The 57,247-nt window shown below is 50.5% G+C and carries 61 protein-coding genes (2 of these 61 only partly in view); 24 read left to right on the top strand and 37 right to left on the bottom strand.

From position 1 onward, the window contains the following. The 10 genes from gspL to gspC form a co-directional block, all read right to left on the bottom strand. Positions 1-534 carry the start of a type II secretion system protein GspL gene (gene gspL / locus DQW12_RS07465; RefSeq protein ID WP_113907196.1) on the bottom strand. 669 nt of this gene lie to the left of the window's left edge, so the window shows 534 of its 1,203 coding nt (coding positions 1-534); the start codon lies at positions 532-534; its stop codon lies off the left edge, out of view. Beyond that, positions 503-1,522 carry a type II secretion system minor pseudopilin GspK gene (gene gspK, locus DQW12_RS07460; protein ID WP_113907195.1) on the bottom strand — a complete coding sequence of 340 codons (1,020 nt, stop codon included), beginning with the start codon at positions 1,520-1,522 and terminating at the stop codon, positions 503-505. The genes gspL and gspK overlap by 32 nt, the downstream gene beginning before the upstream one ends. Then, positions 1,522-2,214: a type II secretion system minor pseudopilin GspJ gene (gspJ, locus tag DQW12_RS07455; RefSeq protein WP_113907194.1), complete on the bottom strand. Its 693-nt coding sequence runs from the start codon at positions 2,212-2,214 to the stop codon at positions 1,522-1,524. Before gspJ ends, gspK begins: the two co-directional genes overlap by 1 nt. After that, positions 2,214-2,588 (bottom strand): type II secretion system minor pseudopilin GspI, encoded by a 375-nt coding sequence (gspI, locus tag DQW12_RS07450; RefSeq protein WP_113907193.1) that lies wholly within the window; start codon positions 2,586-2,588, stop codon positions 2,214-2,216. The genes gspJ and gspI overlap by 1 nt, the downstream gene beginning before the upstream one ends. Beyond that, a complete protein-coding gene (locus tag DQW12_RS07445; RefSeq protein WP_113907192.1) occupies positions 2,585-3,166 on the bottom strand; it encodes a GspH/FimT family pseudopilin in 582 nt (193 codons plus the stop codon). The genes gspI and DQW12_RS07445 overlap by 4 nt, the downstream gene beginning before the upstream one ends. Next, complete coding sequence (gspG, locus tag DQW12_RS07440; protein WP_113907191.1) at positions 3,167-3,610, bottom strand: type II secretion system major pseudopilin GspG; 444 nt, start codon at positions 3,608-3,610, stop codon at positions 3,167-3,169. Between the two features lie 2 nt (positions 3,611-3,612). Then, positions 3,613-4,833: a type II secretion system inner membrane protein GspF gene (gspF, locus tag DQW12_RS07435; protein ID WP_113907190.1), complete on the bottom strand. Its 1,221-nt coding sequence runs from the start codon at positions 4,831-4,833 to the stop codon at positions 3,613-3,615. Next, entirely contained in the window at positions 4,833-6,332 is a 1,500-nt protein-coding gene (gspE, locus tag DQW12_RS07430; RefSeq protein ID WP_198683928.1) for a type II secretion system ATPase GspE, read from the bottom strand. The genes gspF and gspE overlap by 1 nt, the downstream gene beginning before the upstream one ends. Before the next feature lie 83 nt (positions 6,333-6,415). Further along, positions 6,416-8,476 (bottom strand): type II secretion system secretin GspD, encoded by a 2,061-nt coding sequence (gene gspD, locus DQW12_RS07425; RefSeq protein WP_113907188.1) that lies wholly within the window; start codon positions 8,474-8,476, stop codon positions 6,416-6,418. Between the two features lie 10 nt (positions 8,477-8,486). Then, positions 8,487-9,386: a type II secretion system protein GspC gene (gspC, locus tag DQW12_RS07420; RefSeq protein ID WP_157957875.1), complete on the bottom strand. Its 900-nt coding sequence runs from the start codon at positions 9,384-9,386 to the stop codon at positions 8,487-8,489. 205 nt (positions 9,387-9,591) lie between these two features. On the opposite strand from gspC, the gene hslR reads away from it, so the two are divergent. Then, positions 9,592-9,975 (top strand): ribosome-associated heat shock protein Hsp15, encoded by a 384-nt coding sequence (gene hslR, locus DQW12_RS07415; RefSeq protein WP_113907186.1) that lies wholly within the window; start codon positions 9,592-9,594, stop codon positions 9,973-9,975. Between the two features lie 8 nt (positions 9,976-9,983). Continuing rightward, positions 9,984-10,850: an Hsp33 family molecular chaperone HslO gene (gene hslO, locus DQW12_RS07410; RefSeq protein ID WP_113907185.1), complete on the top strand. Its 867-nt coding sequence runs from the start codon at positions 9,984-9,986 to the stop codon at positions 10,848-10,850. Positions 10,851-10,852: 2 nt separating this feature from the next. Here hslO and der read toward each other — a convergent pair whose 3' ends face one another. The 8 genes from der to ndk all read right to left on the bottom strand — a co-directional run bounded on the left by der (position 10,853) and on the right by ndk (position 19,541). Further along, the gene (gene der, locus DQW12_RS07405) at positions 10,853-12,292 is read right to left on the bottom strand and encodes a ribosome biogenesis GTPase Der (protein WP_113907184.1); all 1,440 of its coding nucleotides are present in this window, start codon (positions 12,290-12,292) and stop codon (positions 10,853-10,855) included. A 21-nt stretch (positions 12,293-12,313) separates the two neighbouring features. Further along, positions 12,314-13,510, bottom strand: a complete 1,197-nt coding sequence (gene bamB, locus DQW12_RS07400) for an outer membrane protein assembly factor BamB (RefSeq protein ID WP_113907183.1) — start codon at positions 13,508-13,510, stop codon at positions 12,314-12,316. Then, positions 13,510-14,127, bottom strand: a complete 618-nt coding sequence (locus DQW12_RS07395) for a YfgM family protein (protein WP_113907182.1) — start codon at positions 14,125-14,127, stop codon at positions 13,510-13,512. Before DQW12_RS07395 ends, bamB begins: the two co-directional genes overlap by 1 nt. A 13-nt stretch (positions 14,128-14,140) precedes the next feature. Beyond that, on the bottom strand, positions 14,141-15,418 hold the full coding sequence (gene hisS, locus DQW12_RS07390; protein WP_113907181.1) for a histidine--tRNA ligase: 1,278 nt from the start codon (positions 15,416-15,418) through the stop codon (positions 14,141-14,143). Positions 15,419-15,447: 29 nt separating this feature from the next. Continuing rightward, the gene (gene ispG / locus DQW12_RS07385) at positions 15,448-16,563 is read right to left on the bottom strand and encodes a flavodoxin-dependent (E)-4-hydroxy-3-methylbut-2-enyl-diphosphate synthase (protein WP_113907180.1); all 1,116 of its coding nucleotides are present in this window, start codon (positions 16,561-16,563) and stop codon (positions 15,448-15,450) included. Between the two features lie 41 nt (positions 16,564-16,604). Continuing rightward, positions 16,605-17,732, bottom strand: a complete 1,128-nt coding sequence (locus DQW12_RS07380; RefSeq protein WP_113907179.1) for a RodZ domain-containing protein — start codon at positions 17,730-17,732, stop codon at positions 16,605-16,607. Positions 17,733-17,790: 58 nt separating this feature from the next. Then, on the bottom strand, positions 17,791-18,927 hold the full coding sequence (rlmN, locus tag DQW12_RS07375; protein ID WP_113907178.1) for a dual-specificity RNA methyltransferase RlmN: 1,137 nt from the start codon (positions 18,925-18,927) through the stop codon (positions 17,791-17,793). Positions 18,928-19,109: 182 nt separating this feature from the next. Continuing rightward, positions 19,110-19,541 (bottom strand): nucleoside-diphosphate kinase, encoded by a 432-nt coding sequence (gene ndk, locus DQW12_RS07370; protein ID WP_113907177.1) that lies wholly within the window; start codon positions 19,539-19,541, stop codon positions 19,110-19,112. Positions 19,542-19,776: 235 nt separating this feature from the next. Here ndk and msrA point away from each other — a divergent pair, with 235 nt between their 5' ends. Continuing rightward, positions 19,777-20,334, top strand: a complete 558-nt coding sequence (gene msrA, locus DQW12_RS07365; RefSeq protein WP_113907176.1) for a peptide-methionine (S)-S-oxide reductase MsrA — start codon at positions 19,777-19,779, stop codon at positions 20,332-20,334. 7 nt (positions 20,335-20,341) lie between these two features. Here the strand turns inward: msrA and DQW12_RS07360 are convergent, their stop codons facing one another. Continuing rightward, entirely contained in the window at positions 20,342-21,511 is a 1,170-nt protein-coding gene (locus DQW12_RS07360) for an IscS subfamily cysteine desulfurase (protein ID WP_113907175.1), read from the bottom strand. Next, positions 21,508-22,266, bottom strand: a complete 759-nt coding sequence (gene trmJ / locus DQW12_RS07355) for a tRNA (cytosine(32)/uridine(32)-2'-O)-methyltransferase TrmJ (RefSeq protein ID WP_113907174.1) — start codon at positions 22,264-22,266, stop codon at positions 21,508-21,510. Before trmJ ends, DQW12_RS07360 begins: the two co-directional genes overlap by 4 nt. Before the next feature lie 155 nt (positions 22,267-22,421). On the opposite strand from trmJ, the gene suhB reads away from it, so the two are divergent. Then, positions 22,422-23,225 carry an inositol-1-monophosphatase gene (gene suhB / locus DQW12_RS07350; protein ID WP_113907173.1) on the top strand — a complete coding sequence of 268 codons (804 nt, stop codon included), beginning with the start codon at positions 22,422-22,424 and terminating at the stop codon, positions 23,223-23,225. 66 nt (positions 23,226-23,291) lie between these two features. On the opposite strand, the gene DQW12_RS07345 is transcribed toward suhB, so the two are convergent. The 5 genes from DQW12_RS07345 to DQW12_RS07325 form a co-directional block, all read right to left on the bottom strand. Then, positions 23,292-23,462 (bottom strand): DUF3545 family protein, encoded by a 171-nt coding sequence (locus DQW12_RS07345; protein ID WP_113907172.1) that lies wholly within the window; start codon positions 23,460-23,462, stop codon positions 23,292-23,294. Between the two features lie 106 nt (positions 23,463-23,568). Continuing rightward, positions 23,569-24,270, bottom strand: a complete 702-nt coding sequence (gene ung / locus DQW12_RS07340; RefSeq protein ID WP_113907171.1) for a uracil-DNA glycosylase — start codon at positions 24,268-24,270, stop codon at positions 23,569-23,571. 111 nt (positions 24,271-24,381) lie between these two features. Further along, positions 24,382-26,190, bottom strand: a complete 1,809-nt coding sequence (locus tag DQW12_RS07335) for a DUF1302 domain-containing protein (protein WP_198683922.1) — start codon at positions 26,188-26,190, stop codon at positions 24,382-24,384. Between the two features lie 219 nt (positions 26,191-26,409). Then, positions 26,410-27,342, bottom strand: coding sequence for an electron transfer flavoprotein subunit alpha/FixB family protein (locus tag DQW12_RS07330; RefSeq protein ID WP_113907170.1), 933 nt, complete (start codon positions 27,340-27,342; stop codon positions 26,410-26,412). After that, on the bottom strand, positions 27,339-28,088 hold the full coding sequence (locus DQW12_RS07325) for an electron transfer flavoprotein subunit beta/FixA family protein (RefSeq protein ID WP_113907169.1): 750 nt from the start codon (positions 28,086-28,088) through the stop codon (positions 27,339-27,341). Before DQW12_RS07325 ends, DQW12_RS07330 begins: the two co-directional genes overlap by 4 nt. A 197-nt stretch (positions 28,089-28,285) precedes the next feature. On the opposite strand from DQW12_RS07325, the gene DQW12_RS07320 reads away from it, so the two are divergent. Next, on the top strand, positions 28,286-28,708 hold the full coding sequence (locus DQW12_RS07320; RefSeq protein WP_157957874.1) for a SufE family protein: 423 nt from the start codon (positions 28,286-28,288) through the stop codon (positions 28,706-28,708). On the opposite strand, the gene tcdA is transcribed toward DQW12_RS07320, so the two are convergent. Genes tcdA through rppH form a run of 8 tightly spaced genes read right to left on the bottom strand, consistent with a single transcriptional unit; the run spans position 28,703 to position 36,320 of the window. Next, positions 28,703-29,491: a tRNA cyclic N6-threonylcarbamoyladenosine(37) synthase TcdA gene (gene tcdA / locus DQW12_RS07315; RefSeq protein WP_113907167.1), complete on the bottom strand. Its 789-nt coding sequence runs from the start codon at positions 29,489-29,491 to the stop codon at positions 28,703-28,705. The two genes, DQW12_RS07320 and tcdA, sit on opposite strands and share 6 nt — an antisense overlap. A 3-nt stretch (positions 29,492-29,494) precedes the next feature. After that, positions 29,495-29,977 carry a PAS domain-containing protein gene (locus DQW12_RS07310; protein WP_113907166.1) on the bottom strand — a complete coding sequence of 161 codons (483 nt, stop codon included), beginning with the start codon at positions 29,975-29,977 and terminating at the stop codon, positions 29,495-29,497. Next, the gene (locus DQW12_RS07305) at positions 29,974-30,990 is read right to left on the bottom strand and encodes a response regulator (protein ID WP_113907165.1); all 1,017 of its coding nucleotides are present in this window, start codon (positions 30,988-30,990) and stop codon (positions 29,974-29,976) included. Before DQW12_RS07305 ends, DQW12_RS07310 begins: the two co-directional genes overlap by 4 nt. A gap of 8 nt (positions 30,991-30,998) precedes the next feature. Next, complete coding sequence (locus tag DQW12_RS07300; RefSeq protein ID WP_113907164.1) at positions 30,999-31,832, bottom strand: thymidylate synthase; 834 nt, start codon at positions 31,830-31,832, stop codon at positions 30,999-31,001. An 8-nt stretch (positions 31,833-31,840) separates the two neighbouring features. Continuing rightward, entirely contained in the window at positions 31,841-32,719 is an 879-nt protein-coding gene (lgt, locus tag DQW12_RS07295) for a prolipoprotein diacylglyceryl transferase (protein WP_198683927.1), read from the bottom strand. Then, the gene (locus DQW12_RS07290; protein ID WP_113907162.1) at positions 32,720-33,514 is read right to left on the bottom strand and encodes a sulfite exporter TauE/SafE family protein; all 795 of its coding nucleotides are present in this window, start codon (positions 33,512-33,514) and stop codon (positions 32,720-32,722) included. A 1-nt stretch (position 33,515) separates the two neighbouring features. After that, positions 33,516-35,786 (bottom strand): phosphoenolpyruvate--protein phosphotransferase, encoded by a 2,271-nt coding sequence (gene ptsP, locus DQW12_RS07285; RefSeq protein WP_113907161.1) that lies wholly within the window; start codon positions 35,784-35,786, stop codon positions 33,516-33,518. A 3-nt stretch (positions 35,787-35,789) separates the two neighbouring features. Next, positions 35,790-36,320, bottom strand: a complete 531-nt coding sequence (gene rppH, locus DQW12_RS07280; RefSeq protein WP_113907160.1) for an RNA pyrophosphohydrolase — start codon at positions 36,318-36,320, stop codon at positions 35,790-35,792. A 136-nt stretch (positions 36,321-36,456) separates the two neighbouring features. Here rppH and mutH point away from each other — a divergent pair, with 136 nt between their 5' ends. Together mutH and DQW12_RS07270 are read left to right on the top strand one after the other, a co-directional pair. Beyond that, positions 36,457-37,170 carry a DNA mismatch repair endonuclease MutH gene (gene mutH / locus DQW12_RS07275; RefSeq protein ID WP_113907159.1) on the top strand — a complete coding sequence of 238 codons (714 nt, stop codon included), beginning with the start codon at positions 36,457-36,459 and terminating at the stop codon, positions 37,168-37,170. A gap of 199 nt (positions 37,171-37,369) precedes the next feature. After that, complete coding sequence (locus DQW12_RS07270; RefSeq protein ID WP_113907158.1) at positions 37,370-38,053, top strand: DUF2982 domain-containing protein; 684 nt, start codon at positions 37,370-37,372, stop codon at positions 38,051-38,053. On the opposite strand, the gene DQW12_RS07265 is transcribed toward DQW12_RS07270, so the two are convergent. Further along, positions 38,028-38,783 carry an EAL domain-containing protein gene (locus tag DQW12_RS07265; protein ID WP_113907157.1) on the bottom strand — a complete coding sequence of 252 codons (756 nt, stop codon included), beginning with the start codon at positions 38,781-38,783 and terminating at the stop codon, positions 38,028-38,030. The two genes, DQW12_RS07270 and DQW12_RS07265, sit on opposite strands and share 26 nt — an antisense overlap. 69 nt (positions 38,784-38,852) lie before the next feature. Here DQW12_RS07265 and DQW12_RS07260 point away from each other — a divergent pair, with 69 nt between their 5' ends. The 11 genes from DQW12_RS07260 (at position 38,853) to arcA (ending at position 49,315) form a co-directional block, all read left to right on the top strand. Next, positions 38,853-39,647 carry a DUF432 domain-containing protein gene (locus DQW12_RS07260; RefSeq protein ID WP_113907156.1) on the top strand — a complete coding sequence of 265 codons (795 nt, stop codon included), beginning with the start codon at positions 38,853-38,855 and terminating at the stop codon, positions 39,645-39,647. A gap of 5 nt (positions 39,648-39,652) precedes the next feature. Beyond that, positions 39,653-40,477, top strand: a complete 825-nt coding sequence (locus DQW12_RS07255) for a mechanosensitive ion channel family protein (RefSeq protein WP_157957873.1) — start codon at positions 39,653-39,655, stop codon at positions 40,475-40,477. A 27-nt stretch (positions 40,478-40,504) separates the two neighbouring features. Then, on the top strand, positions 40,505-40,939 hold the full coding sequence (locus DQW12_RS07250) for an ATP-dependent zinc protease family protein (protein ID WP_113907154.1): 435 nt from the start codon (positions 40,505-40,507) through the stop codon (positions 40,937-40,939). Next, the gene (rimK, locus tag DQW12_RS07245; protein ID WP_113907153.1) at positions 40,936-41,841 is read left to right on the top strand and encodes a 30S ribosomal protein S6--L-glutamate ligase; all 906 of its coding nucleotides are present in this window, start codon (positions 40,936-40,938) and stop codon (positions 41,839-41,841) included. The genes DQW12_RS07250 and rimK overlap by 4 nt, the downstream gene beginning before the upstream one ends. Positions 41,842-41,847: 6 nt before the next feature. After that, positions 41,848-42,876, top strand: coding sequence for a succinylglutamate desuccinylase/aspartoacylase family protein (locus tag DQW12_RS07240; protein ID WP_113907152.1), 1,029 nt, complete (start codon positions 41,848-41,850; stop codon positions 42,874-42,876). An 85-nt stretch (positions 42,877-42,961) separates the two neighbouring features. Beyond that, positions 42,962-43,591 carry a FlgO family outer membrane protein gene (locus DQW12_RS07235; protein WP_157957872.1) on the top strand — a complete coding sequence of 210 codons (630 nt, stop codon included), beginning with the start codon at positions 42,962-42,964 and terminating at the stop codon, positions 43,589-43,591. A gap of 40 nt (positions 43,592-43,631) precedes the next feature. Then, positions 43,632-44,129, top strand: coding sequence for a hypothetical protein (locus DQW12_RS07230; protein WP_113907150.1), 498 nt, complete (start codon positions 43,632-43,634; stop codon positions 44,127-44,129). Between the two features lie 29 nt (positions 44,130-44,158). Then, positions 44,159-45,823, top strand: a complete 1,665-nt coding sequence (locus DQW12_RS07225; protein WP_113907149.1) for a flagellar assembly protein A — start codon at positions 44,159-44,161, stop codon at positions 45,821-45,823. Then, positions 45,816-46,793: a class I SAM-dependent methyltransferase gene (locus tag DQW12_RS07220; protein ID WP_157957871.1), complete on the top strand. Its 978-nt coding sequence runs from the start codon at positions 45,816-45,818 to the stop codon at positions 46,791-46,793. Before DQW12_RS07225 ends, DQW12_RS07220 begins: the two co-directional genes overlap by 8 nt. Before the next feature lie 73 nt (positions 46,794-46,866). After that, positions 46,867-48,489 carry a sensor histidine kinase gene (locus tag DQW12_RS07215; RefSeq protein ID WP_113907147.1) on the top strand — a complete coding sequence of 541 codons (1,623 nt, stop codon included), beginning with the start codon at positions 46,867-46,869 and terminating at the stop codon, positions 48,487-48,489. A gap of 97 nt (positions 48,490-48,586) precedes the next feature. Further along, complete coding sequence (gene arcA / locus DQW12_RS07210; RefSeq protein ID WP_113907255.1) at positions 48,587-49,315, top strand: two-component system response regulator ArcA; 729 nt, start codon at positions 48,587-48,589, stop codon at positions 49,313-49,315. Positions 49,316-49,317: 2 nt separating this feature from the next. On the opposite strand, the gene DQW12_RS07205 is transcribed toward arcA, so the two are convergent. Next, positions 49,318-49,665, bottom strand: a complete 348-nt coding sequence (locus DQW12_RS07205) for an Hpt domain-containing protein (protein WP_113907146.1) — start codon at positions 49,663-49,665, stop codon at positions 49,318-49,320. A gap of 188 nt (positions 49,666-49,853) precedes the next feature. Here DQW12_RS07205 and DQW12_RS07200 point away from each other — a divergent pair, with 188 nt between their 5' ends. The 6 genes from DQW12_RS07200 to DQW12_RS07175 all read left to right on the top strand — a co-directional run bounded on the left by DQW12_RS07200 (position 49,854) and on the right by DQW12_RS07175 (position 55,877). After that, positions 49,854-50,444 carry a DUF2726 domain-containing protein gene (locus tag DQW12_RS07200; protein WP_232819917.1) on the top strand — a complete coding sequence of 197 codons (591 nt, stop codon included), beginning with the start codon at positions 49,854-49,856 and terminating at the stop codon, positions 50,442-50,444. A 12-nt stretch (positions 50,445-50,456) separates the two neighbouring features. Continuing rightward, complete coding sequence (locus DQW12_RS07195) at positions 50,457-51,407, top strand: cobalamin biosynthesis protein (protein ID WP_113907145.1); 951 nt, start codon at positions 50,457-50,459, stop codon at positions 51,405-51,407. Positions 51,408-51,497: 90 nt separating this feature from the next. Further along, positions 51,498-52,514 (top strand): adenosine kinase, encoded by a 1,017-nt coding sequence (locus DQW12_RS07190; protein ID WP_113907144.1) that lies wholly within the window; start codon positions 51,498-51,500, stop codon positions 52,512-52,514. Between the two features lie 18 nt (positions 52,515-52,532). Further along, on the top strand, positions 52,533-53,906 hold the full coding sequence (gene ahcY / locus DQW12_RS07185) for an adenosylhomocysteinase (RefSeq protein ID WP_113907143.1): 1,374 nt from the start codon (positions 52,533-52,535) through the stop codon (positions 53,904-53,906). 18 nt (positions 53,907-53,924) lie between these two features. Then, positions 53,925-54,521 (top strand): GNAT family N-acetyltransferase, encoded by a 597-nt coding sequence (locus tag DQW12_RS07180; protein WP_198683921.1) that lies wholly within the window; start codon positions 53,925-53,927, stop codon positions 54,519-54,521. A gap of 3 nt (positions 54,522-54,524) precedes the next feature. Beyond that, entirely contained in the window at positions 54,525-55,877 is a 1,353-nt protein-coding gene (locus DQW12_RS07175) for an NAD(P)/FAD-dependent oxidoreductase (RefSeq protein ID WP_113907142.1), read from the top strand. On the opposite strand, the gene DQW12_RS07170 is transcribed toward DQW12_RS07175, so the two are convergent. Then, complete coding sequence (locus DQW12_RS07170; protein WP_113907141.1) at positions 55,874-57,013, bottom strand: ABC transporter permease; 1,140 nt, start codon at positions 57,011-57,013, stop codon at positions 55,874-55,876. The genes DQW12_RS07175 and DQW12_RS07170 overlap by 4 nt on opposite strands. After that, positions 57,010-57,247: the 3' portion of an ABC transporter ATP-binding protein gene (locus DQW12_RS07165; protein WP_113907140.1), read on the bottom strand. 497 nt of this gene lie beyond the right edge of the window; 238 of the gene's 735 nt are visible here — the last part of the coding sequence; the start codon falls outside the window, past its right edge — the gene reads right to left on this strand; it ends in the stop codon at positions 57,010-57,012. Before DQW12_RS07165 ends, DQW12_RS07170 begins: the two co-directional genes overlap by 4 nt.

The following is a 57,247-nucleotide window of genomic DNA, read 5'->3' as shown; positions in this document are numbered from 1 at the left end:
CCATTCAGGTTCAATCACCACGCCGGCCGACAACGACTGGCGCACCACTATTTCATCTTCAAATTGTGCCACACACCACGTATTGGCTTGGTAGGGCAGCATAAATACGTCGGGGTAAAGCGCAGTAACCGGTAACCCTGCCGCTTTCAGCGCATCGAGCCAGAACGCCAATTGCGCTTTAGCCACCACGCATACCGGCAATGGCGCCGTTGCAGGGCTAAGTTCGTTCCAAGCAAAGTGGAGTGAGTCAATGTCTTGTGCCAGTTCGTCTTCTAGCGCAAAGGGCACCACTTGCGCCGCTTGTCGGCGTGACTTCCCAGGCAATTCCAAGTGATGAAAGCTCACTGCACTGCTGGCCACAAAAATCAACAAGGTGCGATTTTTCGCGCGCTCCGCAAGGCTTTCAAGTTCACTTGCTTGGGCCAATTCGCCGCTGGCAATAACGTGCTTCTCGTCGTTTACTATTAACCAAGCAACTTTGCGGTGGGACTCTGCAGGAAGCCTAATTATCAACTGTTCGTTCATCGTACTCATAACCTCCGCGCGACCGGTGAAGAATGTATCCTCTACCGCCGGCTATACGAATTTGCGACGTGCCATAAAATTCTAAATCACCATACTGCACTTGCGCATTCAACTCAAAATACTCACTCGAAACGGTAATTCCGTCCATGCTAAATGTATTGGTTCCGCCTTCCGCGAGCGCCTGAAACGTCGGCTCTTGGCGAATGGCGTCGACACTTTCCCAACCGTCGCTGGGGCGGTCGGCAAGCAAGTTCTCAGCCGCTGTCATATCAACGGCGCCACGAAAAAATGCCACAATAATTTCCGGCTGATCAGCCGCCACAGTATTCAAATTTAATGGCCACTCATTCAGTTCTGGAATAACACACACATAAGGGCGCAGGCGGTGATAAACCTCCGCATTAAACCCTCGTATTTGGCGTAACTCCGAAATATGCGCCAAGCTTTGGTTCGCCGCCTGATAGGGCTGCGGCAATGACTCATAATCCGCTGACTCAGCGCCCATCGACTCATGCAAATCATCGTCGGCGTCGAGCCAATCTACCAATGTAGCTGTTAACAAACGGGCCGTGTACTCGTCGAACTCCAACGCATTCAACAGCGCCTGAAAGCGCTCGACCGACTCACTAAACTTTGCCGTTTCATTCGGGTTTTTCAGTAAACTATTCACATTAAAACAGGCATGCAGATCGCGCACTTTACCGCCGATCATGCCGCCGCGAACGGGAAATGGCCCTTGTTGTGTCGCCCACCCTTGCTGCAAATGGGTGCGCCCTTCAGACTCTTCGTGTTCGGCTAATAGAACCTGCCGTACCAAAGCCTCCGCGCTTAGCCAATGCCAATAGGCTTGTTCGGCACTGTCGCTGGCACCTACGCGGGCAATCTGAACCTGCAAATGTCCGCTCATACGCGTTGCCAGCACCGTAACCATGGCAATCACCAGAAGCACTGTAATCAGCGCAACGCCGGTTTGGCGGCATAACGATAGCTGACGCATTAGCCCTCCGCCGCTGCTGGCTGTGGGGTATCTGGGGGTGGCCGTTCACCGCTCGTGAGCAGCACCCGCTCCACCACACCAAACTCTTCTAATTCTATGCGAAGAATAACCCGTGTTGGCAGCTGCCCCGCAACGTTCCACTGGCTAATTGCGGCATCACCACTTTCAAAGGTCACTTCAAACGACTGTACGCCGGTGAGTAATGTTTGCCGCGCGAACTCGCCACTGGTATCGTCGGCAAACGGTACATAAAGCCGCTCTAACGTTTCTTCCCTTACACGATACACCACGCCTTGCAGTTCAGAGCGCGGCAATAAATGATTAGGGTTGGTCCACCCCGCGCGAACAAAGCCAAGCGCGCCACTGTCGCTGTCCAACTCACTGCCGCTATTGGTGAGATAAATTTTGCCGTTATTGGTGCTGTCGCCTGCACGCTCGGCGGCAATACGGGTTGTGCGTGCACTCATTTGCCGAATATCACGGTCGATAATTAAGAACGCAAACTGCAATGCCGCGAGTTGTTCATGGCGTTTACTCGCCACCTCTTCGGCTTGGGTCATTTGCTGAAATACGGTAGCGCTGGCAAGGCCTATGAGCGCCAACACCAACATGGCCACCATCACTTCCACTAAGGTGAAGCCACGTGTGCTGCGGACGCCCACCTGATGCCGGATTAAACTCCGTAACGCCATTATCGACGCCCCACAAAGCTACTCAGTTCCGCCACAACACCACCCGACTCGGTTACCCGCACTCGCACGGTAACTTCACGGAGGTCAGCCGTTACGGTTTCCAACACTTGCTGCTCCCAATACCAAGTACTACCGGCAAACTCCATTTCCCCTTTAGCGCCGTCACGCGGTGGCCATGCTCCATCTCTGCCGGTGTCGTGCAGTTCAGCTAAACGGTTACTGGCCACTAACTGGCCCATGTAGCGTTCTTGCAAATACCGAGTACTGTCGAGTTGTTGCGTGGCAACCATCAGCGCGGCAAGTGCGCCTAACGCAAATATAGCGAGGGCAAACATTACCTCTACCAAGGTAAAACCACCAACACGACGCGTCATGGATACATTTCTCCCGCCTCAGCACGCAGCTCAATACCATTGCGGGCGTCGATACTCCAGCTCTGGTGCTGGAACTCCAAACTGGAAAACTGTAACCGGAACGGAATAAACTCGGTGCTTTCAAAAATAATCACTTGCGGTTCCGGTGCGGGCTCCTCGCTGTTTCGGCGCTCGTCACGTGGCGCTTGGAACAACTCACTGCTGTCTTCCATATTATCGAGTAAGCGAAACTCTCCCGGTACAAAAGTAAGCGACAAGTGCTCGGGCAGCTTCACCGGCCCTAATGGTGCGTTACTCAGTGGCTGCCAGGTATTTCCATGCCAGCGAAAAAACCGATACTGGGTGTCTTCAAACTCAACGCCAATCACCCAGTTGCGGAGTAAGGCTTGTTCCCGCGCATGGTGAAACTGCTGTTGGAACGTACGCTGTGCGTCTTCGGGCGTTTGGCTGCCGCTGTCGTCGGGTAACTGCAATACAATATAAAAGGCTGCAAAACCAATAATAGCCACCACCAACAACAGCTCAATAAGCGTGAAGCCTGCTGCGTGTTTAAATGGGTTTCGCGGCCTTAACATCATTTAGTTATTATTTTCGCCAAGCTGGTGCATATTCCAATTGCCAATGTCGTCTTCCGTGCCTGGCTGGCCGTCAAAGCCCATGCTAAAAATGTCGTAGCGCGAGTTTTGGCCTGGGCTTAATAGTTGATAAGGATTATTCCACGGATCTGTAGGTAACCGGCGAATATAGCCACCTTCACGGAAATTCCGCGGCCGTGGGTCCATTTGAGCTTCGTTTACCAAGGCTTCTAAACCTTGCTCCGAAGAAGGGTACACACCGTTATCTAAGCGGTACATTTCCATCGCATTTTCGAGTGCGGTGAGATCAGAAACGACTTTCTGTCGCTCTGCCTGCTCGCGGTTGCCAAATACATTAGGAATGACCATGGTGGCTAAAATGCCTAAAATAACAATAACCACCATGAGCTCTAGTAAAGAAAAGCCCGACTGTTTATTCATACGCATAGTTACAACCCTATCTGTTGATTCAAATCCATAATGGGCGTAATGATCGCCATTACGATAAAAAGTACCACCGCTGCCATGGTGACAATAAGTAGCGGTTCAAAAATTTTCAAACTTACACTCACTATATTGGAAAACTCGTTGTCTTGGTTATCGGCACAGCGGCGGAGCATTTGCTCAAGTTCCCCACTGCGTTCGCCTGAGGCGATCATGTGCAACATCATTGGCGGAAACAACTTACTTTTACTCAACGCGGCGCGCAAACTTGAGCCTTCTCGCAAGTCGTCGGCCGCTTGTTCTACAACTTCGCGCATGCGTAAATTGCCCATGACTTGCGAAGTAATACGAAGCCCTTCAAGTAGTGGCACCGCCGAGGCAGTAAGAATACTCAAGGTACGGGCAAAGCGCGCGGTATTTACACCACGAATCAATTTTCCAACCACAGGTAAGTAAAGCAGCCGGGTATGCACCCGGTAACGGAACGGTTCCTGTTGCATGAGTTGACGCCACACCAGTAAACCCGCTAGTAGAGCGATTACAAGATAGAGCCCGTAATCGCGGAGCGCACCGGACACTACAATCAATACTTCGGTAACCCACGGCAGCTCAGCGCCCATGTCGGTAAACTGGTCGACAATTTCCGGCACTACCACGGCCAGCAAGAACGCAACAACTGCAATGGCAACCAAGGTGAGCACGCTTGGATAAACCGACGCCTGTACTATTTGGCTCTTCATCATTTGCCGTTGTTCGGTGTAGTCTGCAAGCCGCTCTAGCACTTCGTCTAAATGCCCCGACTTTTCACCCGCCGACACCATGGCACAATATAAATCGTCGAAAATAGCGGGGAAGTCGCGCATACCGTCGGCGAGCGTATAGCCTTCCACAACGCGGCTACGCACGGCCATGAGCATTTTTTGCAGGCGCGGCTTTTCGGTTTGGTCGGCAACGGCGAGCAAGGCTTGCTCAATCGGTAGTGCCGCATTAATCAGTGTAGCAAGCTGGCGGGTTATCAGTGCTAAGTCAGACGTGGCAATACCACGTTGAAACAATGACTTTGTGCGTTTTGGACTTTGCTCTGCTTGCGCTGCGGGCTCTACACTTACCGGAAAGAGTCCTTGCTCACGCAATTGTTGGCGTATTTGACGCTCCGTGTCGGCTTCTAATACCCCGTTTTTCTTTTTTCCTAGGCGGTCTAGTGCCTGATACGCAAAAGCTGGCATTATTCCTCCCGAGTCACTCGCATTACTTCTTCAAGTGTGGTTTTCCCGGCGAGTATTTTGTCACGCCCGTCTTGCCGAATACTTGGAAAATGGTTGCGTATATAGCGCTCAATAGCCTGCTCGCCTTTACCGTTATGCACCAACTCCCGCACTTTTTCGTCAACCACGAGAAGCTCGTGAATTCCGGTTCTCCCGCGGTAGCCAGTAAAGTTACATTTGGCACAGCCCTTAGCGCGGTAAATCGTTGGCGGTTCGCTTGCCGTTACGCCAAGCATGGTCATTTCTTCCTCGTTCGCGTGGTGCGCTTCTCGGCAATCGGAACATAACGTGCGCACGAGCCGTTGCGACAATACGGCCAGCAAGCTAGACGACAACAGGAAAGGTTCTATGCCCATGTCTTCTAAGCGGGTGAGCGCACCCGAAGCGGTATTGGTGTGCAAAGTCGACAACACAAGGTGGCCGGTTAAACTGGCTTGCACTGCAATTTGTGCCGTTTCGGCGTCACGAATTTCACCCACCATCACTACGTCGGGGTCTTGCCGCAAAATAGCCCGCAAGCCGCGCGCAAAGGTCATATCAACGCGCGGATTCACCTGCGTTTGACCTATACCTTCGAGCGCATATTCAATCGGGTCTTCCACTGTGAGTATATTGCGGTCTTTGGTATTAATTTCAGACAAGCCTGCATACAGAGTGGTACTTTTCCCTGAGCCAGTTGGCCCTGTTACCAGAATAATACCGTGGGGCTTGCGAATCAGCTCTGAGAAAACAGCACGATTCGCCGCGGTCATGCCAAGTTGCATAAGATCGAGCCGTGCGTTGTTTTTGTCGAGTAAACGCAGTACTACCCGCTCACCATGGTTCGACGGCATGGTCGACACCCGCACGTCGACCGCTCGACCTGCAATAAGTAAAGAAATCCGCCCGTCTTGTGGCACTCGCTTTTCTGCAATATCGAGCTGGGCCATTACTTTAATACGGCTCACCAGTAACGACGCAAGCTTACGATGCGGGCGCAAAATTTCACGCAACACACCGTCGATCCGAAAGCGAATAATTAAGTCTTTCTCAAAGGTTTCGATATGAATATCGGACGCCCCTTCCTTAATGGCTTCACTCAGCATGGCGTTGATGAGCTTGATAATTGGCGCGTCGTCTTCGCTGTCCAGTAAGTCTTCGGTTTTCGGTAGCTCTTCTGCCAACGAGAACAAATTCACTTCGTTGCCAATGTCTTCCATCAACTGCTTCGCTTCTGACGAGTCGCGCTGGTAAGCTTGGCCTAAAATCGAGTCAAACTCGTCGGTGGGGTGCGCCGATACTTTAAACTGCACGCCAGACATGCGGCGAATTTCATGCAAAACCTCCAGCCGAACCGTTTCTCGAGTATGCAGAATAGCCTCGCCGTCTTGCCAAATTAACACCGCACCATTTCGCTTCGCGTAGGAAAACGGCACCCGCACAGCCTGCGGCGGTAACACGGCTTCTTGCTCGTTCACCATGATCACCGCGTCGGTGTCTGTTTCCATCGGCTCTGTTGGCATGTGCGTCGACATAAAATTCCTACTTCATTGCTACTGGCAAATTAATTGTCATTGTTATTACGGCGCTGCTCTAACAAACGCTCAAAGCTTTCCGGCATCGGCGTGCCTTCTGGCCATTCTGGAATAACTGGCACGGTGTCTCTGCTGCGCAATGACAAGCCGCGTTCCTGTTGCATGAGCTGTTGGGCGCGAATATAGCTGTATTTACGCTGGCTTAAACTGCCCATGGTGGCATCATCACGCACAATGGTAGGGCGAATAAATACCATCAAGTTACGCTTGCGAGTGGTTACGCTGGTCGACTTAAACAAATGTCCAATCACCGGCAGGTTCCCGAGCAAAGGTACTTTTGAAAGGCTTTCTTGTACGTCTTCGTCAATTAAGCCGCCGAGCACAATCGTATCGCCGTCATTCGCCAACACCGTGGTTTGCAATTCACGCTTGTTAAAGGTTACGTCTACTGACGTTGAGCCTGCAATACTCGACACTTCTTGCTCAATTTGCAATTGCACCGAGTCGCCTTCATTAATTTGTGGTGTAACCCGCAACCGAATACCAATTTCTCGCCGCTCTACGGTTTGGAAGGGGTTAGTATTGTTCGAGCCTGCGGTTGAGCCGGTTAAGGTTGGAACCTCTTGCCCGACCAAAAATACTGCTTCTTGGTTGTCGAGCGTAGTGATACTAGGGGCCGACAAAATATTCGAGTTGGTGTTTGTCGCCACCGCTTGCACCACAGCGGCCCAACTGTCTTGCACGGTTCCGAACAACAAGCCATTGGCTGAGCCGAGTAACTGCGCGAGAAGAGACAAGTCACCTTGTTGATCAGGTTGGCGTTCGGTAAAAGGGTTACCGGCATTGTCTACGCGGGTTACTTCTGCACCTGGCCGATCCCGCGCCTGCTCTACCGCCACCGCCAAGGCCCCTAAAGGTACTTGGTTACCGGTAGTGTATTGGGTCATGCCATAGTCTTCACTGATCCACTGAATCCCAAAATTGGTGCCGTCGCCTTCAAACACTTCAACAATAATAGCTTCCACCAACACTTGCGCGCGGCGAATATCCAATTGCCCCACCACGTCTTCAATGGCCCGAAGCATGTCCGGTTGCGCCGTTACCACCAAGGCATTGGTCGACTCATGCGCTTCAATACTCACTTCTGCACCGCGGCGTGCCGCGCTGCCACCGCCCGTTTGGCCACTACCGCTAGCGGCACGTTGTTCTTCGGCAATCAGGGTGTCGGTCATACCACGCAGTAAATTCACCATTTCTTCTGCTTTGGCGTAGCGTAAATAGAACACGCGGGTATTGCCGCTGGTTTGCATTTCTTGGTCGAGCTGGCGAATTAAACGCACCACGCGCTCTCGGGCGCGCGTTTCGCCGCTCACTAACACTCGGTTCGTTCGTTCGTCGGCGACCAACCGCGGCACTAACATTTCTGGTGTACCTGTCCCCTGCTGGGCAAATACGCTTTGGGCAATACGCACCATTTCTGAGGCTGAGGCAAATTCAAGCTGAACAATTTCCACGTCTTGATCGCCCACCCGATCAACGCGTTGAATAATTTGAGCGAGCCGATTTACGTTCGCAGCACGGCCGGTAATCATAATAACGTTCGACACGTCGTAGTTCATAACCGCGCCACCGGCGGTTTGGTCATTTAACTGGCGTAATAAAGGAGCGAGTTCACGCACCGACACGTTACGCACAGGTACCACGCGGGTTACCCATTCGTCCCCTAACGTGCCTTCGTCGTCTACGACTGGCGTGGGTGCATTTTTTGCGTCGCGATCACGAATGACTTTTAGTGGCCCGGTGTCCATTTCCACCACAGCATAGCCATACACCGACAATACATTGAGGAAAAATGAATAATACTGGTCTCGAGTCATCACGTCGTAACTGCGAACGTTCACGCGCCCGCGTACCTCAGGATCCACAATAATAGTTTTTTCTAAATTACGGCTGACGACCTGAATAAATTCATTGATGTCGGTGTTCCGAAAGCTGGCAGAAAACTCCTCTGCGGGTTGCGCAAAAGTGGGCACGCTAAACACAAGAGATGCTGCGAAAGCGGCGGCTGCCATACGTTTTAATACTTGCATTCTGTTTTACCTATTCTGTTGGTATGTAAACGTCGATATCTACATACTCACCGTCTCTGAGCACGCGTATTTGTGCTTGGCTCAAACCCTGCAACTCATTCATAAGCTGCATTGCTTCGGCCATATCTGTTAAATCGTAACCATTAATAGACACGGCTAAGTCGCCCGCTCGTAAGCCAAGTTCACGAAATAGGGTGTCGTCGCCACGCGGGGCTAACCGATAGCCAATTAAGCCATTGCCACCGGGCTGCGGGGTAATGGATATCAGCTCTAATATTTCCAATTGAGCGCTACTTAAATCTGCCTCGGTAATTTCACTTGTAGGCTCGTCTGTAAGGTTTTGCTCGGCTTCTGTTTCTGTGGGGGCCTGCGACATTACATTGAGGCTCACTTCGCTACCGTCGCGGCCTTCGATCCATAAAATTTCAGTGCGATTGTTATGATTCAACAATACCCGGTCACTCAATATTTCCTGCACCACTGCACGCGAGCCTGCAACGGTATCGCCCGGAATGTAGGTTTGCTGATTCGAACCTTGCTGAATAATGGCTGCCGACAAATTCGGATTCGAGCTCGCTGTTACGCCAACCAAACGTATATTCAGGGTGGTTTCTGGTGCGTCTGTGGTTTGCGTATTACGAACCGGCGCAACACCTTGCTGACCAAATAAATGGAGCTGTTGAATGGTGCTCACATTTACCGCCGAACCTGCACTCGGCTGCGGCGTTGCTTGCACCGATACCGCCGCGACATTCGGTGCTGGTGTAAATAAGCTCCAAAACAAACCGCCAGCCAGCCACGCTGCAAAGGCGACCATGATCAGCGAAGCTGTTGCCGAAGCCCAACGAAAATAGGCTGTACCCGCGTTGTTCGCGAACCATTTAGATTTTATTGATGACAGTTGTAGCACAATTATAATAATTCTCGGATTTGGCAAGCCATTCTATACCCCTCAGGCGAATGCAACAACCTGATAACATCAACACAAGGCAATAAATATTCCCCACTGCCTGCACCCTTTTACTTCATGTTACACTGCAATACGCTTGAGTTTCAGTAGCAGTATGACCACAAATTGTTTCAAAATATATTGTTTTCACAGTTAAGGAGCCCCCATGAGCGAGCCCGTCGTACGACTAGACAAATGGCTTTGGGCTGCGCGCTTTTTTAAAACCAGAGCGCTTTCTCGTTCAACCATACAGGCTGGAAAAGTTCACTACAATGGGCAACGCACAAAGCCCGCGAAAACAGTGGAGATTGGCGCAGAAATTGAACTCCCCAAGGGTTACGACCGCATGACCGTGGTGGTCATCGCACTCAGTGAAAAGCGCGGCAACGCAACACAAGCCGCCACATTGTATGAGGAAACCCCAACCAGCATTGCAAAACGTGAAGCAAATGCGGCAGCGCGCAAAGCCAATGCGTTATATAATCCGCACCCAGACCAACGGCCCGATAAGAAACAACGTCGAGAGCTGATTAAATTTAAGCACCAATAGGCAAGCTAATGACTTTGAAGAATGAACTGCATCGCTTTACCTTCGACCACCATAATGTGCGCGGAGAGCTCGTACAGCTATCCGACACTTACCAGCAACTTATTGCGGGTCATGATTATCCGCCTGCTGTTGCGGCGTTACTCGGCGAATTACTGGTAGTAACCAGCATGCTCACCGCCACACTCAAATTTAAAGGCCACATTAACGTGCAGCTGCAAGGCAGCGGTGCGCTTAACTTTGCCACAGTGAATGGCAGCCACGACCTCTCGCTACGCGGTGTTGCTCGCACCACAGGGAACGTTGAGGAGAGTAGTTTACAAGCCATGCTTGGTGACGACGCGCTGTTAATTATTACGCTTACCCCCGAGCAAGGCGAACGTTATCAAGGTATGGTTAAAATAGAAGACAATCAGCTTGCTACGGCGGTTGAGCGCTACTTCGCACAGTCAGAACAACTACCAACTCGCATTTGGACCTATATTGACCCCGAGCATAACACCTGTGCGGGTATGTTGCTGCAAGTGCTGCCGGGAACCCAAGTTGACGACCATGGTTATGAACACACGGTAACGCTCGCCGACACCCTGACTACGGAAGAGGCAAATCAATTACCTGCAGTGGAAATTCTGCGCCGTTTGTACCATGAAGACGACGTTGTACTGTACCCGCCACAACACGTGAGTTTTCGTTGTGGCTGCTCGCGTGAACGCACGGCAACCGCACTACGCAGCATTGCTCGAGATGAACTAAGAGAAATTATTGTCCAAGACGGTAAGCTAACCCTTACCTGCGACTACTGTTTAACCGAGTACCACTACGACACCATAGACGTGGAAGCATTGGACGGACACGACGCGCCCGCCCAAAGCCAGTAACGCTATTTTTTCACAAACCGCATCATGCGTTTGCGCTTGCGTTGTTGCGACATGCTGAGTTTGTTCTTACGGCCGGCAAAGGGATTATCGCCGGCTCTAAACTCAATTTTAATCGGCGTCCCCATAAGCTTGAGGGAACGCCTGAAGTAATTGATCAAAAACCTTTTGTAGCTTTCTGGCAAGTCATTCACTTGGTTACCATGAATAACAATACGCGGTGGGTTGTAGCCACCGGCATGCGCGTATTTGAGTTTCACGCGGCGACCCCGTACTAATGGCGGTTGATGCTCATCTACCGCCGACTCCATAATGCGCGTAAGCTGCGAAGTACCTACCCGCTGCGTCGCACTGGCGTAGGCCTCTTTCACCGACTCAAATAAATGACCAACATTGGTGCCGTGTAATGCGGAAATAAAGTGAATGCGCGCGAAATCCACAAAACCAAGGCGACGATCGAGTTCGTCTTTCACCCATTGTTTTGCGTCGGCTTCCAAACCATCCCACTTATTCACCGCAATAACGACCGAACGCCCTGCATTTAACACAAATCCCAGCAAATTTAGGTCTTGATCGCCAATCGACTCGCGGGCGTCGATCACCATAATCACTACGTTCGCGTCTTCAATCGCTTGCAACGTTTTTACGACCGAGAACTTTTCTACCGCCTCGCCAATGCGACCACGCCGACGAACGCCGGCTGTATCGATCAAGGTATAGGCTTGGCCGTCTCGCTCCATCGGAATATAAACGCTGTCACGCGTAGTGCCGGGCATGTCGAATACCACCACGCGCTCTTCACCCAAAATACGATTCGTGAGTGTCGACTTACCCACATTAGGCCGCCCAACAATGGCAAGCTTAATGGGGGTGTCTGGATCTGGAGCAACAAAACCCGTGTCTTCATCTATGTCGAGCGGCTCGTCCGGCTGCTGTTGCAGGCCTGGGAAGGTTTCCAATAGAGGGTCAAAGCCGTGCTGCAGTAATTTCGACACGCCGCGGCCATGCGCCGCAGCAATTTGCCAAACATCACCAAGTCCCAACTTATAGAACTCCGCACTTGCGGAGTCACCGTCCAGTCCGTCTACTTTGTTGGCGACCAGTACAACCGGCTTCTCTTGTCGCCGTAGGTAGTCGGCCAAGTATTCGTCAGAAGCTGTAAGGCCGTCACGCGCATCGACCAAGAAAAGCACTAAATCGGCTTCGTGCACGGCCTGCAAAGACTGCTCCGCCATAAGCCGATCGAGGCCCTGCTCGTCGCCTTGAATACCACCGGTGTCGACCACAATGAACTGAAAGCCTTCATAACGCGCCGAGCCATATTGCCGATCTCGAGTAAGCCCCGGGAAGTCGGCCACCAGCGCGTCACGGCTATTGGTTAGACGATTAAAAAGCGTCGATTTTCCTACATTGGGTCGGCCCACCAAGGCCACTACAGGTAACATCTATGGTTTTTCCTGAGCGTGTTAAATTTCACGCTGTTCAATTAAATAAATATGCCCAGAGGCAGTTTGCACCACAATATGTTGCCCTGCGCGCACAGGTGCGGTGCGAATCGGCGTACCTTCGTCGAGTTCGAGTCGCCCCACTAATTCACCGGTATTTACGTCGAACCAGTGCATATAGCCAAAGCGGTCGCCTGCCGCCAAGCTACCGCCGTGTTCGGTGACCGGTGTTAAAGAACGATAAAACAAACTGTCATTGCGCCAGCGTTCAATTCCACTGAAGCGGTCAAAGGCAATAATATGGCTTTGCTGATCGGTCATAAACAACCGATTACGTATCAGTTGAATTGAGCCTGCACTCGAATAGTCACGTTTCCATTGTACTTCACCGCTCATTAGGTCGAGTGCTGCGGTTTCGCCGTTATAGGCCGCCACATAAACAGTGGAGCCAACAATTAACGGCGTGCCGTCTACGTCGGTCATACGCTCCAGATCAGAGGTTCCTGTGGGCGCTGAAATACGTTGTTCCCACGCGAGCCGACCACCTTCAAGCAACAGTACCTGTAATTTGCCAGTGCCGGTTCCAACCAGCACGCCACCTTGACTAAAAGCGGGCCGCGAAACACTGCGTAACGCAAGAATTGGGGTTTCTTCTTCAAACTGCCACACGAGGGAGCCGTCGCTGTCGCGCAATGCCACGACAAAGCCATTGCCTTGTTGAAGTAACACGTGGTCCGCCGCTACAGTAACGGGCGACAACACTTCGCCGCTTAACTCTGCGACCCACTCAGTTTCACCGCTGGTTTTGTTCAGTTTATATACTTGGCCATTTTCAGACGACAAATAGAGAAAGTTGCCGGCAACTACCGGGCCCGCCACCAACCGAGCCGACTCGCTACGCGGGAACCGCTCTAGTAATCTCGGCTTCTCTTCAAGTTTGCGCTCCCACAACCGCGAGCCGTCGTTAACCGACATCGCCACCACTAAACCGTGCCGATCAGCGGCGTAAATTACATCGTCGCTCACCGCAGGCTGCAGTTGCGTAAAGTGCTCTTCACTGCCTACACCAATGCGCTTCGACCACACCACTTCGGTTTGAATTTTCGGTGTTATCTCTTGTAAATCTGCATGTTGCTGACGTTTAGGCTGCATTGAGCAGGCCGACGTAAACGCAAGCACAGCGGCAAGAGCAAGCCCAAATTTCATTGCATACTTCATTAATTCGCCGCCAAGTTATCGAGTTTCATTTGCAAGAATGGATTCACGCCCTCACTGGCCAGTGCTACCGCTTCTTCATAAGCCGCTCGCGCTTGTTCAGTTTGCCCTTGGGCAAAGTATAAGTCGCCTTGTACTTCCGCTTTCATCGCGGCAAAAGATTCACTCACAACTTGTTGCAAGGCTGTATTTGCCGCGTCAAAGTTGTTCCGTGCAATTTCAATGCGCGCTAAACGCAAAGAAATAAGGCTCTTTAACTCGCCATGTTCGGTTTCTGTATAGGCCTTTTGCAATAAGTCGCTTGCCGCTTCAAGATTCTGCTCGGCCACCGCTTTACTCGCTAATTGCAACCGCGTTAATGCGCCCTGCTCACTACCGGCGAGCTCAGCCAGAACGTCGTCGGCAAAGTTCGCTTCGCTTAGTGTTTCTACCTGCTGAAGCTGTTGCAGGGTAGTTTGGTAGGCTTGGGTTCGGTTCTGTGCGTCGGCCGCTTGCGCGCCCTGATAGCTTCTCCATCCGAACATTGCGCCAAGGCCGATAACTAAGCCGGCAACCACCCACGGACCGTAATCCTTAATAAATTTCTTGACCTGTTCGACCTGCTGATCTTCATGTTCCACGAGCGTTTCCTCTTTACCCTAATGCTAAAAATTTAAGCCGTTCAACCAGTTCGCTCCAGTTGACCGTTTCCTGTTCTTTTTCTTCGCGCAAATACTTTACGGTGAACTGATCGTTCTCAATTTCACTTTCACCCAAAATAAGCGCAACATGCGCACCCGACTTGTCGGCACGCTTTAATTGCTTACCAAAATTACCGCCACCGCAATGCTGTAAAACACGAAGCCCTGGCAGTGTGTCTCGAAGCTTTTCGGCAACACGTAGCGCCGGAAGTTCCGCACCATCGCCCATAGCGGCAAGGTAAACGTCTACTTCTGCGCGCACCGGCAGGGTTTGCGCCTGCTCAAGCATTAATGCCAAACGTTCTAACCCCATAGCAAAGCCTACCGCCGGGGTAGCTTTGCCGCCCAGTTGCGCCACTAAGCCGTCGTAACGACCCCCTGCACATACAGTTCCTTGTGCACCGAGGCTTTCGGTCACCCATTCAAACACCGTGCGATTGTAATAGTCGAGCCCACGTACCAGCCGTTCGTTGTGAACAAACTCAATGCCCGCGGCGGTTAAACGCTCACACAACTGAGCAAAGTGTTCGCGCGACTCGGCATCCCAATATTCAGAAAGTTTCGGCGCACCGGCGAGCATTTCTGCCATAGCCGGGTTCTTGGAATCCAACACACGCAGCGGATTCGTCGCTAAACGTCGTACACTGTCTTCGTCGAGTTGTTCATGGTGCGCTTGCAAATAGTCGGTTAGCGCGGAGCGATACGCCGCGCGCGCTTCATTCGAAGCTAATGAATTCAGTTCCAAGCGCAGGTGTTCGGCAATACCCAAGTCGCGCCACAACCGCGCCGTCATAATAATGAGTTCGGCGTCGATGTCTGGCCCAGCCAAACCGAAGGCTTCTACGCCGACTTGATGAAACTGACGATAGCGACCTTTTTGCGGGCGCTCATGACGAAACATAGGGCCCATATACCACAACCGCTGTTGCTGATTGTACAGTAGCCCGTGTTCATTGCCGGCACGCACACAACTTGCAGTACCTTCTGGCCGCAGGGTTAGGCTGTCGCCATTGCGGTCGTCGAAGGTATACATTTCTTTTTCAACAATATCGGTCACTTCACCAATAGAACGTTTGAAGAGTTCTGTTTGCTCCACAATGGGCATTCGAATTTCACTGTAACCGTAGCTCGCCACTAACCGCCGAATTACGCCTTCCAAGGCCTGCCAACGTGGAGTATCGGCAGGCAAAATGTCATTCATACCACGAATTGCTTGAATGTTTTTTGCCACTAAAAAGTCCTATCACGCTATGGAATCAATTACTCGTTGATTACCGGAATCTGTTTGTCTTTGTCGATGCGCGCTACATAAGCACGAACCTTGGCTTCGAGTTGGTCGACAATTTGGGCATTGTCGATCCGTTCTTTTTGCCGCTCACCGTCCAGGTAAAAGCCACTGCGGGTTTTCGCGCCAGCCAAGCCAATATGCGACACATGGGCTTCGCCCGGACCATTCACCACACATCCAATAATCGAAAAGTCGATGGGCGTGGTAATGTCTTCAAGGCGCTGTTCTAAGGCATTTACGGTACTAATAACATCAAACTCTTGGCGCGAGCAGCTGGGGCAGGCGATAAAGTTTATCCCGCGCGAACGAATGCGCAGCGATTTTAAAATATCAAAACCAACTTTCACTTCTTCTACCGGATCTGCCGCTAAGGACACCCGCAAGGTATCGCCAATGCCTTCGGCGAGGAGCATGCCGAGGCCAATCGCTGATTTTACCGCACCGCTGCGCGCACCGCCTGCTTCCGTAATACCTAAATGCAATGGCTGGTCTATTCGTGAGGCCAACAACCGGTAAGCTTCAACCGCTAAAAATACATCCGACGCTTTCACGCTCACTTTGAAATCTGGGAAGTTGAGCCGATCGAGAATATCCACATGGCGCATGGCCGACTCAACCAGCGCAGCACCATTCGGCTCACCATACTTTTCTTGAATGTCTTTTTCGAGTGAGCCTGCATTCACACCAATGCGAATCGGAATGTTTCTTTCCCGCGCCGCGTCGACTACCGCTCGAATTCGGTCTTCGTTACCAATATTGCCGGGGTTGATTCGCAAGCAATCCACGCCATATTCAGCCACTTTAAGGGCAATACGATAATCAAAGTGAATATCGGCAACCAGCGGCACTGCGCTTTGTGCTTTAATGTGTTTAAAGGCTTCGGCGGCGTCCATGGTGGGCACTGACACACGAACAATATCCGCCCCCGCCTGTGCAATCGCATTAACTTGCGCCACGGTCGCGTCAATATCGGTGGTTAGCGTGTTGGTCATAGACTGAACGGCTATCGGTGCACCGTCGCCAATGGGCACGTTACCAACATAAATGCGACGGCTTTTTCTGCGTTGAATAGGCGGTGTGTGATTCATCGGTTTGAACAACTCAAATTAAACGTGGCGCTATTATACCATTACGCTTCAGGAACCGTTAACCGTGCAACACGGCCGTCCCGAAGAGAACTCATATCAACTGCCTCACCTTGAAAATAAACGTCGACCAAATGCGGTGCGCCTAAAGTGAGTGAGTAAGGTTGAACACCGTTTAGAGGCATGGTGTAGCCGGCTTGTTTTACGCCAAAAGCAAGCGTGTTGCCTTCCGCGTCGTCAATGCGCACCCAGCAGTCGCCACGAAAATGTAACACCAAGTCGCCAGCGTTGACGTCGACCACTGTGTTTGCTAACTCAGTGGCGCCCTCGCTCGCCGCTAAAGGCTCCGAAATAGTGTCCAACTCCGCTTGTTCGGCTCGCTCAGGCGCAGGCTCTTGTTCACCAGCAGTACTTGGCTCACCCGTTTGCTCGCTTGGCTGCTCAGCTTGCTCTGTCACAATCACTTCTGTCGGTGACACCGCGACACCCGTAGTATTTTGCGTGCCTGTGCTTAGCACTGCTCCTGTTTCTGGATCTGTTGCTGCTGGGTCAGTGGTTTCTGGCTCAGCTGTTTCGGGTTCAGCGGTTTCGGGCTCAGCTGTTTCTGGGCCAGTTGTATCTGGGAATGCGTTTGCTAAGGCCGTGTTTTGTACGCGGTTGTTGCTCGCTGGCTGTGTGTCAATGCTTGCCGCAGCAGGTTCTAATAACGCCGCGTCTTTCGACTGTTGCCACGCAAACAAAATAGCCGACGCCACCAGTACGACCACAATAATCCACGTGATGATCATCAACCGGCTGTCTTGCGTTTGTTTGCTCTTTTTGCGGGAAAAACTTTGCATGGACTCTTTACGCGGCTCTTCCAGCCCGAGTGCGTAATAGGCGTCGAGTACCTGCTGCTCCGGAAGCTCAAGATACTTCGCGTACGAGCGCAAATAGCCGCGGGTGAACGTTCCTGCCACCTTAGGATCGAACTTATTTTCTTCTAATTCTTCGATCAGTTGTTTACGCAGCCGCAATTGCGTGGCCACTTGGTCGGTAGATATGCCACGAGCTTGGCGCGCTTCACGGAGCAAGTCACCGGGCGTGGCCTCATTCAATTGGGGCTCTACCGGGCTACCCGTATTCAGATCGTGCGCGTTGTCTGTATTGTCGATATTCTGTTCTTGATTCATGAGAGCCTAATTCGTTGCGCGAACCGTCCGGTGGTGCGTCTGTAACGCTCCCTGCTTGCTAGGAAACTGCTTTAACCGCAATTCCTTCGCCACCTTTTTGTTTTTGTTGTTTTTTGAGTAAGCGTTTTGTTCGGTCTACCACGTCACCTACGAGCTGCCCACAAGCGGCATCAATGTCGTCGCCGCGGGTTTTACGTACGATAACGGTATATCCGTGTTCCATCAACACCTTTGAAAACCGATCAATGCGCGAGTTGCTCGAACGACCATACTCGGAACCGGGGAAAGGGTTAAACGGAATTAAATTAATTTTACACGGCGTTCCTTTAAGAACCCGCGCTAATTCCTGTGCTTGGTCGGTCGAGTCGTTAACACGCTCAAGCATAACATATTCTACGGTAACCTTAGATTGCGCTTTTGAGTTTTCGATGTAGCGGCGTGATGAGGCCAAAAATTGTTCAATTGGGTACTTCTTATTGATGGGCACAATTTCGTCACGCAGCGTGTCGTTGGGCGCATGTAAGGAAATGGCTAAAGCCACGTCTATTTGGTCCCGCAGAGCGTCGAGTGCCGGCACCACACCAGAAGTACTGAGCGTAACCCGCCGTTTCGACAAACCAAAGCCAAAGTCTTCCATCATCAGTTTCATCGCCGGCACCACGTTTTTAACGTTCAGCAAGGGTTCGCCCATGCCCATCATCACTACGTTGGTTACCGCTTTTACGCCGGTTTCGCCAAATGGCCCGAGTAGTTTATTCACGCGCCACACTTGGCCAATAATTTCGGACACCCGCAGGTTGCGGTTAAAACCCTGTTGGCCGGTAGAGCAGAAGGTACACTCCAGCGCACAACCCACTTGTGACGACACACACAGGGTGGCGCGGTCATCTTCGGGTATCCACACACTTTCTACTTCTTGGCCGTCACCGAGGTCCATGGCGAATTTAATGGTGCCGTCGGTCGACTGCTGCTGGGTTTTTATTACCGGTGCTTTAATTTCAGCAATAGTCGCTAGCTTCTCGCGCAGGGGTTTGTTGAGGTTGGTCATTTGCTCGAAGTCGTCGACACAATAATGATACACCCACTTCATCACCTGATCTGCACGGAACGGCTTTTCGCCGAGCCCTGAAAAGAACTCGCGCAGCCCTTCACGATCGAGATCCAGTAAGTTAACTTTTTGAGTGGTTGTTGCCATTAGAACCTCTGCGTTTATTCCATAATGTTTGCCTCGAACAATAAGCCATTATAGGCAAACATTATGGGTAAAACCTGATTGGTGAAAAAAGGGGCCGAAGCCCCTTTATATCGTATTCTATTGCTTTAGTGCGGCCTTTCTAAGGAGCAAAGCCAGTGCACAAAGCGAATAAGCAAAGCCAATTAACGCGTACGTGAGCACACTTCTTCGTCAGAGAAGAAATAGCCAATTTCACGCGCCGCAGATTCTACCGCGTCTGAACCGTGAACGGCGTTTTCGTCGATCGTTTCCGCGTAGTCAGCACGTAAAGTGCCGGCAGCAGCTTCTTGTGGGTTCGTTGCACCCATAATTTCACGGTTTTTACGTACTGCGTCTTCACCTTCAAGCACCATCACAACGATTGGGCCAGACGTCATGAACTCAACCAACGCACCAAAGAAAGGACGTTCTTTGTGTTCAGCATAAAAACCTTCTGCCTGCTCTTTGCTCAAGTGCATCATTTTCTGTGCAACAATACGCAAGCCAGCAGATTCAAAACGGTTAACAATTGCGCCGATCACGTTTTTTGCAACGGCGTCGGGCTTAATAATGGAAAGAGTGCGTTCCAAAGCCATGTGTTTTACTCCAAATCGGTGATATCCAAAAATTCGCGCGAATTATACGCGATATCAAAGCCTATGCCCAATAAAACTTTTGCCGCCAGTTAAACGTAATCGAATAAGCAATTGGGTAATTTTGCTTGCTAATCGAGCCCATTCAGCACTACCATACCGACCAATATAGACGTCTAAACTTCTATACTAAATTTCGCCGTTGCTTGTTTTTACATTCGTATTTTTTGAGGTGAGTATGTCAGACTCCAATAATTCAGGAACCCAATTGAACACTGCAACCTTTGGTGGTGGCTGTTTTTGGTGTGTTGAAAGCGCGTTTAGTCAGCTGAAGGGAATTGTTGAAGTACATTCGGGCTATGCGGGCGGCACTATTGAGCAGCCCACCTATGAGCAAGTCTGCTCAGGCAACACTGGGCATGCTGAAGTTGTGCAGCTCACGTTTAATCCGGCTGAAATTTCCTACCGCGAATTACTAGAAGTGCTCTTTTCCATTCACGATCCAACTCAGCTGAACCGCCAAGGCAACGACATTGGTACCCAATACCGCTCGGTCATTTTCTACCACAACGAAAGCCAGCGCCAAATAGCAGAGGCGTTTCTTGCTGAAGTAACGCGTGACAACCTATTTGACGCCCCCGTGGTTACTGAGCTGTCGCCATTGTCGAACTGGTTTGCCGCCGAGCAGTACCACAAAGACTACTACGCCAGAAATCCTGAACAGCCATACTGTGCAGCGGTTATTGCGCCTAAGCTGAAAAAGTTTAGAGCCACTTTTGCGGCCAAGCTTAAATAGCGGTTATTTAAACCCGCCACAGCGGTTTGGTGCTTCGCAGCTGAGGAATTGTGCAATTGAACAGTTCAATGACCTGCGAAATTTGTTCCGCTGTGGTGTGACGCCCCAAACTCAGCCGCACCGACGCCAACGCACGTTCACGCTCAACCCCCATGGCAGTGAGCACAAACGAAGGATCAACCGTAGCAGAATTGCACGCAGAGCCGGATGAAACCGCAATATCCGACAAACTCATCAGCAGCATCTCGCCGGCAACATCGGCAAAACTCACATTCAGAATCGAACCCAAACCCTCGCTCAAATCACCGTTTACCGTTACGCCACCAAGCGCTTGTAGTGCCTGCCAAAGCTGATCGCGAAGAGGCGTTAATCGCGCCATATCGCTCTGCATAACCTCGCCCGCTAGGCTGGCCGCTTCGCCTAAGCCTACAATTTGGTGCGTGGCAAGGGTTCCCGAGCGCATACCGCGCTCATGGCCACCGCCGTGAATTTGCGCTAGTACCTTAACTCTTGGGTTACGGCGTACATAAAGCGCCCCTATGCCTTTCGGCCCATACATTTTGTGGCCAGAAATAGAGAGTAGATCGATACCGAGCTCGGCAACATTCACGGGAATCTTGCCCACGCTTTGCGCGCCGTCCACATGAATCAAAACGTCGTGTTCACGGCAGATCTGCGCAATAGCACCAATATCCTGAATCACACCGGTTTCATTGTTCACCTGCATAACACTCACCAAAATGGTGTCTTTGCGGATCGCGCTTCGGAGCACGTTTAGGTCGAGCACACCGTTTTCGGCAACAGGTAAATACGACACCTCGAAGCCTTGCAGCTCCAGTTCCGCGCAGGTGTCGAGTACGGCTTTATGTTCCGTGCAGAGCGTAATAATGTGTTTACCACGTTCGCGGTTCGCCCATGCAGCGCCTTTAATGGCAAGGTTGTCTGACTCGGTTGCACCAGAGGTCCAGACAATCTCGCGCGGATCGGCATGAATAAGCTCGGCAACACAATGGCGTGCTTCGTCAACGGCCTCTTCCGCCTGCCACCCGAATTTGTGTGAACGCGACGCCGGGTTACCAAATACCCCGTCGATGGTGAGATACTGCATCATTTTTTCAGCCACGCGTCGGTCCACCGGGGTGGTTGCTGCATAGTCTAAATAAATCGGCGCACTCATGGGTTGTTCTTCTCCTTCTTATTGGGTGTTGTTGCTGCTCGCTCAAACGCGGCAAGAACACCACGCAGAATATTTAGCTCGTTGCGGTCTGGGCGCGCGCGGGTAAATAATCGGCGCAGTTTATTCATAATTTGCCCAGGGTGTTTTCGAATAATAAAGCCCGACACCGTAAGCGTGCGTTCGAGATGCGCGTAAAAACTCTCTAGATCCTTCGATTCAGGATAGCTCTCCGCTAACGGCGCTTCGGCAGGCGTGTTTTCTTGTTGAGTAGCAAGAAACGCCATGCGCACTTCATAGCACAAGGTTTGCACCGCCATGGCCAAGTTTAACGAGCTATATTCGGGGTTGGCCGGAATATGCGTATGGAACTGACTCATTTGCAACTCTTCGTTGGTGAGCCCGCTTGCTTCGCGACCAAACACTAAGGCGACTTTTGCAGCGCGACCCTCGTGCACCACTTTTTGCCCCGCTTCACGCGGCGTTACCATCGGCCAATCCAACGTTCGGCTGCGGGCGCTGGTCGCCAGCACTAAGCCACAATCGGCAATTGCTTCTTGCAACGTTGCTACTTGGCGTGCATTCGCCAGTACGTCGCTCGCGCCGGCCGAGAGCGCATGAGCTTTACCTTCCGGCTGCTCCTCGGGTGCCACCAGCACTAAATCGGTAATACCCATGGTTTTCATAGCACGCGCCGCCGAACCAATATTGCGTTGATCCGACGTATTCACCAGTACAATTCGAACATTGTCTAACATGAAAAAAACACCCTTAAGAAAAACTGAGCAATGCTACCACAGAAGGCGCTTTTTGCTCCAATACAAGCGCGCGCTGCCGAGGCATTGCGTAAAACCCGAAAATTGATTATAATTCGCGCCGTTTTTACGTTCTTTGCCATCACAGGAATCAGCACATGCACGCTATGTTAAATATAGCGGTGCGCGCAGCGCGCGCGGCCGGAAAAGTCATTGCGAAAGCTTATGAAAACCCTCAACTGCTTGAAATTGAATCGAAATCTCTGCACGATTTCGTGACCAATGTCGACAAAGCAGCCGAAGCGGCAATCATTGCAACGCTTCGCAAAAGTTACCCGAAACACAGTATTCTTGCCGAAGAATCTGGCCTTCAGGAAGGCAGCGATGCTGATTACCAATGGGTTATCGACCCACTCGACGGCACCACCAACTTTATGCGTGGCATTCCTCATTTTTGTGTATCTATTGCGCTCAATGTAAAAGGCGTAACGCACCACGCCGTGGTATACGACCCAATGCGCGACGACTTATTTACCGCTAGCCGCGGTGCCGGCGCACAGCTTAACGGCTTTCGTATGCGCGTAAGCGCGGCAAAAAACCTTGAAGGCTGCTTGTTGGCCACAGGGTTTCCGTTCCGCATGAAGCACATACTTCCTGAGTACCAAAAAGTTTTTAACGCCTACTTCGAAGAAGTCGCCGATATTCGTCGCGCGGGCTCTGCCGCACTCGACCTTGCTTACGTGGCATGCGGGCGCCTCGACGGCTATTGGGAAGCGGGCTTGAAACCTTGGGACACTATGGCAGGCGCGTTGTTAGTTAAAGAGTCGGGCGGCATGGTAACCGACTTCGCCGGCGACATGAACTACCACGCCACCGGAAATATTGTCGCTGCCAACCAGAAAGTAATTCAACCCATGCTTATTCGCATGCGCAAAGAATTACCGAAAGCGATGCTTAGCTAGGCAAATAGCTTCCGCCGCAAGAGTTAGAAAACAAAACGCCGACCCTAGGGTCGGCGTTTTGTTATTTTAAAACTCTAATTCTTCCAGTTCGCATTCATAACAATAGTCGATGTCTTCAAGTTCCTTACGCAAACGATGACGCTCCTTGAGTGCTTCGATTTCACGCCATTTACGTTTTGCAGCGCGGCTTTTGTTCGATTTTTCAGCTACGTGTGTAAGCTCTTCAGAGTGGTCCATAGGATCCTCCTTGTTATAATAGCTTTATTGTTATTGCTTAGCGCAAGAACGTTTTATCACATTCGCTCAAACAGTAAAAGATTTATGTTTCATTAATATTAACAAATCAACTCAAATTCCAATCAATTGCCGCATCACCGCGCTGCTGTAGGGCTTCATTAATTTTCTTAAAGTCGTGCTGGTTAAAGAAGCCGCGATAGGCCGACAGTGGCGATGGATGAACACCCGCAAGCACCTTGTGCTCAGTTAGGTTAATTCTTTCTACGGCTTTTTGAGCATGCTTGCCCCAGAGTACAAACACCAAGGGTTGCATTTTCGCCACATAGGCCAGCAGTGCTTCCGTAATAACCTGCCAACCCATACGGCAGTGCGAGCCAGCCGCGCCTGCGCTTACCGTTAGCGAGGTATTGAGCAACAACACCCCCTGCTCAGCCCACGGCGTTAAACAGCCATGCTGCGGTGGTATAAAGTTACTAAAGTCGCTAGCAATGCTCTTGTAAATATTAACCAACGAGGGCGGAGGCTTAATGCCTTTGGGAACAGAAAAGGCAAAGCCATGGGCTTGGCCCGCTTGGTGGTAAGGATCTTGGCCAAGAATGACCACCCGCGTTGCTTCAGGAGGCGTCGCCCGCAGCGCGTTAAAGATATCGGGCTCAGCAGGATAAATAATTTCACCTTGCTCACGGCGACGCGCAAGTTCCTGCAAGAGTGTGCCTAAGTGCGTTTGTAATTCGCCATTAAGCGCCGGCAGCCACGCCTCGGGAAATCCTTGCGCAATTAAGTAATGTCGCCAGTTTTGACCTTCCATTTCATCTTACTCGCTTTCATATTCGCTTGTTTAAAAGTGGCCGTAAGCAGACCAAAAATTCCTATAAAAAAGGCCAGCCGAAGCTGACCTTTTAAACTGAGTTGCCGTTGCTTAGAACGAGAGTGAGAAGCTCGCTGAAACAAAGTCACGGTCTTGTGTTGGATCGTAATCGGCACCGTCATAGCGAGTATACGATACTGAGAAGCCGTAACGGCTCAAGTAGTTACCGTCGAGGATAAAGCCTAAGTTACGGCGACCTTCAATAAAGTTGGTATTTGGTGAATATCCTTTCACGTCATGACCGAAGGCAATGGCTGGGTTCAAGTTCCAACCCATAAAGGCGTTCGAATATTCCCAAACTAAGCGGGTACGGTAACCCCAAGAAGTGCTGGTAACAAAACCTTCACAGTTGGTGTTTGCGCCGCCTGGATTGCCTAAATCGGCTCCGGTTAAGCACTTGCCGTATACCGGGTTACGACCAAAACGTTGTACGTCTAAGCTCGGTAGATCGGCCACATGGCTCACTGCAATTTCACCAATGAAGGTTAAGCGCTGCGCACCCATAACCTGATCAAAGAAGTTAATAAAAGTTGACTGTGCTTGCCAAACTTCCAGTTCTTCATAACCACGTGCCCGGTTTCCTTCTGGAATACCGTTCGGGCGTGCTTCGTCGATACGCACCATAAATGAGCTCGGTACGTTCGGCTGCAAACCAGCGGTTAAAATTTCAGTGGTGTTGATTTGCACTGCTTGCGCTGGGCGATAGCTTACTTCACCAGCCCACGACCATGCACCAAGCGTTGTACTAAAGCTCACACCAAAAATTTCATTGTCTTCTGGCCACTCCAGGAAGTATTGCGGGCCTAAAGTTGACACTACGTTGTTACTAATTTCCGTGGTGCGCCAGTCGTACGCCGAGATAATAGGCGCCGTATTGTGCACATTCAGGTAGTAAAAACCGAATTCGGTATCAAGATTCATAGAATAGTAACGGAAAGACACACCGAATTGGCCGCTGTCACTCGCTTCGTCGTCTTGCGCACGGGCAACGTAAACACCCGCGTCTACCGACTCACCGTCACTGAGCGTGGTGTTTGCACCAACCGTTGGGTTCAAGGTTACTTTGTTACAGCCCGGTCCACCTAAGATATCAACCGACGAAAAGAAAGTACCGCAACCGTCCAGTTTGGTGTTATCCCACTCGTACATGGCAAAAGCGTCGAAGCTCAGAGTGTCGGTTAAGCCCATCGATAAACTCACCATACCTACAGGCAGCAATGCGTCGCGTAATTCAGCACCGGGACGGCGCAATGCGTTTACGTCGGCTGGGTTAATGGAGTTAATACCATTCACAATAAAGGTACTTTCACCCCAGCTCAGTACTTGGCGGCCAACCCGTAAATCAACCGGCATAGAGCCAAGATCAAAACTGGTGTAAATGAACGCGTCTAATAAATTTGAGCCCGTACCCCGAGCATAGGGGTCGAACGCGTCGGTATTTAAGCGCGCATTTGGCGTGTAATTATTGGCAGTATGACCATGGTTTACGTTGGCATTTTCCAACACATCGTCGTACCAATAATTAAAACGAATAAAGGCACCGGTGTTACCGCTGCCGGTAATGTTGATGTCGTGAATACCGCGGAATACAAACGACGTCATATCGCCTTTGTCGAAGTTCAAGTTACCGTCGTCGGCTACCCCCGACTGACCACCGCCCCCTGGGAAGTTGCCCGGGTGTAAAACCCGTGGGTCTTGATCTTCCATACGCCAAGTTGCACCTAGCGAGAAGGTTGAGTCGAATTGAACATTGAGCGGCCCAACATTAAAGGTCGCTGCATTCGCGCTTGGTAGAGCTACTGCTAAAGCTACTGCCGAAGCGAGAGGTAGTTTTTTGAACACAGATGTCATTTTTTTCATTGTTGTTGCCACCTATCCTGCGTTACCCGGAACGGGAGTCCCTGGCTAATAATTTTTCAAAAATCATGTCTGATTGATCGCGCAAGCGCAAGTCTTTCCTCATTCAAACATAAATTTTTGTTTATTTGTATATTTCTTGTTGCTGTATTTTTTATGAAAGCAGGTTAGCAGACCCATTACCCGCTTGTCACGCACTAGTGTGAGGAAATAAAAAGCGCTCTACGAGAGCGCTTTTTCTAATTCCGGTAAAACATCAAACAAATCGCCGACCAAGCCATAATCTGCCACTTGGAAAATCGGCGCTTCTTCATCTTTATTAATGGCAACAATCACTTTCGAGTCTTTCATACCCGCTAAGTGCTGAATCGCGCCACTAATACCCACGGCAATGTACAGTTCCGGCGCAACAATTTTGCCGGTTTGGCCTACTTGCATGTCGTTCGGCACAAAGCCCGCGTCAACAGCGGCGCGTGACGCACCAATTGCTGCACCGAGTTGGTCGGCAATACCGTCGAGTAGTTTAAAGTTATCGCCGTTTTGCATACCGCGACCACCCGAAATCACCACTCGAGCAGCGGTAAGGTCAGGGCGTTCACTCTTGGCCAGCTCTTCACCGACAAAGCGCACTTTGCTGGAATTATGCACTGCATCAATATTTTCTACGCTGGCAGAACCACCTTCGGCAGCTACCGCATCGAATGCAGTTGCACGCACAGTAATAACTTTAATGCCGTCGTCGCTTTTTACCGTTGCAATTGCATTCCCGGCATAAATTGGCCGCCGGAAGGTATCGCTCGACTCCACTGCAATAATATCCGACACCTGCGCCACGTCGAGAAGTGCAGCCACCCGTGGCATAAAATTCTTGCCTGTAGTGGTGGCAGGCGCTACTACATGGCTGTAGTCCTTACCCAGCTCTGCAACTAAGGCAGAAATATTTTCCGCCAAGAAGTGCCCGTAAGCAGCATTGTCGGCACAGAATACTTTACTCACCCCGGCCGCTGTAGCCACTTCATTCGCAACCGCAGCACAATTCTCACCGGCTACCAATACATGCACTTCGTCACCCATGGCCTGTGCTGCTGTTAAGGTTTTCAGCGTGGCCGGATTTAAAGTGCTATTGTTGTGCTCTGCTACAACTAAAATGCTCATAGTACTTTCGCCTCATTCTTTAACTTTTCAACCAACTCGGCTACGTCTGCTACCTTCACGCCTGCACTGCGCTCTGCTGGCGGCTCTGCCTTTACTAGGCTTACTTTGCTGCCCAACTCAATGCCGAAATCGGCTGCAGCTTTCACGTCGAGTGGTTTACGTTTTGCCTTCATAATATTCGGCAATGACGCATAGCGCGGTTCATTCAAACGTAGGTCTGTGGTTACAATCGCCGGCAAGGTTAAGGCTACCGTTTGCAGGCCGCCGTCAACTTCACGGGTAACTTGTACACTGTCGCCGTCAATTTTCACTTCCGACGCAAAGGTACCCTGTGGCATGTCGGTAAGTGCCGACAGCATTTGCCCAGTTTGGTTATTATCGGAGTCGATTGACTGTTTACCAAGAATCACTAGTTGCGGCGCTTCTTCGGCAACCACTTTTTGCAAGAGCTTTGCCACCACTAATGAGTCTGGCATCGCGTCGGCTTCAATGTGAATGCCTCGGTCAGCACCCAGCGCCAACGCGGTACGAATTTGCTCTTGGCAGGCTTTCGGGCCAATCGAAACCACTACAACTTCTTCCGCCACGCCTTGCTCTTTTAATCGCACGGCTTCTTCCACTGCAATTTCACAAAACGGGTTCAACGCCATTTTTACGTTGCTTAAATCAACGTCGGACTGATCAGCCTTCACGCGCACTTTCACGTTGTAATCAATCACGCGCTTTACCGCGACCAAAATTTTCATAACTACTTTCCTTATCCTCAAGGTCTTGGAATGGAATCATTTCGCCACACATTATGTAAAAGCTGCCTGCATCACACAAGTCAAAGGGCTATAATAGCGCGAAATTTCCTTGCAAATGTGTCAACTAAACTTGCAAGCCACCATGGCTGTTTTCTTACATCTGTTTAAAACAGCCCAGCAACATTAGGTTTTTTAACGTGAAATCAATAACTAATCCACCTGCTGCGGCACTTCAATCACGTTTAAATCGCGCCCAGAGCTGGGACCAGCGTTATCGCGAGCTTTTGCTGATTGCAAAAGAGCTAAAGCCCATAGAGCAGATCAAAATCAGCAATTTTGAGGTGAGCGGCTGTCAATCTAAGGTATGGCTACAGGTTTCGGGTTCGCCTGAGTCACTGGTTATCACCACAGAAAGCGATGCGCGGCTTATTCGTGCACTGCTCATTGTGCTCATGGCGCCAGTGCAGCACCAATCGGTTGCTTTCGTACGCGCATTTAACTTTAATCAATGGCTCACAAGCTGCGGTTTAGCCGACCATATCAGTGACTCGCGAGCAAGCGGCTTACGGCAAATCATTGTTGCCTTACGCGAACAACTCCCGGAAACACCCCCCTTATGAATGCGGCTGGTACTTGGGCAGCACGCGTTTTAAGAGCTGTGCGGCGGCGAAAAAGCCAAAGCTCCCCGTGACCATAACCGAGGCGCCAAAACCCGTTGAGCAGTCTAACCGCGCAGCTTGGGCGCCAGGCTTCGCGTAACTCACGTCGCCATCGCCAAAGGGGTAGCGCAACTGTTCTTCGGAATACACACAATCAATCCCAAATTTTCGTTTGGGGTTTCTCGAAAAACCATGATTACGGCGCAAAGTGTTGCGTACTTTGGCCATTAACGGATCTTGTTGCACGCGTGCTACGTCGGCCACTTTAATTTGAGTAGGGTCAATTTGCCCACCCGCTCCGCCGGTGGTCACCACGGGTAATTTATTACGCACACACCAAGCGAGTATGGCTACCTTTGCCGACAAGCTATCAATGGCATCGAGCATACCATTGAGGTTCTCAGGTAAGTCAGCGCCCGGCGCGTCAGCCCTTATAAAGTCGTCCACGATAGTGAGCTTTATTGCCGGATTAATCTCTTGCAAACGTGCTGCAATAACTTCTGTTTTCAGTTGCCCGACGGTACTGGTAAGCGCGTGCGACTGACGATTGATATTGCTCAAGCAAATGTCGTCCATGTCAATTAAGGTTAGTGCGCCAACGCCAGAGCGCGCAAGGGCTTCCGCCGCCCATGAACCTACACCGCCCAGGCCAGCCACCGCAAGGTGGAGCTGCTCAATATGCTGTGCTTGGCTGCGCCCGTACAACCGCTCAATACCACCAAAGCGACGTGCGTAATCACTCATTGGCTAAAACTCCTTCCATTGCGGTGGCGTTGATTGTGCCGCTTTCTTTACTTGTCGCGCCGACTCTGCGGTGTCGGTAACGTCGTACACAATGATGCCTAACCGCTCTACCCGCCCACGTGTGTCGTGCAGCGGCAAAAGGGTTACGTTCTGGTACATGAAAGGCGACGTTCCTGTAACCGGCCGATACTGCGGAAAGCGAAACAAATATGGCCGCTGTTCCCAAATAATGAACGAGCGACTGGCCAGCTCAAACGCGCGCTCTGCCTTACGACGAAACCAGTCGGGCTCAATTTCAGGCGCCACTTCAAACAGCGAGCGACCACGAACTTGGCTAGGGCGTTTGCCACTATGATTGGCCATAAAGTCGTTCCACATCGAAATTTCAAAGGCACGATCAATCACTACAATACCCACGTCGATAGCGCCTAAAATGCCGAGCTTTAAATGCAATTCGTTTATTTCTTCAGGGCTAAAATCACTCATTCGCTGCCCTCCAATAAGTGCTGTAATTGCTGTTCTAGCAATGGCAATGAGCTGCCAGGGAAGAGTAATAACAGGTCGAATTCAATTGCGAAGCCTTCTAACCGATAGCCTATTTCAATAGCCAATACCTGCTCCCAGCGGTTCTTCGCTTGTGCGAGCAATTGCTTTACTTCTACCTGTCGGCCCAAAATAACGGGGTGCGCTTGGTTAAAGCGTACGTACAGCTGCTCGCCTAGTCCTTGTAAACAGGCGCCGGTGAGCAAATTGCTTACGTCCATTAGCGCTTCGAGCTCATACCTTTTGTCTTTTAAGTCGTTACCCAACAGCCGACCCATATCATGGAAACTCGCGTCATTAAAAATCACCATGGCTTCACCATGAATACCATCGCCAGTAAAGCCTTGAGTAACCGCAGAAACCGAGGTTGCGTTGTCGAGCGCCGACAGCACCATATGCAGTTCTGAGGCGGCAATTTGGTTCACGGTAGGAATAGGGAGTTCTACAAATACGTTCAGCGCTTTAGCCAACAATTCACCGGCTCGCCCCATGGCCACATTCGCCACTTCTTGATACATATCGCGCTGGCTTACCTCAATATTCAGGCCACGCTGTTCGCCGCTCGCTGCATCCTGCTTCGCGTCACTGGCACTGAAAAATCCATAGCGGCCGAGCACTAAGGTTATGGTGTCAACATCTGTTGGTTTGCGAATAAAATCGAGCGCACCTAACTTCATCACCCGTGCTTTAGCTTCCGGTTGCACGTCGCCCGACACCACTAACACCAGCGTGTTTAAGTCTTCTTTACGAATCGCCTCAAGGGTTTCATAACCGTCCATAACTGGCATATTGAGGTCTAGAAACAGCAGCGCACCCTTACCTTCTCTGATCCGTTCTAAGGCTTCCAGCCCATGCTCCGCAAAGTGCAACTCAATGTCCCACTCGGCAGGTAAAATGCGCGCCAGCTGCTTGCGTGCAAGCGAGGAGTCATCACAAATAAGCACAGGTAGGGTCATGCAGGCTCCTAAATAGCAACTGGGGCTTTAATGTGCGGATGGCACTGATAGTTCTCAAGCGTAAAGTCGGAGAACGAAAAACCAAACAAGTCACGCACAGCAGGGTTTAAACGCATCGTCGGCAGCGAAAACGGTGTGCGTGTTAACTGCTCTTTCGCCTGTTCAATATGATTACTGTACAAATGCGCATCGCCCAAGGTATGAATAAAGTCTCCTGGCTCTAGTTCGCACACTTGCGCCACCATGAGAGTGAGTAACGCATAGCTGGCAATATTAAAAGGAACGCCAAGGAAAATATCAGCACTGCGCTGATAAAGCTGACAACTCAATTTACCGTTCGCCACATAGAACTGGAACATAGTGTGGCAGGGCGGCAAGGCTTGCAGCCCATGCTCGGCGTTTTCCTGCGGCGACAAGCCTGCTTTCGGCAACACCGCTGGGTTCCATGCGCTCACCAGTAACCGGCGAGAGTCAGGGTTTTGCTTAATTTGGGTTATCAGCTCACTAATTTGATCAATGTGCTCTCCAGTTGGCGTAGGCCATGAGCGCCATTGCGCACCATAAACCGGCCCTAAATCACCCTTTTCCGTGGCCCACTCGTTCCAAATCGAAACGCCATTTTCTTTCAAATACTGAATATTAGTGTCGCCGGCAAGAAACCACAGTAACTCATGAATAATCGACTTGAGGTGGCATTTTTTCGTGGTCACCAGCGGAAAACCTTCGGCAAGGTTATAGCGCATTTGGTAGCCAAATACGCTGCGCGTTCCCGTACCCGTTCGGTCTTCTTTTACTGCACCGTGCTCAAGCACATGGGCCATTAAATCGAGGTATTGTTTCATACTGTTTTCTATCCTTTATTCTTTTTGTTGCGCTTACTTGGCGCCGCACTTTGCGAATTTTTGCTATTGGCAATTGCCGGTAGACGACCATTCGCGCCCAAACCACCATGCTTGTAGGACAAAAACATGATCACCGCACCGGCGATGATCATCAGAGCGGAAAGCCATTGCCCCATACTAAAGACACCCAACAAGCCTAAGTGCGCGTCGGGCTCGCGGAAGAACTCCACCGTAAACCGCGCCACACCATAACCCACCACAAATAGCCCGCCGACAGCACCCGTTGGGCGCGGCTTGCGACTAAACCACCACAGCAACGCAAAGAGTAGCAAACCTTCACCAAAGGCTTGATAAAGTTGCGACGGATGACGCGGTAAGGGCCCAGCGTGAGCAAACACCATGCCCCAAGGTTGTTCGGTTACGCGGCCCCAAAGTTCGCCGTTAATAAAGTTGCCGATACGCCCTAAACCCAACCCTACCGGCACTAAAGGCGCCACAAAATCGCCGACTTGCCACACACTCAGGCCGAGTTTTCGCGCATAAAGCGCAAGCGCTACAATGACACCGAGCAAGCCTCCGTGGAACGACATGCCGCCTGACTTCATATCGAATAAATACAGAGGGTTACTGATAAAAACAGGAAACTGATAGAACAACACATAACCCACTCGGCCGCCGATCACCAAGGCGAGAAACGCCCAAAATAGCAAGTCTTGCCATGCTTCTGGTGTCCAATTCGGGTCGCGTTTAGCGCGCTTGGTACCGTAAATATACGCAAATACCGCGCCGAGCAAATACATAAGACCATACCAGCGCAAATCGAGGGGGCCGAGACTAAAAATAATAGGGTCAATTTGCGGATGCTGAAGGTATTCTGAGGCCATAATCTATCCTGAAATGAGTAAATGAATTGCCACTGCAATAAGTAAAGCGGCGAACGCGCGCTGCAAATATCGAACGGGCAGTACACTGGCTATTTTTGCGCCTAGCGGCGCACACAGCACCGAAGTTGCAACTATAGCGAGCCATGCGGGGATATAAAAGAACCCGACTAAGCCAAATATTTCATAACTGTGGTTCAGGCTACCTACCGCACTATACAGTGCAGTACTTACCGCAGCTAACACCACACTACACACGGCTGCAATAGCCACCGCGCGTGCCATGACTACTTGGTAATAATTAAGCAGCGGTACAATGAGCGCCCCACCACCAATACCCACCAACGCAGACACGGTACCAATTGCAACGCCAAAGCCGCGCACCTTCCAATGCCGAATGGCTTTCTCGCTGTTACGCGGTTGCCGTTTCCAGATCATTCGTGCGGCTAAATAGAGCAGCATAACTGCAAAAACACGCTGAAGTACAAGTGCTGGAATCGACGAGCCTATCCACGCACCGAGAAAACCGCCGAGCACCACCATAGGGACCAATAGCTTCACCCAGCGCCAGTCTATATTGTTCCGTTTTTGGTGCGCCCATGCACTCGAGAGCGTGGTAATGGCAATGGTCGCTAAACTCGTACCAATTGCTGTGGGCACCACAATTTCAGCTGGAATGCCCATGCCGGGCAACATAAAAATAAGCAGCGGCACCACCAGAATGCCACCACCAATACCTAACGCGCCCGACAATAATCCTGCAAAAACTCCCGCCCCCAGCAAGATGAGGAATGCGGACATACTACTTCCCTGCGCGGACAAAGCCGCCTAAGCCAAGCCCTTCTAACTTCATGTTCACCACCTTGCGAACATGGTCTGGATGCTTTGCATTCATCGCCTGCGCCAACAACACCTGTAACATCGGCGACGACACATTGCGGATAATCCAGCGAATCTTGTCGAGGTTATGGGCACTCATACTGAGCGTGCGATAGCCCATAGCAAGCAATAACAACGCGCCACCCGGATCACCGGCCAACTCACCGCACACGCTAACCGGTTTACCGAGCTTATGCGCCGTGTCGGCAATTTGCTGTAAAGCACGAAGTACTGCAGGGTGATAAACCTCATAGAGCCTCGCCACGCGCGGATTATTGCGATCGACGGCAAGTAAATATTGGGTCAGATCATTGGTGCCTACCGAGAAAAAGTCGACCCGCTGTGCCACCGCTTCTAATTGATACAACAGCGCCGGCACTTCAATCATAACCCCGAGTTGCGGGCGCTGCATGGTCGGGGCATTGGCGGTTTGCACCAATTCATTGCGAACTTCGAAATAAGCCTGATTAATAAGGCGCGCCGCTTCATCCACCTCGTCGACTGAGGTGATCATGGGCAACAGTATTTTCAGCGTACCATAGCCAACATTAGCGCGGAGCATCGCCCGCACTTGCACCAAGAATATCTCGGGGTGATCAAGCGTCATGCGAATGCCGCGCCACCCTAAAAAAGGATTTTCTTCTTGTATGGGAAAATAAGGGAGTGGCTTGTCGCCGCCAATATCCAATGTTCGCATCACCACGGGTTGGCCTCGGTAAGACTGCAAAACATCTTTGTATAATTTTAATTGTTCGCTTTCCGTCGGAAAACGCTCGCGCATCATAAACGGTATTTCGGTTCGGTAAAGGCCAATACCATTATGTTCACCAAGCTCGTCGTTGGCGTCGAGGTTTAGCCCTGCGTTGACTTGTAAGTCTACCTGAATGCCGTCGCTCGTTTCCGCCGGTAAATGACGATTCGCTTTAACAATACCCGCCAGCTCTACCTCTTCCTCTTGCAACTCCTCGTACTCTTGCAAGAGCTGCGCGGGCGGGTTTACAAAAACGTCACCACTGTAGCCGTCGACCACTAAAAATTGGTCTTCCAAATAATTGAGCGGCACGTCTTGCACGCCGAATACAGCTGGAATACCCATGCTGCGCGCCATAATTGCGGCATGGCTGTTGGCTGAACCGCGCAAGGAAATTAGGCCTTGTAGTCGTGCCCGAGGAATCGAAGCCAGCATACTGGCGGTCACTTCTTCCGCCACCAAGATACAAGATTCCGGCACGCTTTCTTCAACATGCTTGCGGTCTTGCAAATGCCCTAAGATACGCTGGCCTAAGTCGCGCACGTCAACAGCACGCTCTTTTAAATAGGAGTCGTCCAAGTCTTCAAATTGCGACACAAAACCTTCAACCACCAGCTTCACTGCAGTTTGGGCGCGCCAGCCCTCTTTAATTTTGGCCTCTACTGCGTCGCCTAAACTGGCGGCGTCAAGCATGCCTTGGTAAACGTCAAAAATAGCGAGGGTGTCGGCGGCTACGTACGACGCAACTTGTTCGGCAAGCTCACGCAAGTCTTGTCGTGTTTTTATAACCGCGCTGCGAAAACGGTGAATCTCGCGCCACGGTTGTTCGGTGCGGCGTGGTACCACGGAGCTTAAACTAGCGATGGGTTTCCCAATGTAGGCTTGGCCAATGGCAACCCCCGGAGCACCCGGAATAGCACTGAGGTTGCGCATCCAAGGTGACTGCTGCCCAGACACCAAGCCTTTTGCTTCAGCATGCGCAATGACAGCCGCTAGCTGCGCGGCTAAAGTAACAACGAATGATTCTTCCTCACCCGAAAACGCCCGCGCTTTTTGCTGCTGCACTGCCAGCACACCGAGTACCTGACGTTGGTGAATAATCGGCGCAACCAACATGGCGCGGTACGGCTCTTCTTCCACCCCCTCAACCAGCTTGAAATTTGGGTGGGTGGTGGCGTTGGCAATGTTGAGCGGCTCTTCACGCTCTGCCGCAAGGCTAATTAAACCTTCACCAAAGTTCAGGCTAATACGCTCGCCAACCGGAATGCGCAGGCCGTCGGAGGCCATCAACACAAACTCGCGATTTTCCCGGTCGACCAAGTACACAGAGCACACGTCGCTACCAAGCGCAGCTTTTACACTGCGCACCATAGTGTCCAGCGCCACTTCAAATTCGGGCGCTTGGTTCACCGCTTCTACAATTCGTTGGAGCGTGGTCAGCATGCGTTAACGCCTACGTTGTTTGTTACGTTTTAATCGTTTACCTTTCGCTGCATGAGGTTTAAAGGGCATTGCTATAGGTGCAAATTCCTTCATTACACGACGGTACACGTCTCGTTTAAACGAAACGACTTGGCGAACGGGGTACCAATAACTCACCCATCGCCAACCATCAAATTCCGGGTGGCCGGACTGCAATACATTCACATCAGATTCTGGACACGTGAGCTTGAGTAAAAACCATTTTTGTTTTTGGCCGATACACAGCGGCTGCTGGCCTTTTCTCACCATTCGTTTTGGCAAACGATAACGGTACCAATGCCGGCTGGTGTAAATAAGCTCTACTTGTTCTTGGCGAAGCCCTACTTCCTCATACAGTTCTCGGTACATCGCTTGCTCAGGCGTTTCACCGGTGTCAATTCCACCTTGCGGATACTGCCAACTTTGTTGGCCAAAACGCCTTGCCCAAAATACTTGACCATGCTCATTGCAAATCACTATGCCGACATTCGCACGAAAGCCTTCGGCATCTATCACGTGAGCATCCTCTTTTCTAATTTAATGAATTGATTGTTCCACAAAGGCGCGGTTTCGGCAAACGCTGATGTGCTCTTGTGCTTGAATTTACCTGCCGTTACCATAGCTTCTCTACAAAACTAACCTCGGTGCCGGCATGTTATTCAGCGCTTCACTTCGTCTTGCTGTTTCGCCGCCTGAATCTGAACAGGCGCTACTCGAGCGCGCGCGCGCACTGCAAGGCTTTACCTTAGGCCAATTAGCCGAACAGGCTGGCTGGGTAACGCCCACGTCGCTCCGCCATGCAAAAGGCTGGGCGGGGCAGCTATTGGAACTTTATTTAGGCGCTACTGCCGGCTCAAAACAAGCACAAGATTTTCCAGAATTAGGCGTCGAGCTAAAAACCTTACCGATTGGCGAAAACGGTATTCCCGCGGAAACCACTTACGTTTGCATTGCTCCGTTGCTGCACTTAAACGGCGTGCAGTGGGCCGAATCCAATGTTCGCAACAAGCTGCAGCGGGTGCTTTGGCTGCCGATCGACGGCCGCCGCGCTATTCCTCCGGGCGACCGAGTGGTAGGCCCCGCGATACTGTGGAGCCCTACGGCAACACAAGACGCTCAGCTCAAAGCCGACTGGGAAGAAATTACCGAAGCTATTGTGTTAGGGCAGGTTGAACATATTACTGCGCGTACGGGCAAATTCCTGCAGTTGCGCCCGAAGGCAGCGAGCGGCTCTGTACTCACGGCGGCCGTGGGTATGCACGGTGAGATGATCCAAACCCGTCCACGCGGCTATTATTTAAAGAAAGCTTTTACCCAACACATTCTCGCTGAGGCGCTCGGTATTCCGAACGAGCCGTTGCTTTAGCCGAATGAAACGCACTTTTTGATCAGTCACGGACTCTTTATGCTGCAGAAAAACGTTCCCAAAAATGAAAAGCACAGCGAACCCTGTCCATTTTGTCGGCGTATGCGTTTTACCTTGTTATGGGCCGTGATCATGCTGGCCGTTTACTTCTTATTTTGGCATTCATAAATGCCCTTTACTCGCCCGCGAAGGGGCCTCTATGCCTGAACTCACCATACGCCCTAGCAGCAAACGAAATGCGCTCACGCTTATAGTCGCGGGTGTAGCGTTATGCCTCTTAAGTATTTTCGGGCGGCTTTTGTTCGAGCTTCTTCCCTTATTTTTTATGGCAGGGTTGGTGGTGGGCGTTTTACTGCTGGTTCTGGGGGTGGCGAAAAATACCGAACCCGAAGCCTCGCTGATCATTACGCCCGAAAATATCCGCTATTTGCAACGGCGTGGCCAGTGGACGCTCGCTTGGGACCACATTCAGCGTTTCGACATTCCGCGTATTGAGCGCGGTATGGAGTATGTGGACATGCCGTTTGTGGGCATTCGACTGAACCAGTATGGCCCTCTCGTTCACTCCCTCTCGCAGCGCCTCGCTGTGCATCTACTGATGGAACAGCGCCCGTTGCTTGTTGCTGCGCTTCGCTATGCCCGTGTTGAGCCAGACGACTACGCCAAGTATTTTGATACGCCTGAGCGCTTTAAAGACGAGTTCGGCGAGCGTTACCAAGGCATTCAAGCGAGTTTTGCTTATCGCATGGCGCAATACCGTGAACTATTAGGGTACGATTTGTTTATACCTGAAACGGCTCTCGACCGAGAGCCGCAGGAGTTTAAGGCCTATTTAAAAGAATTACAGCACAAACGGGCTATTTTTTACCCGCCCCACAGTTAAAACCTTCTGGAATAATGGCTTGCTCGAGGGCGGGCTTACCAAAGTAGTAGCCTTGCATGAGCACAATACCAAGATCGCGCAAAACTTCGAACTCTTCTTGGGTTTCTATCCCTTCGGCAATAGAGCGAATGCCGAGATCCGAAGCCACACTAATAACGCCTTTCACTATCGCCCGCTTCACCCGGTCTTTATCGATATTACGAATGAGGTTCATATCTATTTTGAGTAAATCAGGTTGGAAGTCAGACAGTAAGTTCAAGCCTGCATAGCCTTCACCAAAGTCGTCAATTGCCGTTAAAAAGCCATGCTTGCGGTAGGTGGAAAATACGTCTTTGAGTAGTTCGTGATTTTCTATCTTCTCGTGCTCGGTCACTTCAAAAATAATATTGTCTTTTGGAAAGCCCACCCGCTGAGCCGTTTCTAAGGTGCGCTCTAAACAGGTTTCAGGTTCATAAATAGCGTTGGGCAAAAAGTTAATGCTAATTTTACCCGGCACACCAATGCGCGCTGCTGTTTCAATTGCAGTCATCCGGCATTTTTGGTCGAAGGAGTAAATGTATTCGTCGGTAACACGGTCTAGCACGATGCCCGCGCCTTCTCCATTTTCACCACGTACCAGTGCTTCGAAAGCAAAAACCGTGTTGTCTGACACGTCCACAATAGGCTGATATGCCATGCGGATATTAAATTCTAGCTTTTTATAACACTTACAGGCCCCGCACGTACTCATTCTATTCTCCTAACTTGGATTTTACGCTAAGGTTAGCAGGTCTTATGACCCGATGCAGAACTGGACCCTATGCTTTATCCTATTTTTGAATCACAAATACTCCCGAAAAGTGGCGTTCAGATCAAACTAAAAAACGAAAACATACAAATCTTTCGTTTTGAACACCATTGGGAATGCTACCACGTAGAACGCTTAGCGAACGAACCTTTACCAAGTTCACCTACCTTTTCACTTATTGAAGAGCGGCCCCAGCAATGGACAAAATCACACCGCTGGGTGAGCGGCGAACAAGAGAGCACTTTTCGCTGCTATGCGCGCATGCCGGAGTCCAACTTTATCGTTTTTCCGAGCGAACCGATTATGGTGCCACGCGACCGCAAGCCGAAGCTCTATGCGTCTATTCCTCTGCTGTTATGGGTACAAATTGGTACCAGCAAAATCCCGCTCTGGAGCGGTTTCTTTGAGCCGGTAAAACAAACATGGTTTGGTAAAAACACGCGCGCGGGTGAACTAGCGCTTACCTTGCCTGACACGCTTGTTGTTACCGAGGGTGATCTCCCAGCCCCAGCTTCTGCTCAACTTAGAGCATGGATGGAGTTGCGGGTTAGCAATCGCGACGCCGAACCGTTACGCATTGAACGGCTATCGCTGCCAGTACACTACTTCCCCGTTTACTTGCTCGACAACAAATACTTCTGGACCTACCCACTCGGGCTCAGTAAAGAACGTCTACTCGATGAATTACGCGTTAACCACGGCAAAGAGATTACGCATCGGCATGAACACAAGAAGTTAGTAGGTGAAGCGCACAGCAAACTTGAAGTACGGACTATTATGCGGGCTTTAGAGGCTATTATTGGATGAACCCTATGGAACTCTTGCAACAGTTTATACAACCTCTACTGGGCGCCGACGGTTGGGCATGGGCGCGCGCGGCGGCTTACCTTTTAGTCGGTTTTTTATTACGCAATTTAATCATGCGTGGTATGCGCAAATATGTCGATACCCACACCCATCCGCACAAAGCGATACTTTTCAAGCGGGCTATTTCGTACATTGTGCTTTTTCTCTTCGTGATTGCCGCGTTAAGCGAGCTTGGCTTTCGTAGTGGGCTGTTGCTTGCAGCTGCAGGCGTGCTTTCTGTTGCGGTCGGGTTCGCGTCGCAAACCTCAACGTCAAATTTTATTAGTGGTCTTTTCTTGCTTTCCGAGAAGAGTTTTAAGGTTGGCGATATCATTAGCGTGCACAATACCCGCGGCGAAGTAATTAGCGTGGATTGGCTCGCCATTAAGCTCCGCACCTTCGATAACTTATATGTTCGCGTGCCTAACGACGATCTGATCAAAAGCCATGTTATTAACTTTTCCAAATTTAAAGTTCGGCGTATTGATCTGCACCTGACCATGGACCACAAAACCGACCTTGGCGCTTTAGAAAAAGTGTTGTTTGCGTTGGTTACGCCGCGCACTCGCTATTTAGCCGAGCCAAAGCCGCTGCTGTTTCGTAACCAAGTGAATACCTTTGGAATTGCAGTGCAATTTACGGTTTGGGTTGAACAAAGTGACTTTTTTGAAGCAAAATCAGCACTTATCGATCTGGTGATCAACGCGATCCAAGAACATGGTTTTCGCTTGGTGCAAGTGAACGCGGTGGCACCCTCGCCCGATACGGGCTATAACATGCCTTATCCCTGAATTGTTTTTTAAAAAGGACGTTTTATTTTGACGACTCATCATGCAACCACTGGCTGGCGAGAATGGCTCGCATTACCCGATCTCGGCATTGATCGTATCAAAGCAAAAGTAGACACGGGCGCGAAAACGTCGTGCCTGCATGCTTTTCAGCTCGAACCCTTTGAAAAGGAAGGCGAGGCTTGGTTGCGCATTTGGGTGCACCCGCACCAAGGCAGCGACGAGGAGCATGTGTGTGAAGCAAAAATCTTGGAAGAGCGGGCCGTAACCGACTCCGGCGGCCATACCGAAACCCGCTACGTAATTGTTACTAAGGTGCGGGCAGGTGAGCATGAATTTCCTGCTGAATTAACGCTAACAAATCGTGATACAATGAAATTCAGAATGTTACTCGGGCGCCAAGCACTCAATGGGCGCTTTATTGTAAACCCCCAAGCTTCATATTTGCTCGGAGAGCCCTCATGAAAATTGCTATTTTGTCACGCAACCGGAACCTCTACTCCACTCGTCGTTTAATCGAGTCGGCAGAAGCGCGTGGCCACGAAGTAGCCGTGCTCGACCCTCTGCGTTGTTACATGAATATTAACGCCAAAGAACCTGAAATTCACATGCGCGGCAAAGTGCTGTCAGACTTCGACGCAGTTATTCCGCGTATCGGGGCCTCCATTACGTTTTACGGCACAGCCGTACTGCGGCAGTTTGAAATGATGGGTACTTATCCGCTCAATGAGTCGGTAGCCATAAGCCGCAGCCGCGACAAACTGAGATCATTACAACTCCTGTCGCGCAAAGGCATTGGCCTGCCGGTAACCGGTTTTGCCAGTAAACCGACGGACATCCCAGACTTGATCGATATGGTCGGCGGTGCGCCTCTCGTGATTAAACTTCTGGAAGGAACCCAAGGCATCGGCGTGGTCCTCGCAGAAACGCGCAAGGCTGCAGAGAGTGTGATTGAAGCTTTTATGGGCTTGAACGCTCACTTTATGGTGCAAGAGTACATTAAGGAAGCCGGCGGTGCCGACTTACGCTGTTTTGTAATTGGCGATAAAGTGATTGCGGCCATGAAACGCCAAGCTAAGCCCGGAGAATTCCGTTCTAACCTCCACCGTGGCGGTAGCGCAACCCTAGTAAAACTCAGCCCGGCAGAGCGCGCAACTGCGGTAAAAGCGGCAAAAACCATGGGCTTGAATGTTGCCGGTGTAGACTTGCTGCGCTCCAACCATGGTCCACTGGTAATGGAAGTGAACTCGTCGCCAGGGCTCGAAGGTATTGAAACCGCAACAGAGAAAGACGTTGCTGGACAAATTATTTCCTTTATTGAAAAAACCGCTAAGTCGCACAAAACGCGTACTAAAGGCAAGGGCTAAACGACAGTGCGTAAAAAACCTGCTGATTTTCAACTCGGTGACTATAGTGTGGCACCGGGCACTCGGGCTGCCGTGCAATTGCCTGCGGCTCGGCTTTATAACGACACCCCTCTCGATCTGCACGTGGAAGTATTTCATGGCCGCAAAAAAGGCCCAACACTGTTGGTCTGCGCGGCCATTCATGGTGACGAGCTAAACGGCATTGAAATTTGTCGACGCCTTATTAACGGCATCGATCCCAATGAACTCAGCGGCACCTTGTTGGTTGTTCCGGTAGTGAATATGTTCGGTTTTATTCAGCAGTCGCGCTACTTGCCCGATCGTCGCGACCTGAATCGCTGTTTTCCCGGCTCAGAGCGGGGTGCGCTTGGTAGCCGTTTAGCTCATTTGTTTCGCGTTCAATTGGTGGAACGCGCAACTCATATTATCGACCTTCACACCGGTGCAATTCACCGCAGCAATTTGCCGCAAATTCGGGTGAACTTCGACAATATTGAAGCCACCGCCATGGCCGAAGCCTTTAATTGTCCGGTGATTATGAACGCCAAGGACCGCGACGGTTCGCTGCGCTCACAAGCCTCGGAGTTGGGCATTCCGCTTATTCTGTATGAAGCCGGCGAAGCACTACGCTTCGACTACTCAGCGATTCGCGCAGGTTACAATGGCGTTACCAACGTAATGAAAATGCTGAAAATGATGAAGGGCCGTCGAACACGGAAAAAAGTAACCCCAGTATTTGCGCAAAAATCGCTGTGGGTGCGCAGTGAACGCGACGGCATTGTACTGAGCAAAGTAGAGCTTGGGCAAACGGTGTCGCGCCAACAAATGCTGGCTGAAATTGCCGCCCCACAAGGCGCTGAAGTGACCGCTATTACCTCACCGGTGCACGGTATTATTATTGGTATTAGCAATATTCCAGTAACCAATGAAGGCGAAGCCCTTTTTCATATTGCATGCTTCGACCGAGAAGAAATTCCGACCGCGACCGAAATGGTCGACACCTTCGTGGAAGCCTATCCTGATCGACCACTGTAACAGCCGCTATTTAATAAAACAGCGTTCAAGCTCCCGCAACCTTGGCCGATAAAGAACAAGAAGTTCATTGGCCGAGGTTTATTTTATGCAGCGATTCCCCACTCTACACATAGCGTTCTTATCGCTACTCCTTGCAGCGTGTAGCTCTGCACCCGAGCCAGTTGTATTTGTGCCTTCAGCCAACCACCAAGGTCACACTCTCGTTGAACAAGAAACCGCGGTATTAGCAGAAAAACTCTTCCCGCAACTTGGTGCGCCGCATCGTATTGCGATTGGCTCCATTTTGCCCGCGAGCCAACTCGACTCCACAAGCGAACACCCCGCACTTATTCAACAAATTCAAGAAGGCCTGTTCAGCGAAGCTGTGCATCACAACTTATTTGCCTTCGAGCACCGTTTAACACAGCAAATTCGGCTGCAAGAAAGCCAAGAGCAAATGCTCAGCCGGGAAGCCTCTCATATTCGTCGTTACCTTGATGTAGACTATTTTCTCACCGGTACTTACACTGAGGCGGTCGGTGGGTATGTGGTGAATGCGCGGTTAGTAAACGTACACGACCAGCAGGTTGTTTATGCGGCAAGCCATTACTTCCCTAAGTACAGCAACCCCAGTGATGCGCCGCACTCTGAGTGGCGTAATAACGGATTGTGGCGTAGCGCTCCTGAGCCCGAGCCAGCCCCCGAACAGAAGCGCCCTTTTCAACGCATTCGGTGATGAGCGCTAACCAGTGACCTGATACGAAGAGACCTGAACCGTGTATTTCCAAAAGTCGAACGCTGCGCACTACCAAAGCATTGTCGCCGAACAACACAAAGACACGGCTCCGCTGCTTATGCACTATTATCAGCAACAAACCGAACAGGCTGAGCAGCGCGCATTCCAGCTCGTCCATGCACTGAAAGGCTGTGCTAGTTATATTGCCGACAACCAATTATCCGAGGCTGTGGAGCACTGCCTTGAAATTCCGGAGCATGTTCAGTGGTCGTTCGTACCGCGCGTGGCCGAACGATTAGCGGTTTTCCTTGCGCTGCAACCCCAACACGAACATTCACCCGAGCAGCAAACGCTGGTGCGTTTGGAACGCCTAATTAGACAACATAATTTTAGTGCCATTAATATGGTTAACCAGTTGCTTAATAACAATAAAACCCCGCTCACAGGCGAGCAACTCGAGCAAATATTGCACTATTTGAAGGGTTTCGACTTTAACTCTGCGTTACACTACCTTAAAGTAAATACAGACCAACAATAATATATTACAAATGGTCGTAGAGGTTCGGTATGGGCGCCATTGCATTTAAACTTTATAACAATGAATTGAAACTGGATATTCCGCGCGAAACACCAGAAAGTTCATTAACCCCCCACTTCCTTGAAAGTGGCTTCCTCAGTTCGCGTTACAAACACTGTAAGGTTGATGAAAACGCCTGGAAAACAGCCGCCGAACGGTTTGTAAAAATGCGCGATGAGTCGGACCTCAGCATTATTAGTGTGCGCGTTGGCGAGCAGCTCGACGGCCTCATTCACTTTCGTGTAAGCGACGACCAAATGGAAGCGGAAGCCACCGCACAAGCACCTTATGGCGGCAAACCACTTTCCACACAAACGGTTCTTAACCAGCTTCGCGAGCATAAAATTGTCAACGGCATACGCCGGGCTGCAATTGAAAAACTTGTGCTCCACACCAACGAAGCCGAACCAGGCGAAACCTTTTCAATAGTGATCGCAAAAGGAAAAGAGCCGGTGCATGGCAAAGACACCGAGTTCAAACCACTCGTTGAAGACGCGCGCAAACGTGTTTTAAAACCTCAAGCAAAAGACAAACACAGGGTCGATATGCGCAACCTTGGTGAACTTGGGTCGGTACAAAAAGGAACGCAAATACTCGAGCGTATTCCACCCACACTCGCCAAACCCGGGTTTCGCGTTACCGGTGAGATTTTGCATGGCGAAGACGGCGTTGATATTCCATTGCAGCCAGGCCCCGGCACCGAAATTAGTTCGGTCAATAACAATATTCTCGTTGCTACCTTGGTAGGCTTGCCCTCTTTCACCGCGAACACCGCCACCGTAGATCAAACCTTGTCGATGGGCTCGGTTGACGTAACAACTGGGCATATTAATTACGAAGGCTCGGTTATTATTGACGGCAATGTGGCTTCTGGAATGGAAGTGATTGCCTCGGGCGACATTACTGTTCATGGTTATATAGACAGCGCAATAGTGAGAGCGAGCGGCAATATTACGGTAACCAAAGGGGTTATTGGTCACATGCGGCCGGTGGAAGACTCGCAAATTGCAGACATACATGAGAATTCGGCGCGTATTACCGCCGACGGGTCTATTTATGTGGCTTATGCACAATACGCAACGCTCGTTGCTCGTGACGGTATTTTAGTAGATAAACAACTCACCCACTGCCACGTTATTTCTGCCGGAAAGGTTCATATTGGCGGCGAGGCCGAAGCTGCAAACGGTAAAATTATCGGCGGCTTAACCGAAATAGCCGACGATTTGTTTGTTGGTCAACTCGGCGCACCGGCCGGCACCCGCACGCGCGTAATGTTTAGCGTACCTTTCGACTTTGAAGCCAATGAATTGCGCCAGCAAGAAGTTAAGCAGCAATTGCAGAAGCTACTGCTCGACAAAAAAGAGCTCGCGCGCACCAAAGAAATGTATATTGCCGATCCTGCTTCGTTTAGCAAAGGGTTTAAAGCTGAATTAGTGGAAGCCATTACGACCCACCAAACCGACATTATTTCCCTGCGTAACCAGCTCACCTTGTTGCAACAAGAGCCGCTCGAACACCCGCGTATACGAGCGGTTACCAATAAGGTTTTACATTTTGGTGCGGAATTCTTGTTCCGTGATAAAATTAAATTCTTCGACCAAGCCCGTGGGCCGACTCAAATTTCTATCGAAGAAGGACAAATTAAGGTTGAGTAATGAGCAAACATGGCAGCTGTGCGAGCGCCATGCACTATTTTCGAACACAAACCCGCAATTATTGGTCAATCCACCCGCCGATTTTCAGCTTCGCTCCCACCAATATGCTTGGTGTATTTACGCGCATCAGCAGGCGGTGTTGCAGCGGGAATCTACCGCCCGTGTCGAGCTCGACGCGTTTTATCGCCCCGCGCGTGAGTTCTCGCAGGTTATTGTTTTTCTTTCGAAAGAAAAGGCGTTACTGCGCTTTTTACTTGCGCAACTGAATGCACACCTCCCGCTGGGTACCGAAGTGGTTATTGTCGGCGCCAAAGACACGGGGATTAAAAGTATTGCGAAAATACCACTTAGAGGGTTCAGCCCTGTCGTTAAAGGCCCAAGTGGCAACCATTGTCAGTTACTCTTCACGCAAACGACCGAACGCCATCACTTCGAACCTTCGCTGGCCTTTAGCCAACGCGACGAGCTCTATTTTTTGCCCGGTGTGTTTAGCTTTGAAAAAAAGGATCTCGGCACCCAGTTTTTACTTGAGCACTTGCCCGCAACCATTAGCGGCTCAGTGCTCGACCTCGGCTGTGGCTGCGGCATCATTAGCCAATGGCTCAGCCTGCAGCGCTCACCAAGCGAGATTACCGCTACTGATTTAAGCGCGCTGGCTATTGCCGCCAGCAAAAAAACACTCGAGCACTGCCGCATACCCGTTCACTTTTGTTTGTCAGACGGCTTTCATCAACTTTCTGGCCGCTACGACTGGATTATTAGCAATCCGCCTTTTCACCAAGGAAAACAAAACGATTACGCGATAACCGAGCGCTTTATTGCAAATGCTAAACACCACCTACAACCGCACGGACGCATCATATTGGTCTATAACCGCTTCTTGCCATGGCATCAGAAACTAAGTGAACAATTCGCAACCGTTGAGCTGTTGGCAGAGAATAGCCGATACGCTATTAGTTTAGCGCGTTAGACTGTACTTGTTTTCGCTATTATTCAGGTTTAACATACCTACTTCATTAACAGAACTATAACAAAAATAACTTATGCTCAATGCGCGTTCCAGAAGCTCTATTCAATACGGCCTACTTGTTACCGTCGTATTCGTAACCTTGCTCGCGCTAAGCTTGTCCTTTGCCATAACAACCTACACACAAGTACAAACGTACAAACAGTCACTCGAAGCCCGCACCGTAGCGAATGCCGACATTTTAGTACGTGTATTACGCGACGCCGTCGCGCGCAATGACCTCTCCTATGCCGAAGACGTTATGCGTGGGCTGGAAGGGTCGGGGTTTATTACTCATTTGCATCTCTATCGATTTGAACCCGTGACCAACAAGCTGCAATTTTTCACCAGCTTCAATCGGCCCGACTTGTCGCCAATTCCAGCTCGAACCAATCGCCTCGAAGCGTTGCAGGAACCTCTAGTCGCCCCCGACAGCATTGAACTGAGCCGGCCGATCAGGGGCTCTAACCAAGAGCTTATTGGTTACGTGTATTTGCGAACATCGTTGTTAGAGCTGAACGAATACAAATGGCGTTCCATTTTTGTGGCCTGCGCTATTACCCTTTTTAGCGCACTTATTGCGGCTTTTATTGCCAATGCCATGCGAAAACGTTTACTCGCTCCGCTTACCCGCATGAATAACGACTTAGAGAATATCGTACAAAAGAAGCAGTATGAGCAGCGTGTTCCACCCATTGAACTGCGCGAGCTTAACCAAGTGAGTGTCAGTATTAACGCAATTCTCGAGCGCTATGATCGCTTGCAAAAGAACCAGCAGAGCTCAGAACAGGAACATAAAGCACTAGTAAGCGAGCTGGAAAATAAGATTAGCCAACGCACCCGTGCCCTGCGTGAAGCCAACAATGAACTCATTAGCACACTCGAGCAGTTACATGCTGGTCAGCACCGGCGTATTGAAACCGAACGGCTCGCTTCGATGACAGATATGGTTGCGGGGATTGCCCATGAAATTAATACACCATTAGGCTTAAGTGTTACTTCTGCATCAATAGTTGCCGAGCGCGTTGAACTTTTACAGCAACATAAGGCCAGTTTCCCCGATCCGAGCTTTGCCACTGTGATCGACGATCTCAACACCAATATTAATGTAGTGCAGCGCAACTTGGCGAAGGCGAGCGAACTCATTGGAAGTTTTCGTAGCCTTGCCTTCGAACATGCCAATGAGTCGCCCTGTGCGGTTAATTTAATGGATCTGCGAGCGTTGATTCAGACTCAATTACAGCCACTACTCGACAGTAATCCGTCGTTATCGCTTACCATCAATGCTCCCGACACTATTGTTTATGTGCGCCCACGCCCACTAGAAACCATTCTTACCGAACTCATTGAGAATGCGGCTCACCATGCATTTAAAGGGCGAGCAGAAGGGCATATTCAAGTAACGTTAAACATTACCGAAGAAAACCTGAATATTTGCTGTAAAGACAATGGCGTGGGCATGACTGACGAAATGCAACACCGTATTTTTGAACCCTTTATGACCTCTAGTCGCATTAGCGGGCATCCTGGCTTGGGCATGCACTTAGTCTATAATTTGGTCACTCAAGTGCTGAAAGGCAACATTTTATGCGAAAGTGAATTGGGCAATGGTACTCAAATTCGTGTTACAATTCCTCTCGCACAAAAAACAAACTTTTAACTTGCTTTAATTAGACGTAAAATCATATTCTTAATAGTTAACAAACATTCAACGACTGGTAACGAGAAACCAGCCAGCGGCCACCATGGAAGCAACTATGAACGTAAAATTGCTGATCGTAGAAGACGAAGTCATTACTCGACAAACCTTGTCGCGCTTATTCCAAAAAGAAGGCTATGAGGTTTTTGACGCCGCCGACGGCCGGCAAATGGAACATATAATGGCGCAACAAGACATTGATATTATCATTATGGATGTGAACTTGCCGGGTCAAAGTGGGTTAGAGCTCGCTGAGTCATTACGCGAACAAAATAACATTGGGCTTATTTTCCTTACCGGTCGGGATAGCGAAGACGACCGTTTACTAGCACTCGAACTGGGTGCCGACGACTATTTAATTAAGCCTTACAACCCTCGCGAATTAACCATTCGGGTACGTAATCTTGCGCGCCGGATCGAACAAATTAACACGCCGCAAGAGTTTAAAGTGGAAGGCAGCCGCCAGTATCATTTCAGTAACTGGATTTTAGACTGTGACAGCCGCTGCTTGTATTCGCCAGAAGGTAAAGTGTTCCGCTTACCGAAAAGTGAGTTTCGAGCATTAGAGTTGTTCCTTACCCAACCGGGTAAAATACATGACCGCGAAACGCTCGTGCGCAAAATGCTCGACCGCGAGCTGCGCCCTAACGACCGTACAGTTGATGTAGCAATTCGCCGTATTCGTCGCCACTTTGAGTCACATCCCGACAGCCCGAATTTGATAACAACCATTCATGGTGAAGGCTATCGGTTCGTTGGCGACGTGGAAATTAAAGTAGCAGAATAGTTTTAAACCGCAGCATGAGGCAGTAACCACTGTTCCACAAGCACGATATCTTGGCTCACTTCGGTGGGCCATTTTTCTAGCACGTCGTTTACAAAACCCCATTGCCACGCGTCTTTTTCTATCTGCTCCATGTATTTTGCTAAGGCGACAAAACCAAGCGACCGACAGGCACCTTTCATTTTGTGCGCTTGTCTGCGTACCGAGGCCGAATCTTTTACCGCAACGAAGGTTTCTAACTCATCGTAATAGTCTGGCATTAATGAACGAAACGTAGAGAGACTTGCTTGCACACCTTCGTACCCTAACATGTCTACATACTGCTCGAGCAGGTGGGTGTCGATACGACTCATGAATTCGGTTCCTTTTTCTCTTTACCGCGTTATGCTCGGCAGCAAACGCATTACAACGAAGTGAAAAATTAGCGGCAAAACGCCTTTAAAACGAAAGCGCATAATACGCCCTTTTCAAGCCAATTGCACAACTGACATTCTGGCAAGCTCCTTGCATTAGCCTCAATACAACGGCGCATTCGCGGTGAATGTGTCAGAATCCTGACATTGAGGTAATGGTTATGGAGTATTTACTTATCCTTTTTATTGTGGCGCTCGTTACTGTAGCTATTTTGGCTGCACGCGTATCGGAGACCTTCGCTCCTTATCCTTATAAAAAACGCCAAGAGAGCTTTTTCTCAGCAACCGAAGAGTCATTTATGAGCTTACTCGAACGCGGTTGCGGTGAACGCTATCGTGTGTTTACCAAGGTACGTTTAGGTGACGTAATTACGGTTCGCTCTGACGGATTGTCGAGCACTGCTAAGCGCGACGCCGCAAATAAACTCAATAGCCGATTACTCGATTTTGTGTTGTGCGACCGCACCACTATGAAAGTTGCAGCTGTTATTGAGCTTGAGCCGGTAGAGCCCTCGAATGTGCAAATGAAACGCAACTGGTTCCTAAAGAACTCACTGTCGGCCGCCGGCGTTCCTTTCTTACGCTTTAAAGCTCGCCCAGGCTATCGTGCCGACGAACTCGGCGAGTTTATCCAAACCAAGCTACGGCAAAGTGAATATGTGCGTGCCGCAGGCCCGAAACAACGCCATTCAGAGAGTGACGCCGCCGCCGCTGCCTGATAATCTATTTTGATGAATGCAGAGCTAACATCCACCACTATAACAGCTGGTCTATTTTTCGGAGCGCTCATCATTGAGCGCTTCTTGCTATTGCCTTTGCATTTACATCCATTTTGGATTTTTCGCCAACTTGCAAAGCGCCTCGCCGTACGCGTTCACCCAATCGAACCACGACCACGTTCGCAGCAGCGAATCTCTGGGTTGATGGCGGTGTTTTTACTGCTACTGCTGTGGGCCGGTGTGCTTGCCGTCTTCTATTTTTTTGCCGCATTACAGCCTGTTTTTGCCGCTATTATTCTCGTATTTAGCCTAGGTAGCCAACCTTGGTTGATGCACGCAAAACTCATTTACAAAGCCCGCGCGGAGGGGCAGAAGAGCTTAGCTCGCTCTCGTTTGCAACAGTGGTTTGTGCGCGACTGCTCCTCGCTCTCCCCGCTCGGCATCGAGAAAACCACGGCCGAGTACACAACCCGCACATTGCTACAAGTATGGGTGGGTGTTGTATTTTGGTTTGCTGTGCTTGGCCCGATAGCAGCCTTTATTTATCGCTGCTGTGCCGAGCTTGCGCGTGCATGGCCTATGTTTTCCCCGCGCTATGCCGACTTTGGTGCCGTTGCCGACGCAACCTTCCGAATGCTCAACTGGCTTCCTCATCAACTTGTTGCCTATTCCTTGCGCGCACTGTTATGGCTAGCACGCAAACCTCGGTTAGCACCTGCCGCGGTCGGTATGCATCGGCAAGACGCGGAATTGTTTAGCTTGGCTGCCGCATGGAACGGCACAAATTTAGGCGGACCGATCATCTACGACGGGCGAAAAATTTCCCGCACAAGGTTCAATGCTAATACGTCAAATGCTACCAAACCTACCCGCGTAAGGATGCTCCTGCTTAAATACTTAGGAGTACAGTTATGGGTCGCACTACTCATGTTTACTGTGCTTGTGCTGCGAACCATGCTCTGATTAAATTCCGTGCGGCAACCGTCGATCCTACTATCACATTAGGGTATAATCGCCCGTTCGCAAAAACCGAAGCTATATATAGAAGCACGCATGAAAACATATCACGTAGTCGGTCTGGGTAATGCCCTTGTAGATCGCGAATATCAAGTTACCGATTCGTTCCTTGAGAACTACAACGTTGAAAAAAGCATCATGACTTTGCTCGACGAAGCGCAACAACAGTTGTTGCTCGGTGAACTGAACAAAGAATTCAAACTCGAGAAACGCGTTGGCGGTGGCTCTGCAGCGAATAGTCTGGTAGCACTCAGTCAATTTGGTGGCAAAGCGTTTTACTGCTGCAAAGTAGCCAACGACGAAGACGGCGATTTTTATCGACAGAATTTGGCAGAAGCCGGTGTTGCAACCCGCCTGCATGTACAGAATAACGACGGCCACACCGGTAAGTGTGTGGTAATGGTGACGCCAGACGCCGAACGCACCATGTGTACTTTTTTAGGGATCACTATCGACTTTTCGCTCGAAGAGTTGCAAACCGACGTGGTTGAAGACAGCGAATACCTCTACATTGAAGGCTATTTAGCGACGTCTGAAATTGCGCGCGAAGCGGTACAGCAAGCTCGTGCAGTGGCTGAAAAGGCCGGCACCAAGATTGCACTTACCTTTTCCGACTCGTCTATGGTGAAATATTTTAAAGAAGGGCTCGACGAGTTTCTTACGCCAGGTGTGGACATTCTTTTTTGTAATCGCGAAGAAGCTGAGCTCTTCACCCAAACCACCAGTTTAGAAGCCGCTATGAACGCGCTGTTAAAGTTCGCCAAAGAAGTCGTGGTTACCCGTGGTAAAGAAGGCGCAGTGATCGGTACCGCCGAAAAACGCGTAGAAGTACCAGGCTTTAAAGTTAAAGCTATCGACACCAATGGCGCTGGAGACATGTTTGCAGGCGCATACCTTTATGCCACTACGCAAGGTATGAGCACTGCTCAAGCGGGGACCCTCGCCAGCCGAGCCGCTGCTGAAGTTGTAAGCCACTATGGTCCGCGTCTTCCGGCAGAAACTCATCACAGCATTTTAGCCGAGCTTGGTTTACAAGCTCCGGTTCACGCATAACTCAAGAGTAGAAGAACTATGACCGCTTTCCAAGACTACAAAGTTGCTGACATTTCACTTGCCGACTACGGTCGCAAAGAAATTACTATTGCCGAATCTGAAATGCCGGCGCTCATGACTATACGCCGTAAATATGCAGCCAGTAAGCCATTGTCAGGTGCACGTATTATTGGCTGTATCCATATGACAATTCAAACGGCCGTACTCATCGAAACCTTGGTAGAACTCGGTGCCGAAGTGCGCTGGTCGTCGTGTAATATTTTTTCAACCCAAGACCATGCCGCTGCTGCTATTGCCGCTGCCGGTATTCCAGTATTTGCTTGGAAAGGCGAAACCGAGGAAGAGTACGAATGGTGTCTTGAGCAAACCTGTAAAAAAGACGGCGAGCTTTGGAATGCCAACATGATTCTTGACGACGGTGGTGACTTAACGCTGTTAATACACGACAAGTTTTCGTCAATGCTTGACCATATTCACGGCATTACCGAAGAAACCACGACCGGTGTGCACCGTTTACTCGAAATGTTGAAGAAAGGTACGCTTAAAGTGCCTGCGATCAACGTTAATGATTCTGTTACCAAGTCGAAGAACGACAATAAATATGGTTGCCGTCATTCACTGAACGACGCCATTAAACGCGCGACTGACCACTTACTATCGGGTAAAAAGGCCTTGGTAGTAGGTTATGGCGACGTGGGCAAAGGCTCTGCCGCGAGCTTACGCCAAGAAGGTATGATCGTAAAAGTAACCGAAGTTGACCCAATTTGCGCCATGCAAGCCTGTATGGACGGCTATGAGGTGGTATCGCCTTATATCAACGGCAAAAACGCGGGCGACGGCAGCACTATTGATCACGCACTACTGGGCACAACCGACCTTATTGTTACCACGACGGGCAACGTAAATGTATGCGACCGCTACATGCTTGCTGCGCTGAAGAAAGGTGCGGTAGTGTGTAACATTGGTCACTTCGATAACGAAATCGACACCGCCTACATGCGTAAACATTGGCGCTGGGAAGAAGTGAAGCCACAAGTGCACACGGTATTCCGCTCAGACGACGCCAGCGATTACCTTATTTTGTTAGCCGAAGGCCGCTTAGTGAACCTAGGTAACGCGACCGGTCACCCAAGCCGCATTATGGACGGTTCGTTCGCTAACCAAGTGCTTGCACAAATTCATTTATTCGAGCAAAAATATGCAACAATGAATGAACAAGACAAAGCGCAACATCTCACCGTAGAAGTGCTACCCAAACACCTCGACGAAGAAGTAGCGCGCTACATGGTGCAAGGTTTCGGTGGCGTAATTACCCAGCTAACGGAGCAACAAGCCGACTATATACAGGTTGCGGTTGAGGGCCCATTTAAGCCAGACAGCTACCGCTACTAAACTTACAGGACTTTGTTTATGGTGAGTTCGCTCACGTTTAAACCGATGACGGCAGCTGATGAAGCTGCCGTTATTGAATTGTCGAACCATGTACATGGCGACAACTACCTTACCAAGAGTAGCTTTCGCGACTATTTAGCCCGTGGCATTACACACAACGGTCGTAATCTTAATTGGCTTGCTTGGCAAGGCGACATCTTAGTGGGTGTACGCATAACCTTTGCGGCCGGCCAATGGCCAATCGACAGCGCCTGCACACCCAGTAAATGGCCGGTGACCGCCGACAAACTCTGTTATTTTAAATGTGCCGCCGTAGACCCAAACACGCAGGGCGGCGGCATTGGAAAAAGCTTACTGTATCACTCTATCATTGAAGCTGTGGGCTCAGGCTGTGAAGCTGGGCTTGCCCATATTTGGCGCCAAAGCCCGAACAACAGTGCGTTTGAATATTTCTCGCGCTGTGGCGGCGAGCTCATTCAAGATCATCCCGATCGTTGGTATCAAGCCTCGGTAGAAGACGGCTACTACTGCCCCGTGTGCGAGGGTATTTGTCATTGCGTAGCGGCCGAAATGGTACTTCAGTTTAAAAACATTCAACTGCTCAGCGGCGATTAATTTATGTACGATCCGCTGGTGAGCACTTCCATACCGCGTGCCCATGAGCAACAAGTAGAAAGCTACTGGGCTGCGGCTTATGCTGCTGGACAAACGCAGCGCACAATGCAACACACAACGCAGCCGCTCCCGGAACAGGTTGACACACTCATTATTGGTGCCGGCTACACGGGCTTAAATGCGGCCTATCAGTTGGTCACAGATTACCAACAGAAGGTGTTGGTACTCGACGCCGGAGCCATTGGCGCCGGTTGCAGTTCGCGCAATGCCGGTTTTGTATTACCGGGCACAGGCCGGCTGAGCTTTAGCGACTATGAGCGCCAGTTCGGGCTTGAAACGGCCCACCAAGTGCAAAACGAATTTGCGGCCAGCATCGACCATTTAAGTGCAGCTGTTGAGGGCGCGGAAAAAGAAGTGGAGCTAAACGAAGCGCAATACCTTCGTTTTGCCCACACCGAAAAATGGGCGACTATGCTCAGAAGCCAACAAAAGCTTTATGGCCCTACATTACTCACCGCAAATTGGCTCTCACAGGCCAGCATTAAAGAACGTTTTCCTGGAATTACCCATGCATTCGGTGGGCTTTCACTTACGCCTGCGAAATCTATTAATCCTATTGCTTACGTTCATCATTTAGCAAAGCGGGCAACGAACGCCGGCGCTCTTATTCAGGGCAATAGCCCAGTGGTAAACTATAAGCAGAGTAGCCGCGCCAGCAAAGAATTTGTTGTCGAGACAGCCCAAGGCACGAAAGTGCGATGCCAAAAATTGCTGTTTTGCACCAACGGGTATTTACCCCAAGGATTAAACCCCGCCCTAAGTGCTCGTCATCTACCTGTTTTGTCGTCGGTTCTGGTCACTGCGCCGCTCACCACGGAACAACGTAACGCAGTTGGTTTTAGCCCAAAAGAGCTTTTTATGGACACCCGGTTGTTAAAGTATTACTACCGGCTACTACCAGACGGGCGGCTGTTGTTCGGCGGGCGCGGTGCTATTCAAGGAAAACACGCTAACCACAGCCGATATCAACGTGATCTACAGCAGGCTTTAGTGCGCACACTGCCGACCTTAGCCAGTGTTACCGTCGACTACTATTGGCAGGGTTGGATTAGCGTAGCACTCGATAGCATGCCGCGAGTATTTAGCCCAGAACCGAATGTTTACACCAGCATGGGCTATTGCGGCGCGGGAATTGCGTTTTCCAGTTTGGCGGGTAAACGCTTGGCAAGCTTTGCCATGAACGACAGCACACCGAACCTTCCTTTTTATCGCAGTGCTTTACCGGCTTTCCCACTGCCCAAACTTAAACGCTTTGGGCAGTGGTTATTCTATCAATACGGCCAGTGGCGCGATTAAAGCCCAAAGACCGCTTTTTCACTCTTCAGCTTATACTGCACACCGAACATAAGCACAACGGCCAGTAACAGCGTACTCACCACACCCACCAGCATTGCACTTAACGCCACAGGGTTGCCACTAATTGAGCCCATCAGCACCTGATGTTGCGAGGTTACCGGCAAGTACTGCAACGCCACGTGTTCAAACCGAGTAAACTCCAGCACGAACACTAGTGTCATGGGGGCAAACATTACAAAGGTAATGTAGGTTTGCGCTTCTTTAAAGCTTTTCGCCATAAACGAAACGAATAACTGCAACACACTCGCCAACAATGCTAGCGGAATCAAGATCACAGCGAGTAGCACTTGCTGCGACACTGAAAACGACACATCGATACCGAGCTTGTCGAGCGGCACATAAATAAACACAATCGGGATCATAATGAGCGTAAGCACGCCGCCGAGCATAGCGAACGAGCTGGCCGCCGCAGCTTTTCCTGCCACCAGATCGAAAAGCCGAATTGGCTGCGCGAGCAAGAATTCCAACGAGTTACGCTCACGCTCACCAGCACTGGTGTCAATCGCTACATTCATACCCGAAAAGAACACGCTCATAAGCACAAACACCATAACGGTACCGAGCAGCATGGCCGCGCGTGACTCCTGCGTAGCCATATCTTGGCGGTCGACGCTAATCGCCTGTACCACTTCTGGGCTCACACCGCGCATCATTAAACGGGTACTGGCCACCACTTGGTTATAGCTATTAATAGCCCGAGTTACACGGCTGCGGTCACCCGAGCCATTGCGTTCGGAATAATCGGCCTGAACAACAATCGACACAGTTTGTGCGCGCGCCAACCGCTCTTGGTAGTCACTAGGAATAACCACCACAATCGGTTGCTCTTGCTCACTTTCTTTGTGCAAAATCCCTTGCTGCGCCAAAAATTCGACAAACTCCGGTGCATACGACTGGCCTTTTACGGTAATTTCTAGGTCACGCTCAGACGTCGCTTCATTCACTACGGCAAAGAACGCAACGGCCATAATCATCGGCCCAAAAAAAGCATACGACATAGCAGCCATCAGCGAGCGGCGATCTCGAATGGCGTCCTTCAGCTCTTTTCGCCACACGGTTAATAATAATCGACTCATGCCACAATCCCCTCGTCAGTTCCAATCAGTTCTACGAAGGCATCTTCAAAGCTCGCCTTGCCGGTTAACTCACAGAGCGCTTGTGGCGAGTCATTCGCAACCACCTGCCCCTTCACCATAATCACTACTCTGTCGCAGAGCGTGGCAACCTCTTGCATAACATGGCTTGAGAATAAAATGCAGCGCCCTTGGTCGCGTAACTTAAACATCAGCTCGCGTAGAATACGAGTGCTC

The organism is Aliidiomarina celeris (genome assembly GCF_003316875.1).
Classification (GTDB): Bacteria; Pseudomonadota; Gammaproteobacteria; order Enterobacterales; family Alteromonadaceae; genus Aliidiomarina; species Aliidiomarina celeris.
This window is presented reverse-complemented; position numbering and strand designations above follow the sequence as displayed.

Coding starts and splice junctions, on each gene's coding strand:
- DQW12_RS07190 (WP_113907144.1), top strand. CDS start 51,498: ATGAAAACATATCACGTAGTCGGTCTGGGTAATGCCCTTGTAGATCGC.
- DQW12_RS07170 (WP_113907141.1), bottom strand. CDS start 57,013: ATGAGTCGATTATTATTAACCGTGTGGCGAAAAGAGCTGAAGGACGCC.
- DQW12_RS07300 (WP_113907164.1), bottom strand. CDS start 31,832: ATGAAACAATACCTCGATTTAATGGCCCATGTGCTTGAGCACGGTGCA.
- DQW12_RS07235 (WP_157957872.1), top strand. CDS start 42,962: ATGCAGCGATTCCCCACTCTACACATAGCGTTCTTATCGCTACTCCTT.
- gspJ (WP_113907194.1), bottom strand. CDS start 2,214: ATGGCGTTACGGAGTTTAATCCGGCATCAGGTGGGCGTCCGCAGCACA.
- arcA (WP_113907255.1), top strand. CDS start 48,587: ATGAACGTAAAATTGCTGATCGTAGAAGACGAAGTCATTACTCGACAA.
- ahcY (WP_113907143.1), top strand. CDS start 52,533: ATGACCGCTTTCCAAGACTACAAAGTTGCTGACATTTCACTTGCCGAC.
- gspF (WP_113907190.1), bottom strand. CDS start 4,833: ATGCCAGCTTTTGCGTATCAGGCACTAGACCGCCTAGGAAAAAAGAAA.
- DQW12_RS07325 (WP_113907169.1), bottom strand. CDS start 28,088: ATGAAAATTTTGGTCGCGGTAAAGCGCGTGATTGATTACAACGTGAAA.
- gspG (WP_113907191.1), bottom strand. CDS start 3,610: ATGCGTATGAATAAACAGTCGGGCTTTTCTTTACTAGAGCTCATGGTG.
- gspD (WP_113907188.1), bottom strand. CDS start 8,476: ATGCAAGTATTAAAACGTATGGCAGCCGCCGCTTTCGCAGCATCTCTT.
- gspE (WP_198683928.1), bottom strand. CDS start 6,332: ATGGTGAACGAGCAAGAAGCCGTGTTACCGCCGCAGGCTGTGCGGGTG.
- DQW12_RS07175 (WP_113907142.1), top strand. CDS start 54,525: ATGTACGATCCGCTGGTGAGCACTTCCATACCGCGTGCCCATGAGCAA.
- ptsP (WP_113907161.1), bottom strand. CDS start 35,786: ATGCTGACCACGCTCCAACGAATTGTAGAAGCGGTGAACCAAGCGCCC.
- DQW12_RS07335 (WP_198683922.1), bottom strand. CDS start 26,190: ATGAAAAAAATGACATCTGTGTTCAAAAAACTACCTCTCGCTTCGGCA.
- bamB (WP_113907183.1), bottom strand. CDS start 13,510: ATGAAGTATGCAATGAAATTTGGGCTTGCTCTTGCCGCTGTGCTTGCG.
- DQW12_RS07180 (WP_198683921.1), top strand. CDS start 53,925: ATGGTGAGTTCGCTCACGTTTAAACCGATGACGGCAGCTGATGAAGCT.
- DQW12_RS07305 (WP_113907165.1), bottom strand. CDS start 30,990: ATGACCCTACCTGTGCTTATTTGTGATGACTCCTCGCTTGCACGCAAG.
- DQW12_RS07255 (WP_157957873.1), top strand. CDS start 39,653: ATGGAACTCTTGCAACAGTTTATACAACCTCTACTGGGCGCCGACGGT.
- DQW12_RS07380 (WP_113907179.1), bottom strand. CDS start 17,732: ATGAATCAAGAACAGAATATCGACAATACAGACAACGCGCACGATCTG.
- DQW12_RS07270 (WP_113907158.1), top strand. CDS start 37,370: ATGCCTGAACTCACCATACGCCCTAGCAGCAAACGAAATGCGCTCACG.
- DQW12_RS07260 (WP_113907156.1), top strand. CDS start 38,853: ATGCTTTATCCTATTTTTGAATCACAAATACTCCCGAAAAGTGGCGTT.
- der (WP_113907184.1), bottom strand. CDS start 12,292: ATGTTACCTGTAGTGGCCTTGGTGGGCCGACCCAATGTAGGAAAATCG.
- DQW12_RS07215 (WP_113907147.1), top strand. CDS start 46,867: ATGCTCAATGCGCGTTCCAGAAGCTCTATTCAATACGGCCTACTTGTT.
- rimK (WP_113907153.1), top strand. CDS start 40,936: ATGAAAATTGCTATTTTGTCACGCAACCGGAACCTCTACTCCACTCGT.
- DQW12_RS07290 (WP_113907162.1), bottom strand. CDS start 33,514: ATGTCCGCATTCCTCATCTTGCTGGGGGCGGGAGTTTTTGCAGGATTA.
- DQW12_RS07345 (WP_113907172.1), bottom strand. CDS start 23,462: ATGGACCACTCTGAAGAGCTTACACACGTAGCTGAAAAATCGAACAAA.
- hslR (WP_113907186.1), top strand. CDS start 9,592: ATGAGCGAGCCCGTCGTACGACTAGACAAATGGCTTTGGGCTGCGCGC.
- DQW12_RS07360 (WP_113907175.1), bottom strand. CDS start 21,511: ATGAGTGCGCCGATTTATTTAGACTATGCAGCAACCACCCCGGTGGAC.
- DQW12_RS07265 (WP_113907157.1), bottom strand. CDS start 38,783: ATGAGTACGTGCGGGGCCTGTAAGTGTTATAAAAAGCTAGAATTTAAT.
- DQW12_RS07200 (WP_232819917.1), top strand. CDS start 49,854: ATGTGTCAGAATCCTGACATTGAGGTAATGGTTATGGAGTATTTACTT.
- msrA (WP_113907176.1), top strand. CDS start 19,777: ATGTCAGACTCCAATAATTCAGGAACCCAATTGAACACTGCAACCTTT.
- DQW12_RS07445 (WP_113907192.1), bottom strand. CDS start 3,166: ATGATGTTAAGGCCGCGAAACCCATTTAAACACGCAGCAGGCTTCACG.
- DQW12_RS07195 (WP_113907145.1), top strand. CDS start 50,457: ATGAATGCAGAGCTAACATCCACCACTATAACAGCTGGTCTATTTTTC.
- rlmN (WP_113907178.1), bottom strand. CDS start 18,927: ATGGCAACAACCACTCAAAAAGTTAACTTACTGGATCTCGATCGTGAA.
- DQW12_RS07310 (WP_113907166.1), bottom strand. CDS start 29,977: ATGAGTGATTTTAGCCCTGAAGAAATAAACGAATTGCATTTAAAGCTC.
- mutH (WP_113907159.1), top strand. CDS start 36,457: ATGTTATTCAGCGCTTCACTTCGTCTTGCTGTTTCGCCGCCTGAATCT.
- DQW12_RS07205 (WP_113907146.1), bottom strand. CDS start 49,665: ATGAGTCGTATCGACACCCACCTGCTCGAGCAGTATGTAGACATGTTA.
- DQW12_RS07225 (WP_113907149.1), top strand. CDS start 44,159: ATGGGCGCCATTGCATTTAAACTTTATAACAATGAATTGAAACTGGAT.
- gspI (WP_113907193.1), bottom strand. CDS start 2,588: ATGACGCGTCGTGTTGGTGGTTTTACCTTGGTAGAGGTAATGTTTGCC.
- trmJ (WP_113907174.1), bottom strand. CDS start 22,266: ATGTTAGACAATGTTCGAATTGTACTGGTGAATACGTCGGATCAACGC.
- gspK (WP_113907195.1), bottom strand. CDS start 1,522: ATGCGTCAGCTATCGTTATGCCGCCAAACCGGCGTTGCGCTGATTACA.
- suhB (WP_113907173.1), top strand. CDS start 22,422: ATGCACGCTATGTTAAATATAGCGGTGCGCGCAGCGCGCGCGGCCGGA.
- hslO (WP_113907185.1), top strand. CDS start 9,984: ATGACTTTGAAGAATGAACTGCATCGCTTTACCTTCGACCACCATAAT.
- DQW12_RS07330 (WP_113907170.1), bottom strand. CDS start 27,342: ATGAGCATTTTAGTTGTAGCAGAGCACAACAATAGCACTTTAAATCCG.
- ndk (WP_113907177.1), bottom strand. CDS start 19,541: ATGGCTTTGGAACGCACTCTTTCCATTATTAAGCCCGACGCCGTTGCA.
- tcdA (WP_113907167.1), bottom strand. CDS start 29,491: ATGAGTGATTACGCACGTCGCTTTGGTGGTATTGAGCGGTTGTACGGG.
- ung (WP_113907171.1), bottom strand. CDS start 24,270: ATGGAAGGTCAAAACTGGCGACATTACTTAATTGCGCAAGGATTTCCC.
- ispG (WP_113907180.1), bottom strand. CDS start 16,563: ATGAATCACACACCGCCTATTCAACGCAGAAAAAGCCGTCGCATTTAT.